Annotated in this window: 52 protein-coding genes, 1 tRNA gene, 1 pseudogene and 1 riboswitch (2 of these 55 cut by a window edge); of the genes and pseudogenes, 37 read left to right on the top strand and 17 right to left on the bottom strand. The window is 42.9% G+C overall.

Annotated features, from left to right (window positions below):
- Positions 1–488: the 3' portion of a signal peptidase I gene (gene lepB, locus WSWS_RS07780; RefSeq protein WP_070230727.1), read on the top strand. It extends 133 nt beyond the left edge of the window; only the last 488 of its 621 coding nucleotides appear in the window; its start codon lies off the left edge, out of view; the stop codon is at positions 486–488.
- Positions 489–649: 161 nt separating this feature from the next.
- Positions 650–1315 carry a potassium channel family protein gene (locus WSWS_RS07785; protein WP_070230728.1) on the top strand — a complete coding sequence of 222 codons (666 nt, stop codon included), beginning with the start codon at positions 650–652 and terminating at the stop codon, positions 1313–1315.
- A gap of 50 nt (positions 1316–1365) precedes the next feature.
- On the opposite strand, the gene rlmH is transcribed toward WSWS_RS07785, so the two are convergent.
- Entirely contained in the window at positions 1366–1845 is a 480-nt protein-coding gene (gene rlmH, locus WSWS_RS07790; RefSeq protein WP_070230850.1) for a 23S rRNA (pseudouridine(1915)-N(3))-methyltransferase RlmH, read from the bottom strand.
- Between the two features lie 691 nt (positions 1846–2536).
- On the opposite strand from rlmH, the gene WSWS_RS07795 reads away from it, so the two are divergent.
- From WSWS_RS07795 to WSWS_RS07820, 6 genes are all read left to right on the top strand, one after another.
- A complete protein-coding gene (locus WSWS_RS07795) occupies positions 2537–3877 on the top strand; it encodes a TrkH family potassium uptake protein (protein WP_070230729.1) in 1341 nt (446 codons plus the stop codon).
- Positions 3878–3892: 15 nt separating this feature from the next.
- A complete protein-coding gene (locus tag WSWS_RS07800) occupies positions 3893–4711 on the top strand; it encodes a Cof-type HAD-IIB family hydrolase (protein WP_070230730.1) in 819 nt (272 codons plus the stop codon).
- 128 nt (positions 4712–4839) lie between these two features.
- On the top strand, positions 4840–5400 hold the full coding sequence (locus WSWS_RS07805) for a hypothetical protein (RefSeq protein WP_070230731.1): 561 nt from the start codon (positions 4840–4842) through the stop codon (positions 5398–5400).
- Positions 5401–5705: 305 nt separating this feature from the next.
- A complete protein-coding gene (locus WSWS_RS07810) occupies positions 5706–6893 on the top strand; it encodes a pyridoxal phosphate-dependent aminotransferase (RefSeq protein ID WP_070230732.1) in 1188 nt (395 codons plus the stop codon).
- Positions 6883–7878, top strand: a complete 996-nt coding sequence (locus tag WSWS_RS07815) for a D-2-hydroxyacid dehydrogenase (RefSeq protein WP_070230733.1) — start codon at positions 6883–6885, stop codon at positions 7876–7878. Before WSWS_RS07810 ends, WSWS_RS07815 begins: the two co-directional genes overlap by 11 nt.
- Before the next feature lie 12 nt (positions 7879–7890).
- Positions 7891–8925 carry a PTS sugar transporter subunit IIC gene (locus WSWS_RS07820; protein WP_070230734.1) on the top strand — a complete coding sequence of 345 codons (1035 nt, stop codon included), beginning with the start codon at positions 7891–7893 and terminating at the stop codon, positions 8923–8925.
- A 57-nt stretch (positions 8926–8982) separates the two neighbouring features.
- Here the strand turns inward: WSWS_RS07820 and WSWS_RS07825 are convergent, their stop codons facing one another.
- Positions 8983–9444: a DUF4564 domain-containing protein gene (locus WSWS_RS07825; protein ID WP_237342589.1), complete on the bottom strand. Its 462-nt coding sequence runs from the start codon at positions 9442–9444 to the stop codon at positions 8983–8985.
- A gap of 243 nt (positions 9445–9687) precedes the next feature.
- Here WSWS_RS07825 and WSWS_RS07830 point away from each other — a divergent pair, with 243 nt between their 5' ends.
- Positions 9688–11154 carry a sugar porter family MFS transporter gene (locus WSWS_RS07830; RefSeq protein ID WP_070230736.1) on the top strand — a complete coding sequence of 489 codons (1467 nt, stop codon included), beginning with the start codon at positions 9688–9690 and terminating at the stop codon, positions 11152–11154.
- A 357-nt stretch (positions 11155–11511) separates the two neighbouring features.
- Positions 11512–12207 (top strand): ribonuclease H family protein, encoded by a 696-nt coding sequence (locus WSWS_RS07835; RefSeq protein ID WP_070230737.1) that lies wholly within the window; start codon positions 11512–11514, stop codon positions 12205–12207.
- A 38-nt stretch (positions 12208–12245) separates the two neighbouring features.
- On the opposite strand, the gene WSWS_RS07840 is transcribed toward WSWS_RS07835, so the two are convergent.
- Positions 12246–12689 carry a MarR family winged helix-turn-helix transcriptional regulator gene (locus tag WSWS_RS07840; RefSeq protein WP_070230738.1) on the bottom strand — a complete coding sequence of 148 codons (444 nt, stop codon included), beginning with the start codon at positions 12687–12689 and terminating at the stop codon, positions 12246–12248.
- A gap of 120 nt (positions 12690–12809) precedes the next feature.
- Between WSWS_RS07840 and WSWS_RS07845 the strand changes: the two genes are divergently transcribed.
- Positions 12810–13763, top strand: a complete 954-nt coding sequence (locus tag WSWS_RS07845) for a zinc-binding dehydrogenase (protein WP_237342590.1) — start codon at positions 12810–12812, stop codon at positions 13761–13763.
- Positions 13764–13894: 131 nt separating this feature from the next.
- Entirely contained in the window at positions 13895–14566 is a 672-nt protein-coding gene (locus tag WSWS_RS07850) for a DUF6198 family protein (protein ID WP_237342604.1), read from the top strand.
- A gap of 262 nt (positions 14567–14828) precedes the next feature.
- Here WSWS_RS07850 and WSWS_RS07855 read toward each other — a convergent pair whose 3' ends face one another.
- Positions 14829–15350, bottom strand: coding sequence for a GNAT family N-acetyltransferase (locus WSWS_RS07855; protein WP_070230740.1), 522 nt, complete (start codon positions 15348–15350; stop codon positions 14829–14831).
- A 1100-nt stretch (positions 15351–16450) separates the two neighbouring features.
- Between WSWS_RS07855 and WSWS_RS07860 the strand changes: the two genes are divergently transcribed.
- Together WSWS_RS07860 and WSWS_RS07865 are read left to right on the top strand one after the other, a co-directional pair.
- Positions 16451–16879: a hypothetical protein gene (locus WSWS_RS07860; RefSeq protein WP_070230741.1), complete on the top strand. Its 429-nt coding sequence runs from the start codon at positions 16451–16453 to the stop codon at positions 16877–16879.
- 139 nt (positions 16880–17018) lie between these two features.
- Positions 17019–18251: a hypothetical protein gene (locus WSWS_RS07865; RefSeq protein ID WP_070230742.1), complete on the top strand. Its 1233-nt coding sequence runs from the start codon at positions 17019–17021 to the stop codon at positions 18249–18251.
- 52 nt (positions 18252–18303) lie between these two features.
- On the opposite strand, the gene WSWS_RS07870 is transcribed toward WSWS_RS07865, so the two are convergent.
- Positions 18304–20742, bottom strand: coding sequence for a YhgE/Pip domain-containing protein (locus WSWS_RS07870; RefSeq protein ID WP_070230743.1), 2439 nt, complete (start codon positions 20740–20742; stop codon positions 18304–18306).
- A 114-nt stretch (positions 20743–20856) separates the two neighbouring features.
- On the opposite strand from WSWS_RS07870, the gene WSWS_RS07875 reads away from it, so the two are divergent.
- From WSWS_RS07875 to WSWS_RS07905, 7 genes are all read left to right on the top strand, one after another.
- A complete protein-coding gene (locus tag WSWS_RS07875; protein ID WP_070230744.1) occupies positions 20857–21438 on the top strand; it encodes a TetR/AcrR family transcriptional regulator in 582 nt (193 codons plus the stop codon).
- Between the two features lie 258 nt (positions 21439–21696).
- Positions 21697–23070 (top strand): FAD-binding oxidoreductase, encoded by a 1374-nt coding sequence (locus WSWS_RS07880; RefSeq protein ID WP_070230745.1) that lies wholly within the window; start codon positions 21697–21699, stop codon positions 23068–23070.
- 110 nt (positions 23071–23180) lie between these two features.
- Positions 23181–23885, top strand: a complete 705-nt coding sequence (locus WSWS_RS07885; RefSeq protein WP_070230746.1) for an AzlC family ABC transporter permease — start codon at positions 23181–23183, stop codon at positions 23883–23885.
- Positions 23886–23897: 12 nt separating this feature from the next.
- Positions 23898–24218: an AzlD domain-containing protein gene (locus tag WSWS_RS07890; protein WP_070230747.1), complete on the top strand. Its 321-nt coding sequence runs from the start codon at positions 23898–23900 to the stop codon at positions 24216–24218.
- An 87-nt stretch (positions 24219–24305) separates the two neighbouring features.
- Entirely contained in the window at positions 24306–25442 is a 1137-nt protein-coding gene (locus WSWS_RS07895) for an ArgE/DapE family deacylase (protein WP_070230748.1), read from the top strand.
- A gap of 375 nt (positions 25443–25817) precedes the next feature.
- Positions 25818–27050: a serine/threonine transporter SstT gene (gene sstT / locus WSWS_RS07900; protein ID WP_070230749.1), complete on the top strand. Its 1233-nt coding sequence runs from the start codon at positions 25818–25820 to the stop codon at positions 27048–27050.
- Between the two features lie 113 nt (positions 27051–27163).
- The gene (locus tag WSWS_RS07905) at positions 27164–28123 is read left to right on the top strand and encodes a Dyp-type peroxidase (RefSeq protein WP_070230750.1); all 960 of its coding nucleotides are present in this window, start codon (positions 27164–27166) and stop codon (positions 28121–28123) included.
- Between the two features lie 150 nt (positions 28124–28273).
- Here the strand turns inward: WSWS_RS07905 and guaA are convergent, their stop codons facing one another.
- The 3 genes from guaA to WSWS_RS07920 form a co-directional block, all read right to left on the bottom strand.
- Positions 28274–29818, bottom strand: a complete 1545-nt coding sequence (guaA, locus tag WSWS_RS07910; RefSeq protein ID WP_070230751.1) for a glutamine-hydrolyzing GMP synthase — start codon at positions 29816–29818, stop codon at positions 28274–28276.
- 145 nt (positions 29819–29963) lie between these two features.
- A riboswitch (purine riboswitch) is annotated at positions 29964–30060 on the bottom strand.
- Between the two features lie 280 nt (positions 30061–30340).
- Positions 30341–31579, bottom strand: a complete 1239-nt coding sequence (locus WSWS_RS07915) for an oligosaccharide MFS transporter (RefSeq protein ID WP_070230752.1) — start codon at positions 31577–31579, stop codon at positions 30341–30343.
- Positions 31580–31600: 21 nt separating this feature from the next.
- Positions 31601–32581 carry a glycoside hydrolase family 43 protein gene (locus WSWS_RS07920; protein ID WP_070230753.1) on the bottom strand — a complete coding sequence of 327 codons (981 nt, stop codon included), beginning with the start codon at positions 32579–32581 and terminating at the stop codon, positions 31601–31603.
- A 209-nt stretch (positions 32582–32790) separates the two neighbouring features.
- On the opposite strand from WSWS_RS07920, the gene WSWS_RS07925 reads away from it, so the two are divergent.
- On the top strand, positions 32791–33681 hold the full coding sequence (locus WSWS_RS07925) for an ArsR/SmtB family transcription factor (protein WP_070230754.1): 891 nt from the start codon (positions 32791–32793) through the stop codon (positions 33679–33681).
- Between the two features lie 121 nt (positions 33682–33802).
- Positions 33803–34342, top strand: a complete 540-nt coding sequence (locus WSWS_RS07930; protein WP_070230755.1) for a DUF1643 domain-containing protein — start codon at positions 33803–33805, stop codon at positions 34340–34342.
- Positions 34343–34438: 96 nt separating this feature from the next.
- Here the strand turns inward: WSWS_RS07930 and rlmD are convergent, their stop codons facing one another.
- The gene (gene rlmD / locus WSWS_RS07935; RefSeq protein ID WP_070230756.1) at positions 34439–35899 is read right to left on the bottom strand and encodes a 23S rRNA (uracil(1939)-C(5))-methyltransferase RlmD; all 1461 of its coding nucleotides are present in this window, start codon (positions 35897–35899) and stop codon (positions 34439–34441) included.
- A gap of 389 nt (positions 35900–36288) precedes the next feature.
- Here rlmD and WSWS_RS07940 point away from each other — a divergent pair, with 389 nt between their 5' ends.
- Positions 36289–37920, top strand: a complete 1632-nt coding sequence (locus WSWS_RS07940; protein WP_114981357.1) for a peptide ABC transporter substrate-binding protein — start codon at positions 36289–36291, stop codon at positions 37918–37920.
- A 105-nt stretch (positions 37921–38025) separates the two neighbouring features.
- Here WSWS_RS07940 and WSWS_RS07945 read toward each other — a convergent pair whose 3' ends face one another.
- A complete protein-coding gene (locus WSWS_RS07945) occupies positions 38026–38889 on the bottom strand; it encodes an aldo/keto reductase (RefSeq protein WP_070230757.1) in 864 nt (287 codons plus the stop codon).
- A gap of 201 nt (positions 38890–39090) precedes the next feature.
- Here WSWS_RS07945 and WSWS_RS07950 point away from each other — a divergent pair, with 201 nt between their 5' ends.
- Positions 39091–39678, top strand: coding sequence for a TetR/AcrR family transcriptional regulator (locus WSWS_RS07950; RefSeq protein ID WP_070230758.1), 588 nt, complete (start codon positions 39091–39093; stop codon positions 39676–39678).
- A 79-nt stretch (positions 39679–39757) separates the two neighbouring features.
- Here the strand turns inward: WSWS_RS07950 and WSWS_RS07955 are convergent, their stop codons facing one another.
- From WSWS_RS07955 to WSWS_RS07965, 3 genes are all read right to left on the bottom strand, one after another.
- Positions 39758–41308: a GH25 family lysozyme gene (locus WSWS_RS07955; protein ID WP_070230759.1), complete on the bottom strand. Its 1551-nt coding sequence runs from the start codon at positions 41306–41308 to the stop codon at positions 39758–39760.
- Positions 41309–41421: 113 nt separating this feature from the next.
- Positions 41422–42348, bottom strand: coding sequence for an NAD(P)-dependent oxidoreductase (locus tag WSWS_RS07960; protein ID WP_164699460.1), 927 nt, complete (start codon positions 42346–42348; stop codon positions 41422–41424).
- Between the two features lie 120 nt (positions 42349–42468).
- Positions 42469–43758 carry an APC family permease gene (locus tag WSWS_RS07965; protein WP_070230761.1) on the bottom strand — a complete coding sequence of 430 codons (1290 nt, stop codon included), beginning with the start codon at positions 43756–43758 and terminating at the stop codon, positions 42469–42471.
- A gap of 187 nt (positions 43759–43945) precedes the next feature.
- Here WSWS_RS07965 and WSWS_RS07970 point away from each other — a divergent pair, with 187 nt between their 5' ends.
- The 3 genes from WSWS_RS07970 to WSWS_RS07980 all read left to right on the top strand — a co-directional run bounded on the left by WSWS_RS07970 (position 43946) and on the right by WSWS_RS07980 (position 45846).
- Positions 43946–44467, top strand: coding sequence for a hypothetical protein (locus WSWS_RS07970; protein WP_070230762.1), 522 nt, complete (start codon positions 43946–43948; stop codon positions 44465–44467).
- Between the two features lie 85 nt (positions 44468–44552).
- A tRNA-Lys gene (locus tag WSWS_RS07975) sits at positions 44553–44625 on the top strand.
- 105 nt (positions 44626–44730) lie between these two features.
- Entirely contained in the window at positions 44731–45846 is a 1116-nt protein-coding gene (locus WSWS_RS07980; RefSeq protein ID WP_210726321.1) for an AI-2E family transporter, read from the top strand.
- A gap of 56 nt (positions 45847–45902) precedes the next feature.
- Here WSWS_RS07980 and WSWS_RS07985 read toward each other — a convergent pair whose 3' ends face one another.
- From WSWS_RS07985 to WSWS_RS07995, 3 genes are all read right to left on the bottom strand, one after another.
- Positions 45903–47141 (bottom strand): aminopeptidase, encoded by a 1239-nt coding sequence (locus tag WSWS_RS07985; RefSeq protein WP_070230763.1) that lies wholly within the window; start codon positions 47139–47141, stop codon positions 45903–45905.
- A gap of 117 nt (positions 47142–47258) precedes the next feature.
- Positions 47259–49109, bottom strand: a complete 1851-nt coding sequence (locus WSWS_RS07990; RefSeq protein WP_070230764.1) for an FAD/NAD(P)-binding protein — start codon at positions 49107–49109, stop codon at positions 47259–47261.
- Between the two features lie 2 nt (positions 49110–49111).
- Positions 49112–49777, bottom strand: coding sequence for an NAD(P)H-hydrate epimerase (locus WSWS_RS07995; RefSeq protein ID WP_070230765.1), 666 nt, complete (start codon positions 49775–49777; stop codon positions 49112–49114).
- A 364-nt stretch (positions 49778–50141) separates the two neighbouring features.
- Here WSWS_RS07995 and WSWS_RS08000 point away from each other — a divergent pair, with 364 nt between their 5' ends.
- The 7 genes and pseudogenes from WSWS_RS08000 to ubiE all read left to right on the top strand — a co-directional run bounded on the left by WSWS_RS08000 (position 50142) and on the right by ubiE (position 56281).
- A complete protein-coding gene (locus WSWS_RS08000; RefSeq protein ID WP_070230766.1) occupies positions 50142–50840 on the top strand; it encodes an MIP/aquaporin family protein in 699 nt (232 codons plus the stop codon).
- 107 nt (positions 50841–50947) lie between these two features.
- The gene (locus tag WSWS_RS08005; RefSeq protein ID WP_237342591.1) at positions 50948–51865 is read left to right on the top strand and encodes a quinone oxidoreductase family protein; all 918 of its coding nucleotides are present in this window, start codon (positions 50948–50950) and stop codon (positions 51863–51865) included.
- A 37-nt stretch (positions 51866–51902) separates the two neighbouring features.
- Entirely contained in the window at positions 51903–52388 is a 486-nt protein-coding gene (locus WSWS_RS08010; RefSeq protein WP_070230767.1) for a phosphatidylglycerophosphatase A, read from the top strand.
- A gap of 280 nt (positions 52389–52668) precedes the next feature.
- Complete coding sequence (locus WSWS_RS08015; RefSeq protein WP_070230768.1) at positions 52669–54084, top strand: APC family permease; 1416 nt, start codon at positions 52669–52671, stop codon at positions 54082–54084.
- Between the two features lie 113 nt (positions 54085–54197).
- A complete protein-coding gene (locus WSWS_RS08020) occupies positions 54198–55190 on the top strand; it encodes an asparaginase (protein ID WP_070230769.1) in 993 nt (330 codons plus the stop codon).
- Between the two features lie 9 nt (positions 55191–55199).
- A pseudogene (locus WSWS_RS08285) lies at positions 55200–55409 on the top strand (YdbC family protein); the annotation flags it as partial.
- 173 nt (positions 55410–55582) lie between these two features.
- Positions 55583–56281, top strand: a complete 699-nt coding sequence (gene ubiE / locus WSWS_RS08030) for a bifunctional demethylmenaquinone methyltransferase/2-methoxy-6-polyprenyl-1,4-benzoquinol methylase UbiE (RefSeq protein WP_070230771.1) — start codon at positions 55583–55585, stop codon at positions 56279–56281.
- Between the two features lie 44 nt (positions 56282–56325).
- Here the strand turns inward: ubiE and WSWS_RS08035 are convergent, their stop codons facing one another.
- Positions 56326–56697 carry a PaaI family thioesterase gene (locus tag WSWS_RS08035; protein WP_070230772.1) on the bottom strand — a complete coding sequence of 124 codons (372 nt, stop codon included), beginning with the start codon at positions 56695–56697 and terminating at the stop codon, positions 56326–56328.
- 78 nt (positions 56698–56775) lie between these two features.
- On the opposite strand from WSWS_RS08035, the gene menB reads away from it, so the two are divergent.
- Positions 56776–57600 (top strand): 1,4-dihydroxy-2-naphthoyl-CoA synthase, encoded by an 825-nt coding sequence (gene menB / locus WSWS_RS08040; RefSeq protein ID WP_070230773.1) that lies wholly within the window; start codon positions 56776–56778, stop codon positions 57598–57600.
- 62 nt (positions 57601–57662) lie between these two features.
- A protein-coding gene (locus tag WSWS_RS08045) for an o-succinylbenzoate--CoA ligase (protein ID WP_070230774.1) crosses the window boundary here: on the top strand, positions 57663–57671 show its beginning. It continues 1434 nt past the right edge of the window; the window shows 9 of its 1443 coding nt (coding positions 1–9); its start codon is at positions 57663–57665; the stop codon falls past the right edge of the window.

A 57671-nucleotide genomic window follows, 5' to 3' on the forward strand; every position in this document is an offset into this window, starting at 1 on the left:
ATACTGAACAAGTTTTCGTCATGCGCTCAGAATCGATCCATCGTGGTAGTGTGATTGTGTTTGATGCTTTTGGTGAGAATCCAGAAGAAACGAGTACAAAGAACTACGTGAAGCGTGTGATTGCGGTTGCTGGTGATAAACTTTCCGCTAAAAATGGCGTATTGAAGGTTAATGGCAAGACGATCGACCAATCATACATTTCTAAATCAGAACAAAAAGCGACAAATGAAATTAATAATGTTGGCAATTGGAATAACTTATCAGAGTTGGCTAAGCGCCAAGGTTGGCAAAAGAATGAAAATACGATTATCGTACCAAAGGGCAAGTACTTTGTCTTAGGGGACCATCGCTCAGTTTCCAATGATTCCCGTTACTGGGGATTTGTCGATAAAAGTAAGGTTATGGGTGTTGTCAAGGCTGGTTTTTGGACTAACAAGACCCAGCAAATTAACATTAACGACCAATGGCAAACTTTTTTTACCAAGTAAACTAGCTAAAGCTATCAACTTCTAGAAGTTGATAGCTTTATTTAGTTACCAGGTGTGATGGCTGCTTAGTGCAATCAATTAGCAGAACTGTGCCAAGGGGTAGGGAGTATTATATAATGAGTGATAGATGAGCGAGAAGGGCTCGCATAAAGGAGTGTATCATGGCGAAAACATATGCCATCATCGGCCTTGGTCGATTCGGTAGTTCATTATTAGAATCATTAATTAGTGCTGGTCAGGAGGTTTTGGCGATTGATCGTGATGCCGACGTCATCGAAGACTACATGGATAAGGCGACGCATGCCGTGATTGCTGATTCACAGGATGAAGAGGCCTTGCGTGACCTCGATTTACCTAGCTTTGATCATGTCATTGTGGCGATTGGCCATAATCAACAAGCTTCAATTTTGACGACGGTATTATTGAAGGATATTGGTGTTAAGAGTGTCGTTGCCAAAGCGGAGAACAACCTGCATGCCCGTATTTTGCAAAAAATCGGTGCGGATCAAGTAGTGCGGCCGGAATACGAAATGGCAAAACAATTGGCGGAACGGTTGGTAACGCCTAATATTTTGAACTATATCACTTTAAGTGATGACTATTCACTAGCCGAAGTTAAAATTACCAACTTCAAATTTGTGAATAAAACAATTTCTGATTTGAACATTCGTTCTGACTTTGGGTTAAATGTCATTGCGGTTAAAGCACATGATGAGTTTATTGCGGCACCTGAGTCAGCTTATATGATTCGGATTGGGGATATTTTGACGGTCATTGGTGAGAGTATCAATGTGAAGAAGTTTGAGAATCTAGTCTCTGGTAATTAATAATAAATAGCCTGTGGCCACTGGATTACAGTGGCCACAGGCTATTTAGATTACTTATGATAGGGTGATCCGGCATTAATCATAAAGGCACGGTAAATCTGTTCGGTGAGCACTAGGCGCATTAGTTGGTGGGGCAAGGTGAACTTACCAAAACTAATCAAGCTATTGGCACGGGCATTGACCGCGGGGGCCGTACCGAGTGAACCACCGATGATAAAAGTAATGTCAGCATCGCCACGCAAGGCGAGCTGTTCAATTTCGGCGGCGAGCTCCTCAGAGGCCCGTTCTTTACCCTTAATCGCTAGGACGTAGACGTACTCCTTATCCTTCACTTTACTGAGAATGCGCTCACCTTCCTTGTTCATGACATCATACATTTGCGCGGCTGAAAGTTTTTCAGGCGCTTTTTCGTCGGGAACTTCGATAATTTCGAACTTCGCGAACTTGGACAGCCGTTTACTATATTCCGCGATACCATCCTTTAAAAATTTTTCTTTTAACTTACCGACACCAATAATTTTGATATTCAACATATAAAGCACTCCGTGAAAAAATTAAGAAATTATTTAATATATTTAAGATGTGGATAATGCGCTTAATAAAGATCCTTATCCACAGTTATCCACAAGTTTTTAAAGTTATTAACAAAGCCCACAAAAGCTATTATAACAGACTTTCAACCGTTCGTTTTGTCGTAAAACAGATGGTTATCCACATGTTGCAAATTTGATTGTGGAAAACTCAAAAAGCCTAATAACAAAGGATTTACCTGTTACATTGCATAGGTTATCCACAGAGTAAAAGGGCTACCGTCGAGGTTATCCACATTTTTAGTTTGTGAAATAGAATAAATCACGAACTTATTAAGGTTATCAACAGTTGATTGTTCGTAATTAATAATCTTAAGGTTTAAAAACATTGATATATCAACGTTTTTAAGATTATCTATAGGATAATCTCGAATATTGACCGATAATTATAAGTTTAAGTTAATCTAGAAAGTTGAATTCTGTTATAATCAGTTTTTGCAGTATGCAATTAGTTATCCACATTTGCTAGATGCTTGATATCAGCCACTTTCACGATACAAGTCCACAACTTATCCACAAGTTTTCCACAACCTGTGTGTAAGTTATGAAAGTTTTCCACTAAATTTTCCCACAACTTGTGTAAAATTCCTTGTGAAATTTACGGTATAATTTAAGTATTGGAGTACTTGAAATGCATAAAATCTTAAATAAATTAACGCCGCCCCAAATTTTGACGATCGGCTTCCTGGTCATTATCATGTTGGGTGCGTTTCTACTCACCCTGCCAATTTCGCATAACTTAGGTCAGATTTCATTCATTGACGCTTTATTTACCGCCGTATCAGCGACCACAATTACTGGGTTGACGATCCTTGATACGGCCACCACTTGGACAGTTTTTGGTCAGGTCGTTTTAGCAGTCATGATTGAAATTGGTGCACTAGGCTTTATGACGTTTGCGGTGATCTTGTTTGCGATTACTGGGCGTCGACTGGATTTGCGGTCCCGCCTACTAGCCCAGCAGGCGCTCAATTTGCGTAACTTAGCGGATGTTAAATCGGTGATGGCCTACGTCGTGATGTTGTCGGCGGGCATACAAGCCATTGGCTTTGTGCTGCTAAGTTTCGATTTTATTCCACGGTATGGATGGAAATGGGGCCTGTATTATTCATTGATGCACGCTATTTCAACCTTTGCGAATGCGGGCTTTACTTTTTTTGCTGATCCGTTGACGATTTTTCAAACGGACCCCTACGTCCTCATCGTGATGATGCTGTTACTTTCGGCGGGATCCTTTGGTTTTCTGGTATGGCGGGATGTGTTGCTATATCACAAGACAAAACGATTGAGTCTGCATACACGCGTCGCGCTGCGGGTTTCAGGTTGGCTGACAGTTATTGGTTTTAGTGGTTTCTTCCTATCTGAGTTCGTTAATGGGCATTTACCAAAAGGCTTATCCATTTTTGAAGGCTTAGTCAATACGCTGTTTTTGGCGGTTGTGCCTAGAACAGCGGGCTTTGAAATTATTCCATTGCACTCGTTGTCGACAGCGGCCATTATGTTGGTGATTTTCCTGATGTTTGTTGGTGGTACGCCTGGCTCAACCTCGGGTGGTATTAAAACGACAACACTTGGGATTCTATGGATGCAAACGATTTCGACATTACGTGGCGAAACGGACGTCAACTTTGGTGATCGCCGTTTTAGTCCGGTTATTGTTACAAAAGCATTGATGTTAGCGACAATCTCCATCGCGTTTGTGTTCACCGTGACCTTCATCTTAAGTTTGACCGAGAAGATTCCGGCGCAGATGGGCTTAGAATATATTTTCTTTGAAGTCATTTCGGCCTTTTCGACAACTGGCTTTACATTAGGGCTAACACCAAATCTGACAGCTTTCGGTAAAATCATGATAATGTTAGTCATGTTCGTTGGCCGAGTTGGCATCTATACCGTCATGTTTTCGGTATTGAATATTCGTGCACACACTAAAAAGTATCGCTATCCAATCGAGGAAGTTATTATTGGATAGCCAAGGGGGACTATTATGACCATTCCAAAACTAGTTGCATCAGATTTAGACGGAACCTTTATGGATGCACAAGGTGAGTATAATCACGCCTATTTTGATCAAGTGTTGACTGAATTAAATGCCAAGGGTACACACTTTGTTGTTTCAACTGGCCGGGCGTTAGTCAATGTCGAACGTGTGTTTGCGCCATTCCTAGGACGTATCGATATTGTTTCGAATAACGGTGGTATTATCAAGTTAGCTGATGGAACCATCTTAGATATTCATCCCGTTTCTAAAGAAGCCATGAAGGCAGCATTGGCGCTGATCGACAATCATGGGTTTAAATTACATCGGGCGGTTAGCTTCGCTGGTTTGAAACATCAATATATGTTAAATCGACATGAAGATATTAATCCTGAGCAACTTGAATTCATGAGTGAAAACTTCTCGTTACGCCTGGTGGAAACGATTGATGAGATCAAGGAACCAATTGCAAAAATGACCTTTGGGTTTAGCGAGGCGGATGGTGAGGCCTACATCGAGCTGGCTCGTAGAGAAATCGGTGATTTGGGCCACGTGACGACCTCGGGCTATGGCTCAGTGGACGTGGTTGCATTAGATGTCAACAAAGCAGCTGGTTTGAAGCGGTTGGCCGATGCCTATGCCTTTGAACGTGGTGATTTGGCAGCGTTTGGTGATGGACTCAATGATATTGAGATGTTGCACTATGCAAGACATCCTTATGCCATGCCGAATGGTGATCAAGAATTGTTGAATCTATTCCCCCAGGCTTTGGCTGATAATAATCATGCGGGTGTTTTGAAAACCATTGAAAGTATCTTAAAAAATTAACCTGAGAACCTAATATCACATGAACTTGCTGTGATATTAGGTTTTTTTATAGCTTGCAGAAGGCATCTTTGCCGGATTATCTAACTATGTTATGGTTAAACAGAGAATATAAGAAGTAGGGAAGTTTAATGGAACCAAAAAACATTATTGAAATGCGTCATAATGCGCTTGGCTCACTGGTTTATAATTTGGCAGATCGTCGTTATTATTGGACACCCCAGATTTTACCAGATTCAAAATCATATCAATGGCAATTATGGATTGTTATTATTACGGGTATCCTAGTCACACCTTGGTGGCTCTTTGACAAATTTATTCCGTTGCCACATTATATTATTACAAATCCCATCATGTGGTGGTTCTATTTGGCATTAGGTTTGTTTTTGCCAGCTATTTTATGGTGGTTTGGGCGTCAAAAAACAGTCTTTGATACCACCCAGCTAGTCCCTTTTGATCAGCAGACTGATCCCAAGGTATTGATGCGGGGCTGGTTCTTTGAACGAGCTTGGATTTTATTTGTTCTCTTATTGCTACCACCCACAGTGCTGTTGTTTGTTTGGCTGTTTTGGTTGAAATCTGATTTTTTGGATATTTTGTTAATGCTGCTGCACGCAGCGCTATTCTGGCGGCGTTTGATTCCACATGCATTTAAACGAATTGCGTTGTCGGGTAAAGAGTTGATCAAATAAACTGTTGTTTGTTATGAAAATTTGTTGACAAATAAATTAGAAGGTTTATCATAATACTCAATACAAAAAGAGGTACAGAAAAATGGCAAACACAACACGGACAATTTCATCACAAAATGGTTATCTATTCTTTACGCATCCTCACGCGTAAAGAAGTTTTACGCGTGGGACGATTAGTCTACGCGTAGAGTGTTTGTCGAATTCTACTCCGTAGGCTGATTATGGCTTACGGAGTTTTTTTGTACATTATTAGCACGACGACAGGTGCTAAAGCATTAAATTAGAGACATGGAGAGTTTGAAAGTATGGTCGAATTAAAATCAGGATTAGCAGCAACTACCATTCCATTGGTACAAAACGGTAAGCCCAATGCAATATTGGCTTTTTCTCAGGAGATCAGTACGATTCCAGATGTGATCAAATTAACAGTTGGCGAACCGGACTTTAATACGCCAGAGCATATTAAGCAAGCAGGTATCGAAAGTATTGCCAATAACGAGTCGCACTACGGCCCCTCTAATGGGACGGTGGCATTACGGGAAAACGCCGCCACGTTCTTAAATTCGCATTATGGCACGCAGTACGATGCAGATGAGATTATTGCAACAATTGGGGTGACAGAAGCTATCTATGTCACGTTCAAAACGATTTTGAATGCAGGGGATGAAGTGATTATCCCAACCCCAAATTTTCCACTTTACGCCGGAGCAATCACCTTCGTTGGTGGCAAAGTCGTTAACGTTAATACCACGGCAACTGATTTTAAATTAACTCCTGATCAATTACGCGAGACGCTCACCACCCATCCAAACGCGAAAGCTTTGGTCATCACCTCACCAGGAAATCCTACGGGCGTGATCTACAGTAAAAGTGAGTTAGAGGCTCTGGTAGCAGTGATTCGCGAAACAAATTTGTTTGTTGTATCAGATGAAATCTATTCAGAACTGGTATTTGATCAAAACCATGTCTCATTGGCAGCGTTATTACCAGAACAAACGATTCTATTTAATGGTGTATCTAAAAGTCACGCGATGACAGGTTATCGCATCGGCATTATCGCGGCACCCGCTGACTTAATCAATCAATTGGCGATTGTGCACCAATTGATTGTCACGGCGCCAACCAATGCCGCGGTTGCCGCCGCAACAGAGGCATTTGGAGCTGGGGCCGATGATGCAGCGACAACGGGGATGCGCGTTGAATATCAGCGCCGGCGCGATGCCCTATTAGCAGCCGTCAAAACAGCAGGATTAACCTACGCGTACCCCGGGGGTGCGTTCTACCTATGGTTTAAAGCGCCAGCGGATGGCTTGCAAGATTGGGACCTGGTGCGTGATATCGCGCAAAAAGCGAAGGTGGGCTTAATTCCTGGTCTAGCTTTTGGCGAGGATGGTCGTGGCTGGTTACGGGCATCGTATGCAACCCGGTATGAAGATGTTGTCGAAGCTGGTCAACGGCTTGTGAATTACTTTGGAGGTCAAGATGAAAATTAAGTTATACTCAGTACGCCCTGATGAACAGGTTGCCATCGATAAATACGCAACAACCCATCCAGGAATTGAATTAATTACTACAACTGATGAATTCCACCCAGATAATGTGACTAGCGCGCAGGGCGTTGATGCGATTGTGATTCAACAACGTTCGGCGGTCGGTGGGGATGCCAAATTCTACGAAACGTTAGCAGGGTTTGGGTTAAAGCAGATTACCACGCGTACAGCTGGTTTAGACGCGATTGAAGTCGACTTGGCCACAGCAGCTGGTTTGAAGGTAAGTAATGTGCCAGCATACTCACCACGATCAGTTGCGGAATTTGCCCTGATGCAAATCTTCCGTTTGTTACGTCATACACCCGAATTTGATGCAAATATTGCGCAGCAAAATTACACATGGGACGGGTTGCAATCACGTGAAATTCATTCAGTGACGGTCGGCATTATTGGTGCTGGCCGTATCGGGGGCACGTTAGTTAACCTACTTCATGCCTTAGGGGCCCGCGTTTTGGCATACGATGTTAAGCCACGCGTTGAAGTCGCCTATGTCGCTGAATATGTGACTTTACCGGAGTTACTTGCACAAAGTGATGTGATTTCACTGCATGTCGATTTGAATCCCACTTCAGAAGGATTGATCAGCGCTGCGGTACTGCAACAAATGAAACCCGGTATGCTCTTGGTAAACGCTTCTCGTGGGCCGGTCATTGACACCAAAGCCTTGTTTAAGGCATTGGATGATGGCATTGTGGCCGCTGCGGCCTTAGATACAATTGAGGGTGAGGGTCCCGTCTTTGCAAAGGATTTGAGTGGGCAAGAGCTGCCTGATCCGATCATTGCTGAAGCTCAAAAGCGTCATGATATTTTGCTCACACCGCATATTGCCTTTTACACAAACAAGGCCGTGGAAAATATGGTCCAAATTTCACTTGATGATGCACTAGCTATCGTCACGCATGGTCATTCAGAACATGACGTCAACTAAAGGGAGTCACCTATGGGACAAGCAACTAAGCAATCAAACTTCACATTAAATATCTTAAACGGCCTGAGTATCGGTATTGTGGTCACGTTGATTCCATCAGCCATTTTTGGTTCAATCATGAAATTATTTGGCACTGCGCCAGTCGCATTGGAAATTTCGCAAATGTTGATATTAGCGACAAATCTCTTGCCAGTCGTGGCTGGATTTGCGGTTGCGTCATTATTTAAATACGGTAATATTGAAGCGGCTTCAGTGGCCCTCGCAGGTGTGGTTGGTTCTGGGGTCGCGACATTTACCGATAAAGGTTTTGTGCTAGCCGGCACCGGTGACATCATCAATCTTGGCATTACGGTGGCGCTTGCAGTCTTAATGATCCAGGTTGTTGGCGATAAGCTGGGACAGTTTAAAATGCTACTACTACCAGCCATGGTTATCATGGTTGCTGGTGGGATCGGTACGCTCACTTTGCCATATGTTCGGGCTGTGTCACAAGCGATTGGACAAGCGATCAATGCTGCCACAACGTTGCAACCAATTCTAATGGGCATTATCGTTGGCATGGCCTTTGCGGCTTTGGTGGTTTCACCAATCTCCTCAGCCGGTATTGCAACAGCCATTGGCATTACCGGGATCGGTGCTGGTTCAGCTAATTTAGGTATCGTCGCTGCAAGTTTCACATTGGCTGCCATGGGTGCCAGTGTGAATCCCATTGGTGGTACCTTGGCCCACTTTATTGGTTCACCAAAGATTCAAATGGCGAACATGTTGTCTAAACCGAAGCTATTTATTCCGGCCTTGTTGGCCGCGGGTATCGCGGGTGGTGTTGGTGCCATATTCCAAGTAAAAGGAACATCAGCCAGTGCCGGCTTTGGCTTTTCAGGCTTATTAGGACCAATCGCAGCCATTACAACTGGGTCGACTTTGATCGAAGTGATTATGATTTTCGTGGTTGTGCCAGTGATTTTGGCGTTCACAGTAAAGTACATCTTTATCTCATTGACTAATTTAGTCAAGCCGAGTGATTTGAAATTACCAGAATTGAGTTAAGAAAAATCCTTGGACACCACACAGTGTCCAAGGATTTTTGTTTCACGTGAAACACTATTATTTTTTCAAATCAGTCACAACAACGGTGTTATTGTCACCGATATAAATTGAAATCTTACGGCCAGTTTTGTTATCAGTTAGGTTTAAGCCGTGTCCTTTGCGAGCGAAGGCAAAGTTTCCTTTATAGTGATAGATGACTTTTCCTTGATAATCCATAACTTTAATTTCGCGTGGTGTATTAGTTGTGTACTTAATTTGATATTCACGCTTTTGGCGCTGATAATCACTTGAATTTACATAAACATGATAATAATTTGCACCAGCGTAACCGATTAAAGCAACCAATAACAGGATACTGGCTAAAACTGCCCAAGTTTTAGGGACGCCAAAACCATTCTTAGTACGCATACCTAGCCCGAGAACAACTAAAACAGCGATAATGAAAACAGCAATCACGCCAAGCCATAACAACCAACTCAACGGTGTGGGTTGAATCCAAATACTTCCCAATAGCATCATTACTCCTCCAGTAATCATAATAGCTTTAGTTTAGCTATTTTCTGGCTATTTGTAAAACAGTTTAAATGGTTAATCCAGTAAGCTAATTTATGCAATTCATGAAAATCACGTGACTTTTATGAAGTTGGTTGCGAGCGACAACCAATTGTGGTACGATACATTGTGTTGAAGATATGAAAGCGTTTTCAATGTGATGGGTTACTACACGAATTATTAGTTATTGGTTTATTGGAGGGTGGCATAATGGCCAAGAAAAAAGGTATATCTACCGGACTAATTTATTTCTTTGGTGCACTGGGAGGATTACTCTTTGGGTATGATACAGGGGTTATCTCCGGGGCAATGTTGTTTATTAACAAGGCCGCTGCAGATGGTGGTTTGAGCATTCAGGCGGGTTCGTTTGAAGAAGGTTTCGTTACGGCGTCAGTTTTGCTGGGAGCGGTTTTAGGAGCCGCTATTATCGGACCAATGTCGGACAAGCTCGGTCGTAAGAAATTATTATTGCTAGCTTCAATTATTTTCTTTGTAGGAGCTTTAGGGTCAGCCTTTGCGAATGGCTACGAAATGTTAGTTATTTCGCGTGTTATCTTAGGTGTCGCGGTTGGGGCTGCTTCAGCGTTAATTCCGACTTACTTGTCAGAATTAGCCCCTGCTGACAAACGAGGTGGTGTCGGAACCTTGTTCCAATTGATGATCATGACGGGTATCTTCTTTGCTTATATTTCAAATGAAGTACTAGCACCAAAGGGAGCATTGCACTTCTTGGTTGGTATGCATGATTGGCGCTGGATGCTTGGATTGGCTGCTATACCAGCTGCTATATTGTTCTTTGGTGGTTTGTATCTGCCAGAATCACCACGTTTCTTAGTTCGTAAGGGTGATGATGCAACTGCTTTGTCAGTTTTGAAGCAATTTAACCCTGATGCTAAGTTAGCAAACGAAGAATTGCATGACATCAAGTTACAAGCTTCGATTAAGTCTGGTGGTTTCCAAGAGTTGTTTGGCCATATGGCACGGCCAGTGTTAATCATGGCTATGGGGTTAGCGATTTTACAGCAAGTTATGGGATGTAACACCGTGCTTTACTATGCACCTAAGATTTTCATCTCAGCTGGTTTCTCAGAACACTTTGCATTGTTATCACACATCTTTATTGGTCTGTTCAATGTCATCGTGACGTTCATTGCGGTCAAGATTATGGATAAGATTGATCGTAAGAAGATGTTGACTTGGGGAGCCATCGGTATGGGTTCGGCATTGTTGTTGATGTCAGCTGCGATGCTCTTGTTGCGAGCTGGTAATGGAAACTTGGGCTCATGGGTCTGTGTCATTGCTTTGACGATTTACATTGCCTTCTTCTCAGCAACTTGGGGACCGGTTATGTGGGTCATGATTGGTGAGTCATTCCCATTGAATATTCGTGGCTTGGGTAACTCATTTGGTGCCGTCGTGAACTGGACTGCTAATTTTGCCGTTTCACAATCATTCCCAATGCTATTACACGCCTTTGCTGGTAATGGCAAGGAGGGTGACGGTATCGCTAAGTTATTCATCATCTATGGTGTCCTATGTTTCGTAGCCATCTGGTTCATTGCTAAATTTACGGTTGAAACTCGTGGTAAGACGTTGGAGTCCTTGGAGGCAGATTTGCGTACCAAGGCTCATGCAGCCGGATATTATGATGGTGATGCTACAACAGATATTCTTTAATTCAAAAATATTAAATAAAATTTAAACGAACCCCACGAGTTGGATGTATTCCAACTCGTGGGGTTCAATTCATTTACAATAGTGCGTATTAAGGTAATCCTCGCAGGTCGTTGACCAGCGTTTTTTGATGTCTCTAAGTCAGAATCTTAGGTATCAGATAAAATTTTAGGTATTGGCAATGCCTAAGGGAATCTATGTACGGAATAAAGTATCAGATTCAATTATCAGATAACTAGGTGGTTAAGTTACTAATGATTTTTTAAATATGATACAATCGGTGCGGATTGATAGTTATCTTTGAGATACTATGAGAAGTCAAAGTTCCACGTGAAACATCAAAGAGAGTGAGTACTTAGAATGAAAACATATGCAATTGTTGGCAATCAATTTGAAGGTGTATATACCAAACCTTGGCCTGAGGTACAAAAGTATACCCAAACAAAACCAGCACCAAAATACAAAGGATTTACGACTAAGGCAGAGGCTGAACAATGGTTTGCAGAGATGACTGGGGCAAATGGTAATACCGCTCGTACATATGAAGTAGCTTATGATGGTAACTTTACCTGGGATCCAAAGCGTTACTATATTTTTACGGATGGTGGTAACCGAAATACCGGTAATATCGCCGGTGGTCACGTCAAGAGTACCGACAAGGCTGCTTGGGCCATTGCAATTTACCCAGGGAATCAACCACATCAAGCCGTCTTTACTGACAGTGGTGCTTTTCTTGGCCGAACCAACAATGAAATGGAACTGTTCGCATTAATTAACGCTTTAAAACAAGCAGCCAAGGTGCCAGAGCAGGTGACGATCGTATCTGATTCAAAATACGTTTTGGATTCCGTCACGGACTGGATGTACAATTGGCAGGGTAATGGTTGGCAGAAAAAAACGGGTGAAATTGCTAATTTAGAAGCATGGAAATTAGTGTATGACTTGATGCAACAACTGGCTGAGCGGATTTCCTTTATTTGGGTAAAGGGACATGCCACCAGTGATGGGAATGTACTTGTGGATCAATTATTGAATCAAGCCATGGATAATCTATAGAAATAAGCTGTACGTGAAAGCGTACAGCTTATTTTAGTTTATCCTCGCCCGAGATCATTTTGATCAACATTGCCGTTCATGAATTTGTGTAGCAGGAGATGCAACTGTTCACGTTCAGTCACAGTGAGGTGTACTTCATACTTAGCTTCAATCGCTAGCAACTGCGACATAATTTCATTATCTAGGGCCTGTCCCTTTTCAGTTAATGACACGATCAGCGCCCGTTTATCATCAGGTGCAGGTGTACGAACAACTAGCCCACGCTTCTCAGAGCGGGTAATTATACCTGTGATTGAAGATTTATCGAGTCCTAGGTAGTTTGCTACCTCGCCCATTTTTGGTGAACGATCACGTAGGATGCCTAGTAGACGTAATTGGGTGAGTGAAAAGTCGTGTTCTGCAGCGACCTTGGTTAAGATACTCATCATTTCGAAGGTGAGTTGAAAGACATGTTCTGCTAATTCTCTGTTTTGATTTTCCATAAGTAGATTATAGCAAAAAAAGTTTGTTATCAAAACTAGTTGACTATATTTGTATTACAAACTAAAATGGCCAATATAGTTTGAAATACAAACTAATAAATTTAGAATCGAAGGTAGTTCATGATGAAAGCAGCTGTTGTTCGTGATTTTAGCACGGGGCCCCATTACGAAGGAAATTTTCTAGCCCCAATTCCCGAAGCATCAATGACGAAAATTGAGGTTACGGCCTCTGCATTGTCCAATGTTGCTCGTAGCGTAGCGAGCGGTCAGCATTATTCTGTGCAGCACACTAGTTTACCAGTGGTACCTGGCATTGATGGTGTCGGTATCTTGCCGAGCGGGCAAAAAGTTTATTTTGTGAGTCAATCAGGTGGGGCCATGGCTGCGGAAATCGCTGTTAAAAATGGTGATTGGGTGTACGTGGCCGGCAAAACTGATGATGCCAAGATAGCTGGAATGATGAATCCTGCCATGTCGAGTTGGATGGCACTGCACTATCGGACTGAATTTAAGGCCGGGCAAAAGGTGATGATTCTTGGTGCTAGTGGCAATGCTGGTAAGCTGGCCTTGCAGATTGCTAAACGTTTGGGCGCCGCGGAGATTATTGCTGTCGCACGTGATCATGGTCATCTGGATGATCTATATGAGCTTGGGGCAACCCAAATCGTATCATTAAGTGATGATGCAGCTACCATTGCCACAAATCTAGCGTCGGTTGGCAAAAATGTTGATATTGTGCTGGATTATCTTTGGGGTGATGTGACGGGGCAGGCGTTGACTGCGATTATTCCTGCACGAGCAGATGCTAACCAGTTGTTGACCTGGGTCAACATTGGATCAGTAGTAGGACCTACGACGGCTCTGCCAGCTGCGGCCTTGAGAGCAGTGAACTTACGCCTGGTTGGTTCGGGATTTGGCTCAGTGAAGATGGCCCAACTGTTATCATCATTGCAGGGAATTGCGGATGCTGAAGTAGCGCAACCATTTGTCTTTGAGGTTCGACGTGAGGCACTAACTGATATCGCCCAGGTATGGACTGAGAAAACGTCCGAACGAATCGTATTTGTGCTATAAGAACAGGGCTTACTGGCTGATGAATTAATCCTGAATAGGTGACTTGCTTAGCACAAATCCCCTAATCATTCTTGTTAAAATGCGCTATACTGAGAGGAAGAAAGAAATAGGATAGGTGATTACGGTTGTTAGTGGTTGAGGGCGAACGACGTCAATTGACGTCAATTCAGGGAATTATTTTTCTAATTATTGGATTATTATTTAATGCGGTTGGTAATGGCATCACGGTAGCAACCAATATGGGGTCGGCACCATGGACGGCTTCGGCGGCTAATTTGGCAAATGTGACGCATGAGCCAATTGGAGCTTACCTATGGTTATATGGATTGTTAGCTGCAATTTTTACAGCAGTATTGCTGGGGCATTTGGATGTACGTCGCTTTATTAGTAATCTTGCGTTCGTTTTCTTCTTTAGTATAATCATTAACTACATTAGTCAATTATTTATTTCAATGGGGATGATGTCTCTTATGTGGTATCTACGGATTCTGATTGATTTTATAGGGATTATCATGGTTGCCATTGGGGTTTCTATTACACAACGGGTTCAAATCGTTTTGCATCCTATGGATGATGTGGTGGTTATTACGCGCTTTAAGTATTTTCATGGCAACGCAACCGTATCCCAATTAGTGAATTTTATGATTCCTATGGTGATGTCATTTACGGTCTGGGCAGTTACTCATGAGTTAGTGGCCTTGAATGTAGGGACGATTTTCTCTTTCTTGGCGCAAGGAATGATTATTGGTTGGGCTGATAAACACGTTTTCAGCCGGTTAGTTCATCGCGTTACGAATTATTAATCAAAACCCTGTTGAACAAACTTGTTCAACAGGGTTTTTAAAATGATTTGCATGTTTAGGCGAACCATTTGCTATTTTAAGGAAGGGTTATGCCCCAATTAAAGTTTAGCTAAGTTAACGAGGTTATTATAGTACATGTTGATAGGGAGCCCACCCTATCAAAGAAACTGTATTCTAAATACTTTTTCATATTCATATACCTACTCCTTAAAACTAAAACAGCAGCCGCAGATATGCAGTTGCTGTTTTAGTTTGTGGCGGGTTATTGCTGTTTTTTTTGTAATTCAAAAATCAGATGTTTCTTATTTTTACCAACTTGGGTAAAACCGTTCGCTTGTAGAATATGTTGTGAGGCGAAGTTGTTGAGCGTTGTTGTGGCACGCGGTGTCTGAATGCCCAGTTGCTGAGCTTCAATCAATAGCAGGTGTAACATATCCGTGCCGATACCGTGCCCTCGTAACTCATGGGGGACACCGCCGTAAGCAATATGTCCGCCGTCAACATAAAGTGCAGGGGTGAGCCGATGGCGTAATTTGCCGATACCCACATAGCGGTCGTCGTTTTTGAAGAAATAAAGGGTTTGGTTAACAAAGCCCGCGGGTAAATCAATCCCATGGGCGTGGTTATCCATGCGTTGCAACCAGGCGATAAAGGCGTGTTCATTAAGCAAATCGGACTTATCAGCTGGATTTGAAAATCCGCCTTCCAGCCGGTCGACGTTAGATAAGTATGTCTGAAGCGCTTGGTTGGGTTGTACGCTGAGTGTCTCAATTGTAAGGATCATAATTTTCTCGGTTCTAGAATTTAGTGGATGGCTATAGTTAATAAAGGTAGCTCACCACTTTAAGTCTACCGCAGTCCCGTGATAATGACATCAGTTCGTTAAATAACTTGTATTTGACCATTTAAGGCTATGTTATGCCCGCCTTAAAGTTAGACTAAGCTAGTCATACTATGATTATACATGTTGATAAGGAGCCCACCTTACTAGCAAATGAGAATGTACATAAGTTACTTCCCATCTTATTCATATACCTATACCTTTCCATAAAAACTAGGTTGCAGATATGCAGCCTAGTTTTTATGCATATTTAGTGTATAAACATCTTGAATAGCCGTAGTTGAGCCTCTTTGACGTAATCGGAAACAATGATGAGTCGCGGTCGCTTTGACAAATAGTGTCATTGTTAGCGTTTGCTGGTATTTAATATTGTGCTTGATTACATAGAGAAACTATGCTTTATATATGTATAAATTTGAATATCCCGATCTATTTTTAATTATTTTAGATAAAAGTTTGTTATTTTTTGTATTTAAGGTTAAAATTACACTATGAAACGTTCATAATAATCTGTTTAAGCGATAATATTGTTATTCGGTCTTGTATTTGTCCAAAAAAGGATTCACCCGGGTAAAATGAGTTAAATCTCATTAAAGCAAGGTTTCGGGTGACACAAATTCAAAAAGTGTTTAATAAAAGTTGTAAATATTATGTCTTTTAAAGAACGTTTAAATATCTTTGTTGTTACATGAGGTTTTTTTATTTAAAATAAACAAAAATAGATTCTGTCATGAATAGTTTTATTTTTGTGTTTATTAAAATTAAAAAACATAAAAACGACTTAAAAATTGGTTAAATGCATATTTTTGCCGGAAATTGTAAAAAAATTAAATCAGGATAAAAATAATTATCAAGCTAAAAATGCTTTCTTTTTGAAAATATACACGAAATAGGTTTCGTGTATATTTTTTGTATATATTGAATATTGTGTGTTTTCATAGGGCTGTGATAATATATTCAAGGCGCCATACATGTGGGAGTGCGATGCACATCCTATGAATTTAAAGATATTTGATATTAATAGAAGAATGAGGTTTTTTATCGTGGGTAAGTTTAATAGTAAGAAGTTGAAGGTTGCTGTGGCAGTGGCTCTTTGTAGCGTTGCCGTTTCTACTACTGCTTTAGCTTCATGGCAATTGTTGAATTTCAATTCTAAGGGTTATGAGACGATTGTCCATGCTGTTAAGAAAGATGGCGTCGTTGATGGCGTTCTTACAGCAGCTCAAGAAGAAATCACGGCTTTGAAGAATGTCGTTAGCGCACGTTCATCAGAAACAAAGGCCGTTCAAAATGCTGCTAACAGCCAAATGTCATCTGTTAACACAGATATTGACTCAGCCGCTTCTTCAGCTTCTGACCTTGAAAAGAAGGCCAGTGCCTTGCAAGCTTCTATTACTGCTGATTCAAGTAGTGTCTCTTCAGCAACGACAGCAGACACTGAAGTCGTTTATGTAGACTCTGTTACACAATAAGTTGGCACTGATAGCTCAAATAATTAAATTAAACAAGCAATGATACTGATAGTGGGGTTCGGATGTAAAATACATTTGACCCCATTTTTGAAATGCGGTCAAATGTATTTTATAACAGGCTATTAATGGGTGAATCCAAATGCGAAAGAAAAAAATAGTATTAATCTTGTTGCCGATGTTGTTATTAATTATTTCATTGTCAGCAAATGCAGCGTTTTTATTGACGCGGGCGCATACCGAAAGTTTGCGGGCGACTGATCAATCGATTGCCAATGTGAGTGATCTGTTAACACAATCAACGGTCAAGATTAAGACATTGAAGCAACAATTAAGCGATACTAAAGACCAGAACACAAATCTGTTGAATAATCAAAATACATTGTTTACGGCCTTAAATGTTACGGATTTGGATGCGGCAGAAGCCAGAATTAATGATATGAGTAAACAAATTGCCGCGCTGAAGGATATGGGTATCACCAATGTTGATCAGATCACTGGTTTGAAAGAGCAATTGGCGGAGTTAAAAACATCGCTCTCGTTGGGGGATGACTTTGATCCAACCACCAACTTAGTTGATTCGGTTAATAATACAATTGATGAGCGGGTTGCTGCCAAAATTTCTGAGCAGACGCAGGCGTTAGAAACAAAGGTCGAGACACTCCAAACGCTTGTGGATCGGTATGCAGATATTTTTGCGGATGCAGGTACCACAGCTGATTGGATTGCAAATGGTCCGGTGTTAAATAAGGTTGCCGATCCAATGTATATCGCCACAGCGCAAGTCAATACATGGAGTAATCCAGCTGGTGGGTATACTTTAGGATTGAAAAAAATTGGTGCTTATTATGTCTTTTCTATTTTCAATGGAAATTCACAGTGGATTTGGTCGGGAACTTCATGGGTTCAAGGTCAAACAATTCAAAATGCCGCTGGGGATGTCTTTTTGAATGCATACCGAGACGGTTATTGGCAACCCTTCCAAAATAGCTTGGCGACCAAGACCTTAAATAATGTCAGTACAAAAGATTACATCATGGTCTATGCATCTTCCTCTAAGAAAACTGAGAAAGCTTTTCTACCAGGGTTGCCAGCAACGGTTAATCGCAGTCAGCTGGCTAGCCAGACTTCAACGAGTGTAGGTAACTACTATGGTTGGGTTAGTGGTGGTGTGAGTGTTACTTGGGTGCCTGATGCGACAAACTCGGTGACAGGTACTTTCCAAATCACCGTTGCAGGTTATGTATCAACAGATGGTCAGCAACATGTGTATCAGTATGTCCCACATCCTAATACCACTGATAGTATCTATTCAGGTGGTGCGACGAATCGTACAATTAATGATGTCTCTAGTGTTTGGAAAGAAATCAAGTAATGCATATTAAAAAGGAATCATCCAGGCTGGATGATTCCCTTTTTTGTATTGTTTAACTCTTTTGATAGATACGTAGCGCTTGCTTACCATGGGTAAAGTAATAGGCCGTGTAGGTCACGGCAAACACTGCGGTGATAGCAAGCATTACCCAGATATCATGGCTGATTGAGCCACCAATCATCATGGCTTCACGTAGGGCATGGATACCATAAGTCATTGGGAGATATGGTCGAATGGTAGCAAAGAACTCATTCGAGAGTTGGATGGGATACGTTCCCTCAGCACCACTCAGCTGGAGTACCAATAATATCAATGATAGAAAGGCACCTGGTCGTGATAACCATAGATTTAGCGTGGAGACAATCATGGCAAACATCAATTCAATGATGAGTAAGACTCCCACAGACTTGGCTGTACTCAAGGCATCAAGCCCTAAGATGAAGTGTACACCAACTGCAAGAATGGCAACGCTGGCCAGAGAGAAGGCTGCGAGCAAGGTCGTCTTATCGATAAAGTAGCGGAACGCATTCTTATACTTGCCATGAGGTGTCACCATGTCCATTAACAAATTAAAGGCCATCAGACCGACGTAGAGACCGACTGACATCATCAATGGTGCCATTCCGGTACCATTGTTGGCAACCGTGGTTTGATCTGTGTGCTTCGTTAGGACCGGCTTAGCGATCTGATCATAGATGGCAGAAGTGCCTTTTTGATCGGCAATTTGTTGGGCGCCATCGGCTAATGAATTAGCTAATGTCGTTTCACCATTGCTTAACTTCGTTAGGGCTGGACCAACTTGCTTTTGGCCAGTAGCTAATTGGTTAGCACCACTGTCTAACTTTTGCGAACCAGTGGCGAGTTCGTTAGTACCATTGGTAATCTTGCTATTGTTAGCGGCTAATTGGCTGAGGCCACTCGTCAATGTGTTGCCACCAGTGGTTAACTCATTGATGCCGCTAACTAAAGCGGGGGTGGCTTGTTGCAACTGTTTGGTACCATTGGCCAAGGTAGTCGCACCACTCTTTAGGGTCGCACCCTTATCTGTTAAGGTTTGCAGACCGTCAGCTAAGGTTGTTGAACCTGTAGTTAGTTTAGCAACCCCAGTCTGTGTTTGGGTGATATATAATGCCATACCACCGTATAGGGTGTTAGTGTCATCTTTTGTGCCGAATGCGCTATTTAATGCACTGACTCCCGTAGCAAGTTCCTTTTGTTGTTCTGTGGCAGTTGTTTTAAGGGTGGTTAATTGACTCGCTAATGTCGTTAATTGGGTTTGCATATCCTGCATAACAGTGGTCGTAGCAGCAGTATCCGAGGAACTTTGGACTGCTTTTTGAATCGTGGCTGCTTGTTCATCAGTTAAATTAGCTGCCTGGATGGCTGTCGCTAGATTTTTGGTTAGGGTAGCCTGTTGAGTTTGGGCACCAGTTGACAAGGTTTTTAAGTCAGTGGCTAAAGTGGTCATTGTTTTTGTGATGGCAGTCGTGTCGGTAGAACTTTGTGACAAGCTTGAATTTAATTTGTTTAAGCCCGCCTGGAAGGTACTGAGTCCTTTTTGAAGAGTTGTCACATCATTATCGTTAACGGCTGCTTGCATCGTTTTGAGACCAGCGTTTAATTGCTGAGCACCGGTATTTGCTTTTGACACTCCGGCGGTATATTGCGTAATCCCAGTGCTCAACTGTTGGGCACCTGAATTCAATGAAGTGATCCCAGTCGTCAGTGTCGGTGTTTGCGCCTGTAATTGGCTTAACCCAGTGGCAAGCGATTTGCTACCGGTGCTGGCAGAGGCAACTCCATTTGTATAAGTAGAAAGTTGATTATTGAAACTGTTAATACCTGTGTTTAGGGTCGTGGTACCGGCAGCCAAGGTATTTAGATTAGTCGTGATGGTCTGAACTCCAGATTGTAACTTGGTCGTCCCAGTTTTTAATTTGGTTGCCCCAGCTGCACCGTCAGATAATCCGTCTCCAACTTTGGCGAGATTAGCATATAGTGCCTTGGCATACGTGCGCGTGACTTGCGCATTAACTTTGGCTACCAGTTTATTAATCGCCGATTCAGATAGTTTTGAGGCGATAAAGTTATGACCAGCACTTGTTTCATAATTCAGACGCATCCGCTTGGGATTTTTGTCTGATAGACTGGCCGCATTCTTTGAAAAGTTCTTAGGTATCGTGATCGCCATGACATATTTGCCATCATCTAACCCTTTTTTTGCCTGTTTGGCACTCGTCTGGGTGAAATTCATGCTATCGCTGTCGACTAATTGCTTGGCGAGGCTCTTACCAAGCTTAATGGTTTTATGATTCTGTTTGGCCGCGTGATCGAGATTGACTACTGCGACCGGCAGTTGGCTAATTCTCCCGTAAGTATTCCAAACTGAATTTAAGAATGTTACGGCGTAGACTGAAGGGACAGTTGCTAGTGCGATGAACACAATGATTAAAAAACGCTTTTCTTTAAATATATATCGCCATTCGTGCATTTCGATTGGCCTCCTGAAAATTCATGTTCCTTATTATAGTGATTAAAAAAATTTGATTCAATTCACAAAAGTAGATACAATGTCTATTAAATTAAGATTTTGGGGAGGATCACGATGAAACACGCAGAACGTATCGCAAAGACCAAAGAAACCATCCAAAAAAGTTTTATGAGCTTGATGGCTGAAAAGGGCTATGATCGGGTCACGGTGACAGACATCATCACCCGTTCAGAAATTTCACGGGGGACCTTTTATTTACATTATTTAGATAAGGATGATTTGTTGCAAAAAATCGAGGGAGAATTATTAGATTATATTGGGGAACATAGTGATTTGAATGATCATACCGTGTTAGATATTTCACCGTATGAAGCCATTACCCATACGTTTGATTGGCTATATGAGAATCGCGAAATTCTACGTATCCTGGTGAGTGAAAAGGGTGATCCATACTTTATTTCAAAAATTTCTAATCTCCTGATGTACCGATTACGTGCCATGACTCGCTCGCCGTATCGGGCTAATAAATCAGCTATTCCACGGGAATATGCCTTGGATCTATATGTGACTGGCTATGTGCGCATGATTTTTGATTGGCTGTCACAACCGCTCCCAGAAGAACCGGCTACTTTTACAAAATACTTCCTAGCGAGTGAGAATCTGACGCCGGCTGAACTGTTCGCCATGCTTAAATAGTCAATGTTAGACAGTTTGTCTAATAAATTTAAGTTAGCGATATGCTAGCTAGCAAGATTCGCGCTTAAGTTCATTGTAGGCTTGTTTGGCGATAGCAGTGAACGTTTTTGAGATATCTAAAGCCATGCGCCACTATTAAAAAGGGCAATAAGTGAATTTTACTAAAAAATAAATGAGAAATAACTAATAAATGGGTTGAGTTTGTTTTTAAACGCTATATACTTGATTTAATAAAAATAGAAATTAGGTTGATGTGGAATGACAACAGCAGTAGATATTACGTTATTAGATTTGCCAAATGGTGAGGTGAATACTGAAGAAAGTGTCTTGGATAAGTATGGCTACGATGAGTGGACACAGGAAGAAACGTCGCGTACTTTACCGCGTGCGGTCGTCTTTGCAGAGAGTATTGCCGATGTGCAGGCTGTACTACGTTTTGCCAGTGAGCACCAGATTGCAGTGGTGACCCAGGGCTCCCGAACATCGATTGTGAATGGTTCATCGGCTTTGTCAGATGGTATTATTCTGAGTTTAGCCCGCATGAATCATATCATTGATATCCAAATTGAAAACCAATTAGCAATTGTTGAACCAGGTGTCCTAAATGGAACTTTGGATGAAGCTGCCCGTAAATTTGACTATTTTTATGCGCCCGATCCAGGTTCAAAGCCCATTAGTACGATCGGTGGCAATGTGGCAACCAATGCTGGTGGGATGAGTTCGTTGAAGTATGGGACTACCAAGCAAGCCGTGTTGGCGCTTAAGGTCGTGTTAGCTAGTGGCGAATTGATTGAGGTGGGTGCACCAGTCTTGAAAAATACCGCTGCGTATAATCTATTGGATCTCTTCGTCGGATCCGAGGGTACCCTGGGGGTCATTGTTGAAATTACGGTGCGTCTCTTGCCCATCCCATATGGTGCGTCTGTTACCGGATTGGCTACATTCAACTCGATGCAAGACCTAACGTATGCCGTACAACGTATTCAAGCTAGTGGCTTATACCCATCAATGCTAGAAGCTTTGAATCGGGTCTCGATTGAAGCTTTGGATCAGTATGAAAATCTGGATTTGGGTGCTCGTGGCAGCCAGGCATTGTTGATTTTCCAATTGGATGTGGCCGTAGATGGTGCTTTAGAGGTGGCTAAGCAGGAATTACAAGCAGCTGGCGCCGTGAAGGTGGATGTCACGGCTGACGTGGAGCGTACGAAAGAAATTATCAAGATTCGACAGGATGTTTTTAAGGCCGGCGCCCAGTATGGTCGGCTGATTGTTGAGGATATTGCCGTACCGTTGGGTAGTTTGGCCACGGTTGTCGCGCGGGCCGAGGAGATCGCTGAAAAGTATCAGCAGCGCTTGTTGTTATTGGGACATGCTGGGGATGGTAATCTGCACCCAGACTTTATTCTAGAGTCCACTGAAGGACCAATTCCCGCAGAATTGGACGCAGCTATTGCAGAATTGCTGACCTATGTCATCAGCGTTGGCGGAACCGTCAGTGCCGAGCATGGGATTGGTAGCCTAAAGAAGAAATGGGTCGACCAGCAATTATCACCAGCCGTGGTACAACTACAAAAGCAAATCAAACAAGTTTTTGATCCGCAGGGTATTTTGAATCCCGAACGGAAAGTATAAATTCATAGGTGTCGATAATGAGCATAGGGCTGATTATCGACATTTTTCGAACGGTTCAAAGATGATCAGACGGTTGACGAAGTATGCAGGGAATCCTGCAAGGAGGTTTTATGACGGATAGTACGCTTGATTGGCGGCAGGGGGTGCATGATAGCATGCCCGTATTTGCTGGCTACCTCTCAATTGGCCTAGCGTTTGGCATTGTTGCGGCAGCAGCAAATTTTTCAGTGTGGCAGATTTTTTTACTGTCGACGATCGTTTACTCAGGGGCGGCGCAATTTATCATCGTAGCGATGCTGGTAGCTGGCGGGGATGCGACGACGATTTTACCGATCATTGCTTTGGTCAGTATGCGCATGTTCTTACAATCACTATCCGCGATGACCGTTTTTAAAGGCATTTCTTTGTGGCAAGGGTTGGCGATTGGGAGTCTGATTACTGATGAGTCATACGGGGTGTTAATGTTGGCACACGCACAAGGGAAGCCGGTGAACTTTTCTTGGATGAATGGGGTTAATCTCAGTGCCGTAGCCGTCTGGGCGCTTTCAAGTGTGCTAGGTGGGCTCTTAGGTGATGCCATATCTGATCCCACCACCTTTGGCTTGGACTTCTCACTGACTGCTATGTTCGCCGGCCTTTGGGTTTTGTCGCTTAAGGCCGATATACGGACTAAAAAGGCAAAATTCAGTGTCGTCATCGGTGAAATTGGTGTAACAGCAATGAGTTTTATTGGCCTATCATACGTCTTTGAAAGTTCGATTGCGGTTTTAGTAGCGACCGTGATGGGGGCACTATTTGCGCATTATTTTCGGTAAAGGAGCAGGCACTTGGTCAATAGTTCAGTATTTTGGTGGGTCTTGATTGGTGCCGGATTAATCAACTGGTTGATTCGTATTACACCGGTACTAGTCGCGCAGTGGATCAAGTTTCCGGCTGGCGTGATCCGTTTTCTACACTTTGTGCCACTCAGCATGATGTCGGCGATTTTGTTACAAAATTTAGTCAGTGTGACACAGCAGCGGTTGGTGGTTGATTGGCTTGGCGTGATGGCAGTGTTACCAGCGGTCATCATTGGTTATTGGCGTAATTCACTAACCTGGACCGTTTTCGTTGGGGTGCTCATGATGATGTTGTTGCGACTTCTTTAGAATATTTAGCCGCTTTTTAAACATGTTTGTGTATTTTTATTCAAAATAGTTATATAATATAACAAAAATATACAAGAGGTGTTGCACATGGTCGATCATATCAAATTATTTTCAGACATCATTCAAATTCAGACGGTTAACGATCATGAGGCTGAATTGGCGGATTATTTAGCAAGTTATTTTGACGGGACGCCCGCCGAGGTAACTAAAGTCACTTTTGCACCGGGCCGTGACTCATTGGTCGTGAAGCTGGGGGAATTACAAAATCCAGATAAGGTTTTGGTCTTTTCAGGTCATGGGGACACGGTTGATTTTGGTGATTTGTCAAAGTGGACATATCCACCACTATCGGCACACATCGAAGGTGACACGATTTTTGGTCGGGGTGCTAATGATATGAAGGGTGGCTTAGCGGCACTTTTTGCAGCGGCGCTGGAATTAATAGCTGAAGATTTTGATTTCGGTCATAATCAATTGAAATTATTCATGACCGTGGGTGAAGAGACCGGCGAATATGGAGCCCATCAGTTAGTTGAAGCGGGCTTTTTGGATGACGTGACCGCGTTGATCTTAGGAGAACCACGGGCTAATTTCGAAATTGGCTATACGAATAAGGGGGTCATTGATTACAAGGTGACGGTTACTGGTAAATCAGCGCACTCATCACGACCAGATCTCGGGGACAACGCCTTAGAAAAGGCGTTGGTCATTATCCAGGATATTCAGACGTATTTCACCAAGTATGACACCGTCGAGAATCCAGTTTTAGGTAAACTGACGAATGTTATTTCAGTGATTAATTCTGGGACACAAGTCAATCAAGTCCCTGATCTCGCCTACTTCATGGGTAATACGCGCACCATTCCGGAAACGCCCAACCAACAAATTTTCGCGGACTTACAGGCACTGGTTGATCAATACGACAATGCCGAACTTGAAATTATTTATCCTGCGGAGCCTTTGCCAGTGCAGACCGTATCAGAATTCACAAAGCTCGCCCAGGCTAAAATTCAAGCAATCAGTGGTCAGCCAGGTGCTTTGATTGCCGGTGCCGGCGCCAATGAGGGTAGTGAATTTATTCAGGCCAAAGCCAAGTTCCCAATTTTAATTTTTGGACCAAGTGCTTTTGACAATTCGCATGCAGTGAATGAGTCCAACTCATTAAAAATTTATGAGCAAGCGGTTGAAATTTATAAGCAAATTGCGGTTGAGTATTTGGCATAGGCAGCGGGCAATCAAGTATTAAGCAGAGCGTTGCAGGTCTCTTCTAAGGCGGCCTTGATTTTGGTGCCAATAAAATCTTTTATACAAAAACCTTGCAATCTCATTTTGATTCTTTATAATGAGAATCATATTAGAAAAGGTTAGGGAAATATCATGAAGGTAAACGGACAATTTCAACAAATGAATCAAATTGCGTCTACCTCAGTCACCACTGGATCCTCATCTGGACACCGCGGTTGACTGCCTTTTCGTCAGCCGTTGTCACGCAATGGCTGACTAGCACCCTAATGTATCACTTAAAGTGAACAGGACTAGTCTATGTAAATGGACTAGTCCTTTATTTTGTAGCTGAAGAGAATTTTGGAGGAGAGAATTATGAAGAACGCATGGCAATGGTGGAAGGATCAAAACTTGGTTATCCAGATTATAATGGGCATGTTATTGGGCTTGCTATTAGCAGTGGTAGTTCCAGATGCGACGTGGTTGGCTATTTTTGGAACTTTATTTGTTTCAGCCTTGAAAGCAGTCGCCCCGATTTTGGTCTTTGTGTTGGTGATTGCTGCAATCGCCCAACATAAAAAGGGGGTTAAGACCAACATGCGCACCGTGTTAGGCCTGTATTTTGTGGGCACGTTCATGGCCGGTTTGGTTGGTGTACTGGCAAGTTTCTTGTTCCCAACATCTTTGCAGTTGGTTAAGAGTACCCAGAAAATCGATGCCCCCAGCGGTATTGGTGAAGTATTGAATAATTTGTTGTTGAAGTTGGTGGATAACCCAATTAATGCATTAAGTCAGGCCAACTATATTGGTATCTTGGCGTGGGCCATATTGATTGGTTTTGCTTTGCGACATGCCTCTGTCTCAACTAAAGTTGTCATTCAGGATATTTCGGTCGCTATTTCGGCCATCGTGAATAATGTCATCCAGTTGGCACCATTTGGAATCATGGGTCTGGTCTACCAGGCGGTGGCGGTGAATGGATTGGGTGCTTTGGCTGATTATGGTCGTCTGCTATTTGTATTAATTGGTGCAATGTTGGTGGTCGCATTGGTGGTCAATCCGTTGATCGTCTTTGTGGCTGCCCGGCGTAATCCATATCCGTTGGTTTTCGCGACATTGCGTGAAAGTGGTGTCACGGCCTTCTTTACACGTAGTTCAGCAGCCAATATCCCAGTGAACATGCGTTTAAGTGAAAAGCTTGGGTTGAATCCAGATACGTATGCTATCTCAATCCCCTTGGGGGCAACAATTAACATGGCTGGCGCAGCGATTACGATCTCAGTCTTGTCATTAGCGGCAGCGCACACATTAGGCATCACCGTTGATTTTTGGACAGCGGTTATCCTGGTACTATTGTCTGCAGTATCAGCTGCCGGGGCTTCCGGCGTTGCTGGTGGATCACTGTTATTGATCCCAATGGTGACAAGTCTGCTAGGTATTCCAGGTGATATCGCTGCCCAAGTGGTCGGTGTCGGATTCATTATTGGTGTGATTCAAGATTCCGCTGAAACAGCATTGAATTCATCATCAGATGTTGTGTTCACCGCAACGGCGGAATATGCCCAGGAGTTCATTGGTAATCGGTCACGTGAAGTGGCTGTCGACTAAGATTTAACGTCCCAGCACTTGTTTGGGGCGTTTTTGCATTAAATGGTTGCGGGTTCCATTGTTGGCAGGCGCCTCCTGTGCGTTATAATTATTATTAATAAGGGGGTATGAACATGTCAGTAGAAGTAATGAATCCAGACGTTGCACAGGATGTTTGGAAGGACATCGGTCAGCATGTCGATTTTGTCGTGTTGCAATTAAAGCGCACGAATTTGGCGCAAGAACAAGCAGCGATTCAAGAATTTGCAGACCGCTCACAAGCGATCATCCGATCAATGAATATTCGCGCCGAAGACGCCGGTCTAAAGGTCGCGATTGGGTTCTCAAACGCGGCTTGGGACTATCTATTTCCCACTGCGCCAAAGCCCAAGGAACTTGAAACATTCACCACGATTGCTGGGGATGAAGCGGAGTACACGATGCCGGCCACTGCTGGTGATATTTTCCTACACATCCGGGCAGCCAATGAGGCGGTCGTGTACGAAGTGGTTACACAGTTCATGCGTTTTTTGAAAGATGTCACCACGGTGCTCGATGAGACGAAGGGGTTCCGTTATTTTGAAGGACGGGCCATTATTGGCTTTATCGATGGCACAGAGGCGCCGGCGATTGCTGACGCAGCAGAATACGCAATTATCGGTGCGGAGGATCCCGAATACATTAACGGATCCTATGCGTTTGCGCAAAAGTGGCTTCATGATATGAATTTCTGGCAAGCCATGAAAACCGAGGAACAAGAAAGGGCGGTGGGCCGTGAAAAGTTTACGGACTTAGAGCTGGCCGATGATGATAAATATAAGAATGCACACAACGTTGCTTCAAAGTTGGAAGTTGATGGCGAAGAACAAAAGATTGTTCGCATGAATGTGCCTTTCTCCGATGCAGCCACTGATAAGACGGGCACATATTTTATTGGTTATGCACGTCATTGGACAGTTACTAAGGGGATGTTGCAGCAGATGGTGGCAGAGCGTGACTTCTTGTTAACGTTCTCAACGGTTGAAACCGGTCAACTTTTCTTTATTCCATCACGGGATACCTTAGCGGCCATTGCGGATGGTCAGTTAAACTAAAATTACTTAGCGCACTAGTCAAAACTAATTTGGCTGGTGTTTTGTTGTACAAAAAAGCCTACCGATAAGTCCCAATACGGAGCTCATCGATAGGCTTTGGCCGAGCACTATCTCGATTAGTTCAAGATAGGCCGATAAAGATTATTTAGGTTATTCCCACTCAACGGTTGCGGGTGGTTTAGCCGTAATGTCGTAGACGACGCGGTTAACATGGTCAACTTCATTTGTGATGCGGCGGGAAATTTCAGCGAGAACATTCCAGTCGATTTTGGCAAAATCAGCCGTCATACCATCAACGGATGTGATAGCACGGATGGCAACGGTGTGATCGTATGTCCGGAAGTCACCCATCACACCAACGGACTCGACACCGGTATCAACGGTGAAGTATTGCCAAATTTGGCTATCCAAGCCGCGGTTGGCGATTTCTTCGCGTAAGATAGCGTCTGATTCACGCACAATTTCAAGACGTTCGGCCGTGATTGCACCCATCACCCGGATACCCAAGCCAGGACCTGGGAATGGTTGACGCCAAACCAGGTGGTGTGGAATACCTAATGCTTCACCAAGGACACGCACTTCATCTTTGAAAAGCTTATTAAGTGGTTCAATCAACTTAAAAGCCATGTCCTCTGGCAAACCACCGACATTGTGGTGTGATTTGATGGTTTGCGCAGTATCGGTACCAGATTCGATGACGTCGGTGTACAAAGTACCTTGTGCTAAGAATTCAATACCATCAAGCTTTGCTGCTTCGTCATTAAAAACTTGGATGAATTCGTTACCAATGATTTTACGTTTTTGTTCTGGGTCAGTAATGCCAGTCAACTTTGATAGGAAGCGTTCCTGAGCATCAACTTTGATGATATTCAGCCCAAATTTGCCACCCAATGACTCCATCACTTCATCGGCTTCGTTTTTACGGAGCAAACCGTGATCAACGAAAATTGAAGTTAATTGATCACCGATAGCCCGTTGCAACAAAACACCAACAACTGATGAATCAACACCACCAGAAAGACCAAGCAGCACTTTTTTATCACCAACAGTTTCACGAATCAAGCGCACTTGCTCTTCGATGAATCCTTCCATGTGCCAGTTAGCTTCAGCGCCGGCAATGTTAGTAACGAAGTTCCGTAAAATGTCAGTGCCATGCTCAGAAATAGTGGTTTCGGCGTGGAATTGGACACCGTATAACTTCTTTTCATCATTCGCAATGGCTGCGATCGGTGTCTTAGCAGAACCACCAGCAATCACGAAACCAGCGGGTAATTCAGTGACATTATCAGAGTGAGACATCAAAACAACTTGTGATTCAGGCGTGCCATCTAACAAGTTTGATTGATCTTTGTGGCTTAAAACCGTCGCCCCAAATTCACCATTACCAGGGTTGGCTTCGACCGTACCACCAAGCTTTTGCGCCATTAATTGCATACCGTAGCACACTCCCAACATGGGAATACCAAGCTCGAAAATCGCAGGATCAATGTCAAAAGCATCGTTTTCGTAGACTGATTTAGGACCACCAGATAAGATGATTGCCTTGGGGTTGTAGTCTTTAATCTCTGCAACAGTCATTTTATGTGACTTCAATTCAGAGAAAACGCCGATTTCGCGAATACGACGTGCCAATAGTTGGTTATATTGTGAACCATAGTCTAGAACTAAGACTTTATCGTGAGTCTCGTTAGCCATTATGTCCTCTTTCTTAAGATGCGTATTTGCCTTTTACCTACTTTAATATAGGTGATCCGCAGTGAATTTTGTAAATAAAAAAGCATTTTTCACGGCCTATCAAATCGATAGTTCCGTGAAAAATGCTTCGCAGGTATGCAAACACACCAGTTAGCCATTCACGGATAGTCACGACTTTCGGGGCGTGGTAGAAACTGCTGGCCATTCTCCAGCGATATATCTGTAAATACAATTGTTTTCTTTTCATCTATCTTACGTTAAGCGCAGGTCTTTTTCAATAAGAGGATGATGAGAAGTAGCCAAAGTCATGTGGACAATACAAAAAACCGAAGTAACGAGAATGTCCTTCGGTACCTACTGAGATTAAATTTTTAACGAGGTAATGCTAAATAAATCGAGCAACTGAGCATGATGATCCCGGTTACAAGGCTAAGGATAGTTAAAAAGCACAGAATACTTAGAGTATTCTGTGCTTTAATTTATGCTAGAGATAAAACAGAATGTTTATCACGCTGTGTTAAATCATCTCGTTTGCATATTATTAATGCCGTTGTGTTCCTTTTCTAAAAAGAACGCTGCTATTATTGTAATAACTAAGACAATGCTACCCATAATTAAGTAAGTGTGCTGGAATCCAATAGAATCATAGAAGTTCCCAGCTAATGCTGAAAAGATGAAAACAGATATTTGTTTCATGAAGTTGGCAGCTAATGCATAAATGGTGGCATATAAATTATTGTCAAATGCCCCGTTAATGTATTTCATGATAGATACTAGGACTAATGGCATCTCAAATCCTGCCAGCAACCTTAATACGACGATAAAGATCCAATTTGGTGCTAACGCCGTACCGATAATTCGAATGGCTGTAATGAATCCATAAATGATTAGCCCATTCCGTGCACCAATTTTATTAATGATGTAAGGCATTGGGATCATGAGGATTATTTCAATGATCATTTGAATCGTCACCACATTAGAGTATACGGTTGTGGCATGAGAGACAGACGGGAAAAACGTTTGAAAGAAGATCACGAATTGTTGATCGAACACATCATATAGTGCCGAAGCTCCCATATAGAAGATACCGAGAATCCAAAAGTTTTTCAATTTTAGTAGGTGCCGAACGTCGGCCATGGAGATTCGGTCAGTAACGTCAGTAACTTCGTCAATATTTTCGGTGTTAATTTTGTCAAAAAACGCAAACATTATCAACGCAACAATGGCGGTTACAGTGGCAGCCCAAAAGATTAGATTGGGATTTATCAAGAATAACCGACCACCTAAAAATGAAGCCACAGCCCCGGCGATTGAACCACCAATTCTGGAGTGCCCAAATTCAAAGTTGTTTGTGATCGATGCACGTTGAATATACTGTTCAATAACTGAAACACCGCCATTTAACACAAACGATAGGTAGATTCCGGTAATGACAGCAATAACAAAAGGATTAGTAGCGGCAAGTAGCGGCATAAATAGCCATTCAAAGTAGGGCCCGATCAGAACACCTACGCCCAATATAATGAAGACTAAGGTTTTTTTCATGACTAATCTGTCTGAGAAAAAACCAAATAATGGTTGGAAAGCTAATGACATAGCAGCCATCATTGAAAAGACAATACCGGCTTCGCTACCATTTAATTTTGCAACTTGTTCCAACCAGAGTGTCAAATAACCAGAAACGATGGCCCATATGAAGAAGTATGAAAAGTGTGAGACAGGGAATGACCAGAACATCCCCTTTTTGGTTGAGTTTTCCATTACGCTGTTTTCTCCTATTCATCAGTTAACTGTGAAATGTTCGGGCTGGCCGAACTGTGGATAGCCATTGTCATCATATGAAAATGATTGCACCATTGTGTGTCTATTTGGGTCATAGAGGGGGTCACCCTTAATGTCAGAGTAATTTCTGATGTGGTAAACCAGTAAGTCCTCAGTACCATCTTCAGATACAGTGAAGGAATTGTGGCCAGGCCCTAATAGATTATCTTTTGTATTAGATGTAAAGACAGGATGATCAAGTTTGTGCCAAGATTTTTCATCTAATAAATCAGCATTTTCATCAGATACTAACATCCCTATGCAATAATTTTCGTCTGTCGCACTACCTGAATAGGTTAAAAAGAATTTTCCATTTCTGTGTAGGACAGCGGGTCCCTCATTAACGGCAAAGATCTGTGTCTCCCAACTATATTCAGGTTTGGATAGTAGTACAGGATTGGTTTTTAGGGTCCATGGATTTTCCATTTCAGAAATGTATAAGTTTGTATTGCCAAAAATATCAGGATCTTTTTGCGCCCAAACATAGTATAATTTGTCATCATGTTCAAAAGTAGTTGCATCTAGCGAGAAGGAATCCATAGGGGTTTTGATTCGCCCTTTCTCGACCCAATCATCTTCGTTACGCATAGGATCTGGCTTGTCGCATTCAATGACGTACATTCTGTGTTGGAACATACCATTTTGATCAAAGTCGGTCGTGCTCGCTGCAGCATAGTAGATGTACCACTTGTCGTTAATAAAATGGATTTCAGGTGCCCAGATAAGCTCACTTTGTTCGCCAGAACCAGAAGCATGTTTGCGCCAAATTGTTCGCGGCAGGGCATGAGCTAATCCTGCAATAGTTTTGGATCTCCTGAGTTCTATCCGATTGTATGACGGTACAGATGCTGAAAAATAATAGTAACCATCGGTATGTTTGTAAATGTAAGGATCTGCCCTTTGGATAATCAAAGGGTTAGGATATGAAATAGAGGGTTGCATAAAACACTCCTTTTGATTTGATTTTGATTGAAAGCGCTTTCACAAGGTCTATTAAAACGCTTTTTTTATAAATTTGCAATAAATATATTGATATTATTGAATTAAATTCAATTTAAACAACATTTATGTTGTTTTTAGGAGTATATTTAGTGTTAGATAAAAAAATAAAACACTTTCTTGTTTCTTAAATTGTTAAATGGAGAATAGTTATGGATCTTGGTATTGAAGAACAATCGTTGATTGTTTACAAAGCATTAGCTAGTGATGTTAGATTAGCTATTATCAGATTGCTGTCTAAGGATAAGATGACGGTGACTGAGATTGCGAATAACTTAAAATTAAGCAATACGATCGTTTTAATGCATTTGGATAAGTTATATAAGGCTAATTTGATATCTTTTGAAAAGTTAGGCCATAATAAGGTGGCGCAAATCAAAGTTGATAATATAAATATTCATTTTCCTACTAACGTTTATAGTGAGTTAGAACATTATGAGATAGAGATTCCAATTGGGCATTATACTAATTTTTCGGTTCAACCTACTTGTGGATTAGCAGGCCAAATGGACTATATTGGTAAGGTTGATGAACCAGCCTATTTTATGGATCCTCAAAGAGTTGACGCAGGAATGATCTGGTGGAATGAAGGATTTTTAGAATATCAATTGCCAAACTATGCAGGAAAAGATAAGCAGATTGAAATGATGGAATTTTCGCTCGAACTAGGTTCTGAGTTTCCATTTTCAAATAATGTTTGGCCATCGGATATAACGTTCTTTTTGAATAACGTCAGGTTAGGGACCTGGACCAGCTTGGGAGATTTTTCTGATACACGCGGTGTTTACACTCCCGATTGGGTACCTGATAATGTGAATCAGTACGGTATTTTAAAAAACATTAGAATTACTAATGAAGGATGCTTTTTAGATGGGAAACCATTTTCAGATGTAAAATTAGCAGATGTTGTTGATGGTGAGGCAACCTTCGTGCTCAAATTGTCTGTGGACGAGACCGCTAAAAATGATGGTGGGTGTACCATTTTTGGTAAGGGATTTGGTAATCACGATCAGGGTATCAATATGAAAATATTTTATAAATAAAACTCTATTCTGACGACAATAGAGTTGCAATAAGCACCATTTAAACTCGAGAGGGATGCTTATTTCTGCATAATGACTCTAGTAGCAGTACCACATAAAATGCCATAAGTTGGAGATTAAGATGACTGAATCAAAAGTAACTAAAATCATTGTGCGTTATCCAGAAGGACAACAGCCCAATTTCGTGATACCGACCACATATGCCCCTTATCGTTTTTTGTTAGGACGGCAGGGATCAAATCCACTCGTTGCCATTGGCATGAATCCTTCAGCCGCCCGTGATGCCACAAGTGATCGGACAGTGAATCGGGTGATTGCAGCAAGTGAAAAGCTGGGATATGACGGTTGGACAGTCATTAACACATATCCAGAACGGGCGACCGATGCCGCCAACATGGACGCCTTAGATGAAAACCTACTAGCAGAAAATTTAGCTACTGTGCGCACCTATTTAGTAGCAAATGACATCAAAGAGGTTTGGGGTGCTTGGGGTGATTTGAAATTTGACGCGTTGATTAAGGGTCGGGACGCTTTATTAGCGTTATTAAAGGAATTAGATGTTCAAGTATTTTACTTTAAAACTTTAACTAAGTCCGGAAATCCGCGCCATCCACTCTATCTCAAAATTGATATTGCTGAAAAATTTTATCTGGATTTTTAAATGCTTGTGGGCTAACTTAGCTAATAAAAAATAAATATTATAAAAAAAACCACTAGATTGTATCGGAGTACAATCTAGTGGTTTTTCGAATAACTATTATTTACGCTTAGTGAATTTTACAATACCTTCCCAGCGTGCTGTTTGTGGGAACATATCAATTGATTGAATATAGTCAACGTCGTAGACTTTGACTAAGTCAACCAAGTCACGGGCTAGGGTTGATTCATTACATGAAATATAGACGAACTTTTCTGGCTTAGTGGCCAAGATCGTTTTACGTAGGGCATCATCAAGGCCTGTACGAGGAGGGTCAACGACGAGAGCATCGGCGATCCAACCTTCAGCAGCCCACTTGGGAATCAGATCCTCAGCGGCCCCGATGAAATAATCGGCATTCATGACCCCGTTGTCGACTGCATTTTCGTTGGCATCATCAACGGCATCAGGAACGGTATCCATTCCACGCACTTCATCAACCTGATCCGCCAACGATATGCCAATCGTACCAACCCCGGCATAAGCATCGATTAGCTTATCAGCATGTGCCAAATCCAAGGCAGCAATGGCTTCACTGTATAGACGTTGTGTTTGCTTAGGGTTCAACTGCAGAAAAGCCCGGGGGGACAATTTGAATGTTTTACCATTGATAGTTTCGGTAATGTATTCCTGCCCCCATAGTAATTTGGTGTCTTCCCCCCAAATAAGGGATGTCTGGCCAGGATTAACGTTTTGCGAAATCGAAACAACTTCAGGCAACTCAGCATGAATACGTTGGATCAATTGGGTAGCGCCAGGTAATTTTTCAGTGTTGGTAACAATTGTTAACTGCACATCCCCAGTTAATTCACTGACACGTGCAATTAACGTTTTAACGATACCTGCATCGCGTTTTTCTTCATAAATTGGCATTTCCATATCGGCCAATTTATCACGGACAGTCCGCACAACCTTTAATGTTGCTGGATGTTGGGTTGAGATTTTAGGTAAGTCGACTAAAAAGTGTGAATTGCGTCGATACATGCCCACATTAATCGAGCCGTCCTTCATTTGGCGAACTGGGAATTGCGCCTTATTCCGGTAACCCGTGGGTTGATCCATGCCAATGGTTGGGCGTAAATCAATTTTTTCATACCCGCGGGGCTGATACTTTTCGAGTGCTTGGCGGATAATATCTTGTTTAAATGCTAATTGTGCAGGATAGGCTAGATGCGCTAATTCAACGCCACCGACAGATTGGTCATCAACGGGGACGACCCGATCAGGTGACTTCTTTTTGATTTTAATGATCTCGGCTTCGATAAATTTAGGTGTGAAATTAGTGACTTCAACTTCCACTACTTCATCAGGTAGGGCACCGGGAATAAAAGTGATTTTACGCTTATAATAACCAATACCTTCTCCGTTAATACCGAGCCGTTTTACAGTAATTAATAACTTGTCGCCGATCTTAACTTGCACACCATCAGTTTGTTTTGATTGGTGTTGATTAGGGCGTGTTCCACGTGAAACATTTGCATTGCGATTGGGACGTTTATTGCGTTCTTTGTAATCAGCCATTTCGTTCTACAATGACGTTGCCGTCGCTCCTTTATATTTAATATATTTATTGTAACATGCTACTGTAGTAGGCTTGTACAACATTTTAGTTTTTCTGATATGGTCGTGGTGCGATGATTTTACAGCCAGTCTGGCGGGTGCCTTTTGGTGATGGTGGGCTCATGTAACAGTGCTAGAAAATGTCTTGCTTGCACAAGCTAAGTAATATGCTAAACTTAATTTTATTAAACTAATGAAGTTGGGAGAACGGTTGTGCGTATTCAAGTAGCTTGTAAATGCTAATCATGTAAATACAGTTCAGTTTGGGCACTGGCGAATTATTGGGCGATGTTGTTTTTTGTGTAGTTATTTCACAGAAATCTAACATTGAATAATTGAGGTATATGAATATGAATATGAATATGAATAAGACACAAGTTTTGTTAGCATCAGTGGCCGTTTTAGCGACTTTTACTATTGCACAACCCAGCACCCATGCTGCCAAGTACGCATCGATTAATTGGATGGAAAATTCTGATTTAACGACGGTCGATCCATCCAAAGCAACGGATGCACCATCTTTTCATGAGTTGGACCTGACACAAGAAGCCTTGTACCGTGAAGGTAAAAAAGGTAATCCGGAACTGGCGGCTGCTAAGTCAGCTAAGGTCTCTAAGGATGGCCTGACGTGGACCTTTAAATTACGGCATAATTTAAAATGGGCTAACGGTGAAAAATTGACAGCCAAGGACTTTGTTTATGGTTGGCAACGGACGATTAATCCTAAGACAGCAGCTGAATATGCTTACTTGTATAGCGGTATTAAGAATGCAGATAGCATTCAAGCCGGTAAGGTTAAGGATGTCAGCAAGTTGGGTATTACAGCCGTTGGTGACTATGAACTTAAGGTAACCCTGGAAAATCCTATGCCCCAATTACCGATGATTCTGATGGCACCAGGATTTGCACCGCAGAACCAAGCTTTTGTTGAAAAGGCAGGCAGCCATTACGGTACCAATGCCAAGTACGCACTCTCTTCTGGTCCATTTATTTTGAAGGGCTGGAATGGTTCAAATACGAAGTACACCTTGGTTAAGAATAAGAACTACTGGGATAAGGGACATGTCAAAACGCCAAAGTTTAATGTTCAAGTCATTAAAGACTACAACACGGGGTATAACCTCTTTAAGGCGGGTAAGCTGGACTATGCGCCATTATCACCGGCGCAAATTAAAGCCACTAAGAATAACCCTAACCTGAAGAAGTTGGCCGGTGCGCGTGGGCAATGGCTTGAATTGAATCGTTCTAAGGTTAAGGCATTTAAGAATAAAAAGATTCGGTTAGCGATTACACATGCAATTAATCGAAAGAATTTGGTCAATAAGGTTTTGACGGGTTCTGCTGTGGCCGCGAAAACGTATACACCACTTGGCTTGTCGATCGATCCAAATACAGGTAAGGATTTCGCAAAGAGTAACGTTACTGGTAATATCAAGTATAATGCCAAGCTAGCAAAGACAGAATGGCAGCAAGGACTGAAAGAAGTTGGCATTAAGACATTGAAGTTAACTATTTTGGGGGATGATACGGATGACGCTAAAAACGTTGCCCAATTCATTCAAGCCCAGTTGCAAGACACTTTACCCGGCTTGACGATTGATGTGAAATCAGTGCCAAAACAAACGCGCAGTGATTTACAGACTAAGGGTGATTTCGATATTGCCTTGACCGGTTGGGGTGCGGACTTTAACGACCCAATTAATTTCTTGCAATTGAAGATTACGGGTAGTGACTTTAACACTGGTAAGTGGTCAAATAAGACGTTTGATAAGTATATTAAGCTGTCTAATACGACTGATGTCACAAATCCAAAGCAACGCTTCAAGGATTTAGGCAAGGCTGAGCGGATCATCCAAGAAGATGTTGGTGTGGTTCCCCTGGATAACGCAGCGGCCACGGTTTTGTGGCGTCAGAGTGTTAAGGGTGCCATTATTGCATCGAATGGTAATGAATTGAAGGAAGCCTATAAGCTGGCTAAATAAAATAAAAGAGCGCGTCATCCAGATCTGGGTGACGCGCTCTTTTTGGTTAGTAACTTACTGCAGCAGGCGCTTCAAGTAAGCTTTTATTAGGTGTTTCAGTGCAGTTCAAAATTGGGTCTTGTCGGCATCTGTATGTTGTTTAGCGGGATCAGAGCCACTCAGTGCATCTAAGACAGCAACGTCTTCAGGCGCAAGTTCGAAGTCAAATAGCTCAGTATTTGCAATGATACGTTCTTTGTGAGTTGACTTGGGTAGTGGCAAGAAACCGTGTTGTAATGACCAACGCAGCGTCACTTGAGCTGTAGATTTGTTGTACTTGGCAGCGATGGCTTCGATTTCAGGGACTGCCAATAAGCTACCAGTACCAAGGGGCGAATAAGCCTCAGTCAGTGTATTGTGGGCGTTGTTAAATGCCACGGCATCTTCTTCTAGGTCGGCCGGGTTAACATATAGTTGATTAACCATAGGCACAACTTTAGCGGTCTTCAGTAATGCTTCAAAGTGATGTGGCTGGAAGTTTGAAATACCAATCGCCCGAATTTTGCCGGCTGCATAGGCTTCTTCCATAGCGCGCCATGTTTCCGCATTTGCTTTTTCCCAGTCATGGCGGAATTGTAAGGGATTTGGCCAGTGAATGAGGTACAAATCTAGGTAATCTAGTTGTAGACGTGCCAAACTATCTTCGAGGGCTTGCTTCGCTTTGTCGTAAGTGTGTTCAGTATTCCAAAGTTTTGAAGTGACAAACAAATCCTGACGAGCGATATTGGCGTCCTTGATGGCGCGACCGATTGATTCTTCGTTACCATAAATGGCAGCAGTATCGATGTGCCGGTAGCCGGCGGCCAGCGCATCCAGGGTGCTCTGATAAGCAACGTCGCCATCAGGAGTTTGCCAGGTACCAAACCCAACGACTGGAATCTCGACACCGTTTGCCAGTGTATACGTATCAGTTAAAGATGAAATTCCCATGTAAAGCCTCCTTGAGGATATAATTCACTCTGATTGTTGTAGCCAATTAGGACGGGTATGCAAATGCGTCTACATTATGCCAAGATTGGCCGTCTTTTTACTTGTACTCTAATTATACGGCAAATATCATAATTTTCACGTTCCACTAGATTGAATTGTGGTATAGTTTGTCTTGAAATGTTTGTCCAAAGGAGTCAACAGATGGCTAAAATTACAACTGAAGAAATCTTTGTGGCAGCGCATACCGTTTTGCGCGAAAAAGGCTTTGAAAAAGTTAGACTGGCCGATGTTGCTCGCCAACTTGGTATTAGTCATGCCGCGTTATATAAACATTTTGCTAGTAAGGATGATTTATTCGATTCGATGATACGGCAATGGTTGGATGAGGTTGATAATCCAGTCTTAGAAGATGCCATACGGGCGCCCAAACAAGAACGGGTGGTCGCACTCCATGACTGGTTACATGCCTTGGTATATGCTCGCCAAGAAGCATTTTCAGCCGATCCGGAGATGATGGCGTACTATGAGGAAATGTTAGCCAAACAAAACGATTTGTTGAACCCGAGATTACGTCTATTTGCGGCATCGGTTGAAAAAATTATGGGCTGGGATACCTTTAAGCATCAACGTGGCTTGACCATTATGTTGGCATTTACGTACTTCTACCACCCGTTTTTTGCTGATAAATGGGATGATAATCTTTTCCAAACGCTCTATGAATCTACATGGTTGGAGATGTTACCAATTATTCAACAGAACTTGGATTTGGATGTTAAAAAGGATGATTAATCATCCTGGCAACGCTAAGGTAGCTAAATGAAAGGCGGTGCTGCGACCATATCGGTCGCAGCACCGCCTTTTTAGTGATTTACTTTTTGACATATTTCAACGTCAGCGTCACATTATGGGTCACCTTAATGGCAGTTGTTTTTGGGGATGTATAGCCTTTGATTGCGGGCACACTTGGCTGATAAGTTTTGTTATAAGTGACTTGTTGCTTAATGGCCGTCTTGATAGTTTTGCCAGTTTTGGCATTAACGTATTTAACAGTAACGAGATACTTTTTTGGCGTGTACTTAAGCGTCAACGTAGTGTTCTTTGTCATGTTATTCGTTGTTGCATTGGGTGCTGTATAACCTGAAATCGTCGCTATTGGCGTTTTGAAGGGTGTTTGGTAATACGCCGTTGAGGTCGTTGTTTTCTTAATCATTTTACCCGTTTGACTGTCAATATACTTCAAAGTGATTTGATAGGCTTTGGGTACATATTTGACGGTGCGGGTAATATTTTTATTAGCGGCGGTGAAGGTCGATGCAGTGGGTGCAGTATAGTTTTTGATAGCTGGTAATGGTGTTTTGATATTTTGTTGCCCTGCATAATATTTGCTAGTTGTTGTCTTCAAGGTTTTACCAGTTTTGGCATTAACATACTTATAAGTGGTGGTATAAGTGTTTGGCGTGTACTTGACCGTATACGTTTTAGTTTGGGCAGGGGCACTAAGCGTATTTGACGTAGATGTGGCATAGCCCGCGATAGTTGGGAGCGTGATCACTTGACCAGCTAAATATGATTTGGTCGTGGTTGAAAGTACGGCATTTGTTTTCGCGTTGACCATTTTAATTGTAATCGGATAGGTTTTTTTAGCTGCCGTGAAGAGCCCATAATCAATTGAGGCATCAAATACCGCGGTGACACCGCCTTGATCATTATCGGCAGCTTGATAAATCTTTGGGAATTCAACTTTTGAGCTCCATTGCCACATGCCATATTGTTGGTGTAAGAGATTGGAACTTGAAGGAGTCGTTGGATACTCAGCGATCCAAACCCGCTTGTTGCCAATGAAGTAGAAATTTAGATCATTTTCTGAAACATAATTTGAACCAGTATAAATGGCTTGGTTTGTGTAGCCTAGCTTGTTGAGTGTTTCATAATAAACCGTTGCTAAGCTAGTGACTGTGTCAGTCTTATTCGTTAAGGCAGTGGTGTCAACATCTTCTAGGTCATTGATTAATAATGTGGATTTTGCAAGGCCCAGGTTAGCCACTTCTTTTGCAAACTTGGTGGCTTCAGCAATGGCTTCTTGCTTGGTAGCGTAATGCGTATAATCATAAACGCCGACCGTCATACCAGCAGCACGCGCATTGATGATTTGCTTGCTGGCAAGTGGGTTTACATAAGTTTGTCCTTCTGTCAGTTTCACAATAACTTTGCTAACACCGTAATTTTTCATGATGGTAAAATTACTCTCGGTGACAGAACCGTTGTGTGAAGAAAGATCGACGACATCGGTTCGGGGTAAGCCACTGGTACCAGCCGTTTTTACGTCAGCAGTGTTAGAAGAGTAAATGGTATAGGGAAGCGCAGATAGGATTAAAAGAGTCATTAATCCTAAAAATATTTGAATGAATTTTTTGGTCAATGCACGTGCCCCCTACTCAATCGATGTTCAGATAAAATCATTATAGTTGATAGACATTTGCTGAGGCTTAAATAAACATAAAAAACGGTCACCAGTGGGTGACCGTTTAATAACTAGTAACCTTTTGTAAGATCGACAGCGTTTTTTACTAATGTTTGATTAGTGATAAACGTGGGTGCATTGGCAAAGAAGATATCGAATAAATCTGTTTTACCAAAACGACGCCCCTTATTTGCATGCTCACCCCAACTCGTGTGTTGGGTTAGGATGACATTTTCAAAGGTCCAGAGGGCATTATCATCGGGCAATGGTTCTGGTGAGGTCACATCGAGACCAGCAAAGCGCACCTGACCATCTTGCAAAGCGGTAATTAAATCTCTTTGCGCAACCGTTGAACCACGGCCGACATTGATAAAAGCAAAGAGCGGTTGTGCAGTGAAGAAAGCATCGTCGAAGTAGTGACGCGTCTCATCAGTGCCAGGTAATGTGTTGATGACTACGTCGATCTTATGTTTGGCGAGCGCATCTGGGGCGTCATCAATTTTGTAATTGGCCATAAACTCAGGGCTAGTACGACCAGAGCGGCTAATGCCGATGACATCGGCACCAAAAGCGTTGAGGTAGGTCGCAACTTGTTTACCAATATTACCAGTTCCAAAAACGGCAATATGCAATTCATCAATCAAGTATTGATCAGTTTGCTCATTCCAGGTATGGATGTGTTCATAGGTATTGAGGGCTCGAGCAAAACTAAGTAAGAAAGCCATCACAGTTTGCGCAATTGGTTTGGCTTTAACACCGCTTGCGTTAGTAACTTGAACGCCAGCTGCTTGCAACTCCTTCAATGGTAGATAATTAACGCCAGCTGAAACGACTTGCAGCCACTTCAGTTTGTGATTTGGCAATTCAAGGATGTGCAGTAGAATGTCGTTCAAAAACTCATCGACACCGTAGATGATATCAATATCAACGAGTTCAGCATCAGAGAGATCGCGGATGGCTGCATGAATGACCTCGTAACCGGCACTATTTAGAGCCATTATTTGTTCTTCTGGCAGCTTAGTTAATGTAAGTATTTTCATACCGTCATTTTACGACATTTAAACAATATTTGCATTAAAAATGCGAACGGCATCGTATAACCATTCGCATCATATCATTTATTTTTTGAGTAAGGCTTTGGTAATAAAGTAGGATGCAGCAGCTACTAACAGACCAAAGAGACCAAAGAGGAGCAAGGCTGGCTCGGCTTGCGTTAACAACCAAACACTAAGGACGACAGCAATCATTGGAATCACTGGACCAAGAGGGAGCTTAATTGAAGCAGCAGGTCCTTTTTTACTTAATTGAAAATAGATTACGGCCAAAATAGTTGGAATATATTGCGCGAAACGTGCCACAACAGATAGTTGGGCTAGGGTTTCAAACTGACCAGAAAGCGTCAGTAGTAACGTCAATATACTTGTGATAATAATGGCCCGAGCGGGAACCCCGTTATGATTTAAAGTTGCTAATGGCTTTGGTAGGGCACCTTGTTGCGCCATTGATTGGCCAGAACGTGGTGACTCGAATGAAGCGTGAATCACAATACCCAGCATCGATATAATTGAACCAGCCGCAATTAAGCTCATGCCCAGGTTACCAGCAATCTTACCAAAGGCGACCTGCAATGGTGCCTGTTGGCCGATCAGATCCTGACCTAAAATACTATTCGTAATTGTGATAATTGAGACATAAATAATGGCAACAATCACGATAGCACTAATCAAAGCCCGCGGTAAGTTCTTAGCAGGGTTACGATAATCTTCCGCCGCAATGGTCATGGTTTCAAAACCAGTAAATGCATAAAGGAGGGTGACAGCAGCGGTACCAAAGTGTGCCACTGTGGTATGTGCTGGTACGAGAGGGGTGAGGTTATCTGTGTTAAAGAAGAAAATACCAATCGCGATGAACAAAATCAGTGGGATTAGCTTGGCAATGGTGGCGATGCTATTAGCCACCTTAACAAACTGCACACCAGCTAAATTTAGAATGGTTAACGCAACAATCAAAATAACCGGAATTAATTTTTGCCAAAGGGCTGATCCTAACACGGGAAACGTTACACCCAAGACAGTGCTTAAGCCGGCAACCATAGCTGACCAAGCAATAATACGAATGACATAGGTCATAAAGCCAACCAGGTAACCCGGGAATTCACCAAAGGCTGACTTGGTGTATAGGAAAGCGCCACCGTTTTCATGGAAACGTGAGCTGGCTTCGGCAAATGAAAGGGCAATCGTTAAAACCAATAAGGCGTCTAAAATAGCGACTAAAATACCGGCATTACCGACTAGTTGATAAACTTGGCCCGGTAGCAGAAAAATTCCGGTACCGATAATTCCGTTAATTCCAAATAGAATCAACGCGAATAAACCAAATTTGTGTTTTTCAACCGTTGAATTATGCATAACAAATCCTCCTTGATGGTTTCTATAAAAACCATGAGTAAATAGCATAACACCAGCGTTCAACCTTTTCAAATATTAGGCCAAGGTGTGGACTCATCAAGTTTATTGCACAGTGAACAATCTCGACATATCCAGGCGCAAAAGTTGATATAATAGATGAAAAGTAATTGTATCGGAGGAGGAAGCGATGGCTACAGCAGGAACAGGACGATTAAAAACACGTAAGATGAAAACCGCTGCAGGGATGTATGCTTTTGCTCGCGAGCATAAAGTGGCTGGGTGGCCATTATTATGGAAACCCATGGCTTGGATTGCCAAGAAACATTTTCATAATATTGAAGCATCGTTAGCTGATGAGGAAACAGTTGTGGTCGCCTTTCTATCAAAGATGCGTGGCTTGACCGAGGAAGGTGCACCGAAGGGACGTGCCAAGTGGTATGCCTTTGCTTTGGGTGACTCTGGAACTTTGTACTATGCGCGCTGGCGTCCTTTTCATCTGGATTCATTGCGGATGAGCTTAGATCAGGTTAACACCATTAATCCTGATACAGGTCTCATCAAGGGCAAACTCGAAATTCAAACCATGCAAGGCACGCAGGATATTACGATGGAGTGGTTTGCCCCACAAGTGCGGCGGGTGTATGATTTTTTGAATAATGAAAAGCATACTTATGATAAGTTGAGGCATCAGGTTGATTTGGACGATTAGGGATACTGAAAAATAAATCAAAAAAATGTTGCAATCTCATTCTGTAGATGGTATGATATTATCTGTTGTTGAGTTGCAACATGTTGGACAGTTAGCTCAGTTGGTAGAGCAACGGACTCTTAATCCGTGGGTCCAGGGTTCGAGCCCCTGACTGTCCACTACGTAAAACACCTGGCTTTGTGTCAGGTGTTTTTTTGTGCCAGCAAGTGGTTTGGAAATAAGTTATACTAAAAGTAAATATCCTTGAAAGTGTGGACATCATTATGAAAAAACTCACGCAGCAGCCAATCTTGTATTGGACATTGGAATTGCTGGCGTTAGCTTTATTGATCTTAATAGTGGCACAGTTAAAATTCATCCTTGAGCCAATCGGGCAGTTCATCGGTGCAGTGTTTCTTCCGATTGTTATTTCGGGATTTCTGTACTATCTTTTGAATCCAATTGTGACCTTATTGGAGAAGGTACCACTGACTAAGACAAAAAAGTTGTCACGAACGATTGCGATTACTATTGTTATGGTTATTTCGCTATTTTTATTGGTCGTTGGGGGTATTAATTTAGTCCCTCGTGTGGTCACACAGTTAGTGAATGTTGTTTCAGCTATTCCGGACGTAATTAAAGAAGCCCAGAAATTTATTCAAACAACGGCCGATACACCACTATTTAAGCAATTAGATGCGCACATCGATACCACTTCATGGCAATCAAAATTTGAAAAGTTCGCCGAATCATTCCTATCGGGCACGGCCAATGGCATGAGTTCATTAATTGCGGCAGTAATGAATATCACCGTCACATCAATTACGGTGCCAGTGATGACAATTTACATGCTAGCCGATGGTAAGCGGCTCGTACCATTCTTGCAACGAGTCTTTCCAAAATTAAAGCAAGACCGTGTGGGTGATATTTTTGGCCGGTTGAATGATACGATTTCGCATTATATTACTGGTCAAGTCATTGAAATGATTTTCGTAGGCGTTTTCACCACCGTAGGTTATTTCTTGATTGGTGAAAAATATGCTCTCTTGTTGGGAGTTGTAGCCGGAATTGCGAATATTATTCCATATGTCGGTCCCTATATTGGGATTGTCCCTGCGATTATGGTTGCGCTGACGCAATCAACCTGGCAAGTTGTCTGGGTCGTTGTAGTGGTGCTGATTGTACAACAAATCGATGGTAATCTGTTGTATCCTCGAATTATCGGAGCGACATTAAACATTCACCCAATGACGATTATTGTGATTTTGTTAGCCGCTGGTAATATTGCTGGTATTCCGGGTATGATTCTAGCTATTCCACTGTATGCGGTTGTCAGGACCTTGGTGGTATATGCTTGGGAATTGTTCCATTTGAGCGATCTTGAAGAGCTTGAATCCTAAAGAAAAAGCGTTAAGTCACTGTTTTAATACAGTGGCTTAGCGCTTTTTTAGTTCAATTATGCCCAGTCCCCATTACGGAAAACAGGGACTACAGTACCATCGTACTTGATACCGTCAATATCCATATCAGCAGAACCCATCATAAAGTCGACGTGCACATTTGAAATATTTTGTCCCTTAGCTTGGCGTGCTTCGGCAGACATTGATGTACCGTTATTGATGTTAAATGGATAAGCAGCACCAATTGCCAAGTGATCAGATGCATTTTCATCAATTAAAGTGGTGTAGAAGACAATCCCTGATTGTGAAATGGGTGAGGGATCGGGTACTAATGATACTTCACCCAGTGAATGTGATCCTTCATCAGTTTCAATCAAATGTTTTAAGACATCTTCGCCAGTTGATGCCGAAGCTTCAACAATTTTACCATTTTCAAAAGTGAGCTTGATATCGTTAATCAGGACACCCCCATATGACAAAGGTTTAGTGGCGGTCACCGTACCATGAATGTTACGCGCATCAGGTGAAGTGAACACTTCTTCAGTGGGCATGTTGGCGACAAAGTAGTTGCCTTGCTTATCAGTTGAGTCAGCACCTTCCCAGTGATGATCTTCTGCTAAACCAACAGTCAAGTGCGTACGAGGGGAAGTGTAGCGTAATTCCTTGAAGTTATTTTCGTTCAGCCAAGTAGCTTTTTCGGTTAACTTAGCAATATGGGCATCCCAGTCAGCTTCGACGTCATTAGTGACCCCAATCCGAGTAATCTTGAAAATTTCTGACCAAAGACGGTCCGTCGCGGCCTCTCCCTGCAATTCTGGGAAGACCTTTTCAGCCCATGCTTGGCTCGCGGCTGAGACAACTACCCAAGACAAGTCATTATTCATGGTAGCTTCCATGATTGGTTTCTTGGCGCGTGCAGCTGCTTTGGCATAGGTGGCAACCGTGTCTGGATTAACACTACCAAGTGCGTCAGGATCAGCTGAGACGACGCTAATACGTGAAGTGTTACGTCCTACCAAATATTCTGCCCGCACGGTTTCCCAAATAGGGACAGTGGCAATAGTTGTTTCATCAGCATGATTCAAAAACTCTTTTTGGAGATATGAATCCTTCCATTCAACATCGACCTTGTTGGCCCCCTTAGCGTAAGCGGCAGCGATCAAGGCATGTGTCAAAGGCACCTGGTCGATTTCAGCATAAATCAGCACATCTTGGCCTTTTTGTACGTTAATTCCCTTGGTGATAATGACATCAGCGTATTTCGCTAGCAGTGTATCAAAGTTTGCAATCGTCATGAGTTGCCTCCGTTTTTAATAGTTATTTCATTTTACACTAATGTTTAAGGCTGCGACAAGGAATAGGCAACCTAAAAAAGCTGAACGATGTTTTTAACCGTTCAGCTTTAAAAGGAGTTATTCAAAAATTGTTTCAGCAATATGCTCCGCATCAACGAGGTTTTTATCACGGACACCGGGGCGAGGGGCAAAGGTCGTAAACCATGACCAACCTTCAGTAGGGACACCCCAAATGTACAAACCAGCAACTTCCTTATCCGCTTTATTAACAACGGTTAATGTGGCTTTATTCATGCGAATACCGCCAACCGTGTATGTTGAACCATCAGCCTTTTGGTAGCTTTGATCAGAGAAAATATCACGGTCGCGTAAATTAGCAATCAAAGGATTGATTGATTCGGCGAGCGATATACTATGCAAGCGGGCTTCCACGAGATTTTGCGCGTGCCATTCATGTCCGAAGGCATCAGTCGCCACAAAGCCCTCTTCGGTGGCAACGACTTTGATGCCTGGGCCGGTAATCGTTAGAATACCAGCTTTAATTAGGGCGCGCATTTGCTCAATCCGCAAGATCGGTGGGCCAACGGAAATAATACTGTTGAAGGGGTTGAATTTAGCTAAGAACTGAGCGTATTCATCCCCATCTAGGTAGCCCGCATCTAGATAATGCCGAATGACAGGACGCACGTCACGTAGCATATCAAAGGCACCTGCATAGGGTGCGTCCACGTTGCCTTTCAAAGCATCATTAATATCCCAAGTTAGGTACTTAACCATGAATTCGTTGTAGTCTACCGCTTCAGCTGATTCGCCAAGGGGGTTCAAGATGCGATCCCAGTTCATGATGTATTCGTCAGGCACCCCCCATTCACGAGCGGTGGCATTTAAGTTGGCTGAATGGCGGAGTGCTTCTAAGAATTCAGCGGCATTAAATGGCCAGGTTAAGCCAAAGTCGGAGATCACGTTTTGATAGTGCTTGTAGTTCATTTCTTTTTCAATCAGGTTGAAGAAGAAATCATAAGTTACCTTGCCATTATTTTCGCGTGCAAAACGATCGATATTCCCGGCAGTAAAGAAAATAGGCCGGTGACTTTCAGCATCCTTTTTCTGATTCAGGCCACGCGCATGCATTGGTAAACCTTTGCGTGAGCCGGCTATCATTTTAGGCTCTTTACCTGATGGAACATAGTACAATTCACCAGCACGATCACGTGCAAAGTGACCACCACGGCCGACAGTTAGCTTGGCAATGTAATCAAAAAAATTCAAACCTAGGCCACGCAGAATCACGGGTTCGTTATCTGGTACCGTGTCTAAACGGGCTTCGGCTGGATGCCCAGCGGGGACATAGGTAAGCCCAGTGTGTTGGGCGGTAAAATCCGCGAATCTTTGCTCTTCATTTGTGTTAGCTTCATCAGCATTTCCTAAGGCCATCACAACTTGTTCGGCATCAACTGTTGAACCATCTTCCAACAAAACTTTGAACATATGGGGCGCGGTTTGTTGCACATCTATCACCGCTTTACGGAGGTAGGCAAATTGTACATTTTTGGGACGATAATTACCCAAATTTTCATAGAACCATTGTGCATAAACCCCAAACAAGGCACGTGAAGTGAAACGATTAGGGTTGATGCGGGCAATTTCATCAAGGAAAATGGCGGCGTTTTTAAAATTATGGGACTGAATGAACTCCGGTCCAACTGTGATGGCCCACTCATAGAAAGTTGGCCCAAAGACACCCGTCGCTGATTTAGCGACAGAGGGGTCAGTAAACAGGGTGAGTTGTTGGGTGACGGTGTTCATTAAAAAAGTAGGATCCTGATCGGGATTCCAAACTCGACCACCAATCGGAAATGGATCAAATAGCGTGATCGTGGTTTCTTCATCGGTACGTTGAGCATGTGCTAGTAGGCGCTCAAGCAATGATAGATTGCGCGGTCCAGCACCAACAAGTACGATATTCATAACTAATTCTCCTCAATTCCTACTTTAAAGTCGGCGATTTCTTCGGGGGAGTATATACCAATATCTTTGATATATATTGAGCCAGCACGTTTAGTACCTTCACCCTGAAGTAGACCAGTCTTAGCATAAGCGAATGTGACGGTCGCAGTCGCACGAATAGCTGATCCGAGAATAGCACCAGTTGTTGCGTCTAATCCAGACGGTACATCAACTGAGACCACGGGGATGTTAGCAGCGTTGACCCGCTTGATGATCTCGCCTAACTTTACTGGGACAGGCTTTGAGAGCCCAATTCCAAATAGCGCATCGACAATCACCGTGTAATTCCGGAAATCTTTGACACGGTGAATGATTGGCAAACCATAGTTGCGGGCAATCGTCAGCTGTTGTTTGGTATTAACGGTGGCGCGATTTTCATCACCCAGGACCAACAAATCAACTTTGACCCCCTTTTGGGCCAGTAAGCGCGCAATAGCAATCCCGTCACCACCGTTATTACCTAGACCAGCCATGACTAATACGTTGGTCAAATCAAACTTGCCAGCACCGAGGACTTCTGTGACGGAAATAGCGGCACGCTCCATCAAGACGAGTGATGGGACCCCAATTTCTTCGATGGTGTAATGATCATATTGTTGCATTTCTTGAGCGGTTACTGCATCAACCATGAGTAACCTCCTTTAATTTAAATTTTAGGGGCGATTCACCAAAGAATCACCATATATACTGACTATCAATGTCAAAGACGTACAAAGTACATTATAAACCACCCTATCCTAAAATAGGGTGTTGCGGTGTCAAAATCTTTTACCCGACACAATTGGATGAAGGGGGTTAGAATGTTCGCAATTAAGTTAAAGGAAGCGTTTGCATTTTTACTTTTTGTAAAGATTGGGTATTTTAGGCCATTCTAAAGCCATTTTTAAGAAATTTCGTTATATAATTACACTCGTTATTAATTGAAAAGAGAACGCATTGATTCAGATTAACTGAACCAATGAATGCTATCTCGAAATAGAAGGAGCAATTTTTATGCGTAAGTATTTTGCTGAGTTCTTTGGTACCTTAATGTTGGTTGCCATCGGAACAGGTGTTGCCGCCTTTGGTGGTACTTCATATGGTACCTGGCCAATCGCTGCTGCCTTTGGGTTGACTGTGGTTGCTGGGGCGTATGCCTTTGGTTCATATTCAGGTGCTCACTTTAATCCAGCCGTTTCTTTGGGTGCTGCGATTAATGGTCGAATCACTTGGACTGAATTTGCTGGTTACGTGGGAGCCCAAGTTGTTGGTGCTTTTGTTGGAACTGGTATCGTTGCTGCGATTGAATCAATGTATGGGTTGACGAAGGCGCAAGTCGCGCAAGTCGGATTTGGACAAACAAACTTCTCATCACCAATGAACATCTGGAGCGCAACATTTATCGAATTTGTTTTGACGTTCTTGTTTGTCTTGGTTATCTTGGTTTTGACTCGTAAGGGTAACGAAGCCCAAGCTAACGTAGCACCATTGGCAATTGGACTAACTTTGGTCGTTTTGATCTTGTTGGGTATCACCTTTACTGGTGCTAGCTTGAACCCTGCCCGTTCATTAGCACCTGCTGTTGCATTGGCTTTGGCTGGTACAACAACTGCTTTGTCAAACATTGCAGCTTACATCATCGGACCTTTGGCCGGTGCTGCCGTCGCCGCTGTTGTTGCAAAGTTTGCTTTTGGAACTGAAGAAGAAGCTTAATCAATTAAAAACGCAGAACAGTAATGTTCTGCGTTTTTTTGACTATATTTTTCTGAACAACAGGTAGACAATATAAAATATAGATATGAATTAAGACGGAGGGCACAATGATGCAAGCAATTCAATTAGCAAGTTTTGGGGATGTCAATGAATTAAACGGAGTGACAGTGGATCAACCACAACTACTTAAAAAGCAGGTATTGGTACGTAATTTTGCGACGGCGATTGAACCATACGATGTGAAGTTTGTGCAGGGATTAATGGGTGAGGCCGATCGCTTGCCATTGATCCCAGGATCAAGTGTGGTTGGTGAAATCGTGGCCATTGGTTCAGAGGTGACGGCTTATCACGTTGGTCAACGGGTGGCCGCCACGCGCCATCATCAAACTTATGCTGAATTTGTGCCGGTTGGGCAATCAGCTATTGCGGTGGTTCCAGAATCAGTTTCTGATGCGACTGCGGTGGCGGCAGCCTTAGCTGGTAATGCAGCCTATGAGTTAATTCATACCGTGATGGCTGTTGCCAGTGAAGATCGAGTATTAATCTTAGGTGCTGGTGGTCAAGTCGGCTCTGTGGCCGTCCAAGTGGCTTTAGCAACTGGTGCTGAAGTGGTCGCGATCGCGGGTCCAAAAGCTGCTGACCGTTTGCATAGCTATGGTGATTTGCAAGTCTTTGATTATCATACTGATTTTGTGGGTGCGATTGGTCAATTTGACAAAGTTTTGGATACGGTTGGCGGCGCAACGGTCGCGCAGTTGCGGGATAATTTGACAGATGATGGTCATATTTGGTCATTAGTTGGTGGTGTAGCTGATGGTGTATTTACTCCTGAACAATTTGAAATGGCTTTTGCAAAGGGGAAAGGCGACACGTTGACCGCGTTACTAGATTTAATTGTCGCTGGCAAAGTGGTGTTGGAAGTTGGGGCAACCCAACCATTCAACGTTGAAAACCTGCGCCGTTTGCATCAAGCTGCGCGGCAACATTCATTGTCAGGTAAACAAGTGTTGACGTTTGAGCACTAATTATATTCAAGGTATACTTATTACTAGAGGGACTGAGATGTTATTTACAGAACGTGATTATTATCAAGATGTGATTGATTTATTGGCCAACCGGGGCGTTGATCTAGAAGATATTGCCATTTTAGTGCAAGACGGTCAAAAGGATCACATTGCTGACATGCCAATTGAAATGGCTTTGTCGAGCGTGCAGCATGTTTTACATAAAACCGAAGTGCAAGATGCCATTATGACGGGATTAGCGATTGATGATTTGGCCGAAGCCAACTTATTGCCTGAACCGTTGGCTAGTCGCATTGCGTCAGATCATGCAACCTATGGGATTGATGAGCAACTGGTCATGTCGATTTTAGGCGTTTATGGCACGATCTCGTGGACTAACTTCGGGTTCTTAGATCGGACTAAGCCAGGCATTGTCGGTCGTTTAAATCAAGAACAACATGCTGGTGGTCGGGTCAATACGTTTATTGACGATATTGTCGCAGCCGTTGCGGCGGCCGCGGAAGCACGGATTGCCCATGATTAATGCATGTGGATATTAGTTAGCGAGAAGGCAGTGCTGCGGCATGCATTCTCGCTATTTTTAGGCTAAATGCTTGAAAAATTTTCAGTTTTTGCAAATAAATGATGAATCAATGACTAAGAGGCTTGCAAAACATCCTAATTTTTTATACAATAAGTTCATTATTTTTTAATATTAATCAAAAACGAGTTGATATTAAAGCATTTGTTATTTTATCTATTTAGTGGTTAATCAAGCAGTTGATTAACTGTCTTGTCGCGCAGAAAGAAAGAGAGATTGGTTTATGGGCATGTTTGCAAAGTTCGGCCGTAAAGAAGATCCGCAAAATTACGCGGATAAGGATGGACATCTGGTTCCAGTCCTTGGCACTCGTGAAATGATTGCAATGGGTGTTGGAACAATTGTTGGGGCTGGTATCTTTACGATGCCAGGGATCGTGGCCGCAGATTATGCTGGCCCGGCTGTAACTTTGTCATTCGTTGTGGCGGCCGTAGTAGCTGGGCTAGCCGCATTGGCATATTCAGAATTTGCGTCAGCACTACCCTTCGCCGGTTCGATTTATTCTTGGGCCAATGTCGTGTTTGGCGAATTTTGGGGTTGGATTTCAGGTTGGGCCATTTTGGCAGAATACTTGATTGCTTTGGCACTGGTTGCATCCTCTTGGTCAGCATATTTCCAAGGATTCGTTGAGCGAATTGGTATTGATATCCCAACATTTATGAGTGGGGCATACAATGCTCAAGCTGGGACTTACTTTGATTTCTTTGGCGCAGTAGCGTTGATCTTAGTGGCCTTGTTGGTGCGTAATGGTGTTAAGGGAGCGGCCCGTGTCGAGAGTGTCCTGGTGGTTTTGAAGATTGCCGTGATCCTATTGTTCATCGTCGTTGGTGCAACAGCAATCCGTGTCAATAACTGGACACCATTTATTCCTGCTCATCAAGCTGGCACTTCATTTGGTGGTTTGAGTGGTGTTTGGGCTGGTGCCGCACAAGTCTTCTTTGCTTACCTTGGATTTGATATGATTGCCGCGAACTCGGCTGAAGCTAAGAATCCACAAAAGACCATGCCACGCTCAATTGTTGGTTCATTGGGAATTGCGACTGTCCTTTACGTGTTGGTTTCTGCTGTGTTGGTTGGTATGTTCCACTACACGCAATACAAGAACAACGCGGAGGCAGCTGCGTGGGCCTTAGCTAAGTCAGGCCATGTTTTCACAGCGAACATGTTGTCAATCGTTGCCCTTGTGGGAATGTTTACTGGTTTGATCGCCTTGATGTTGGGTGGTTCACGGTTGATCTACGCCTTTGGTCGTGATGGTATGGTGCCTAAGACACTTGGTAAGTTGGATGAACGTGGTTTGCCAAACAATGCCGTCTTGTGGGTAACTCTTGCGGCGATTGTCTTGGGATCAATTTTTCCCGTTGGTATGTTGGCTAACTTGGTTTCCTCAGGAACATTAATTGCCTTTATCTTCGCAGCGGTTGGTATCTTAGTGCTACGCCGGCGTAAGGATATTGATCATAGTGGCTTTTTGATGCCATTGTATCCAGTTTTGCCACTGGTTTCAGCTGGTGCTTCATTATTCTTGTTGGCTGAGTTGAACATCGATGCTAAGCTAGTTACTTTGGGTTGGGTGATCTTTGGTGCGATTATCTACATGCTATATGGCGTACGTCACAGTACTAAAAATGAAAATTAATTTTAATGCGAAAACGCGCTTCACAAATTTGTGGGCGCGTTTTTTTTACTAGTATTTTAGGGTTAAAAATTAGATAATGGAACGATAAATTAGTTTACGAATGGGGAACGAAGATGAAGGACGTTTTAGTTTTAACAACGGGGGGGACCATCGCTTCGCAAACAACTGAAAATGGGTTAGCCCCAGGGCTAGCCGATGACGCTTTACTCACATATTTCGGCGAAGTGCCGGGTGTGACGCTTTCTTCAGAGGCAGTCATGTCCAAAGATTCAACCAATATGCAACCCGAAGATTGGCTTGATTTGGCGCGCCGGGTAAAAGCATACGAAGATGAATACGATGCATTTATCATTACACATGGTACGGATACGATGGGTTATACGGCCGCGGCCTTATCATATTTATTAATCGATGTAAAAAAACCAGTCATTTTAACAGGTTCGCAAGTGCCTGTTGAGGCTCAGGGCACTGATGCCGTGCGTAATTTGAATGACGCGCTCACCTATGCCAGTCAAACCGAATTACACGGGGTGTTTGTGGTCTTTGATGGCCGGGTGATGTTAGGAACCCGTACAGTGAAGACTAAAACAAAAAGTTATGATGCGTTTGAATCAATTAATTATCCATATCTAGCAAAAGTATCAAGTGGTAAGGTGCGCTTAGCAATCATCCCGCCTGAAGAACCTTTAGTTGGGATCACGCCACACTTGACGTTAGATACTAATATTTTTGTGTTAAAAGCTTTTCCGGGGATGCCAGTGGAAATATTCGACTACTTAGCAGAGAATGTGCATGCTTTGGTGATCGAAAGTTTTGGTAATGGTGGTCTGCCATTCCAAGGACGTAACTTATTACCAGGTATTAAAAAGTTGGTAGACCGGCAGATCCCAGTCATTATTACGACGCAAATTTTGGAAGAGGGTCAGGAAATCAATCTTTACGAGGTTGGCAAGCAAGTGGCCGATGCGGGCGGTATCACAGCCGGTGATATGAATACCGAAGCCATCGTGGCAAAATTGATGTGGATTTTGGCGGAGACCCGTGATTTTGAAACAATTAAGCGGTTGATGCACACACCAATTGCACATGATGTAGACTTTGTATAAGGAGACAACATGGCAGAATTAAAATTTGAAATTTTGGAATCATTTGGGGTTTTATCGACCAGTAAATCTGGTTGGACCAAAGAATTAAACTTCGTGCAATGGGGTGATAATCAACCTAATTTTGATTTGCGGACATGGTCACCTGATCATAAAAAGATGGGTAAGGGCATCACGTTAACGCATGAGGAAGTCGTGGCATTGACCCAGGTTTTAGCCAAAGTGTTAGCCCCGGAAGGTTCTAAAGTTGCTGCACCAGGGGCTGAGAATTTAGCAGCTTATGAAGTGGTTGATGAAGACGATTGGGTACCGGAAAAATCGTCTTTTAAACGCCTTAGCGACGTGTAAAGATAGTCTAATATAGTATTAACGATCTAATAGAATTGAGAGAAATAATGAATAAAACTCCAAAACGTGTCCAAGGCATTTTTGATGGTTTGGCACCTGATTATGACAAAATGAACGACATTATTAGTTTAGGGACGCACCGATCATGGCGCACCAAAACTATGCAGGCCATCACAGTGCCCAAGAATGGTCAAATTTTAGATGTGGCCGCTGGTACCGGTGATTGGACGATCGCGTTGGCTCAGGAATTGGATCAGGGGCATGTCACTGGGTTTGATTTAAGTGCAGAGATGTTGGCCGTCGCCCGAGAAAAGGTTGTCGCTGCCGGCGTTAGTTTCTGGGTGACGTTGACGCAAGGCAATGCGATGGCTTTGCCATACGAGGATAATACCTTTGACTTAGTGACCATTGGGTTTGGCCTACGTAATCTGCCTGATCCAGTCAAGGGTTTGGCAGAACTCTACCGGGTGTTAAAACCAGGTGGTGAATTAGTTGTGCTGGAGACATCACAGCCGGATAACCCAGTCATCAAGCCATTTTGGAAAATGTATTTCAAGGGTCTAATGCCAGTCATGGGTAAGGTTTTTGCGCATGATAAGTCCAGTTATGACTACCTTGAGCAAACAACCGAAGAGTTTATGACCTATCAAGAACTAGCAACCGTGATGCGGCAAACTGGTTTTGAAGGCGTTTCGTATGAGCGTTTTAATTTTGGTGCCGCCGCGGCACACTTTGGCCGTAAATAAAGCAATATAAAAAGCGAGCTCAGCACGGAGTTCGCTTTTTATGGCTATAATTGATTAATCATGGTTGTGATGGTACTAAAGCTAGTTTCTTGACCAGATTCAATTTCCAACGTGGTAACTTGCCAAGTTTGGAGGCGACGCCCGCGTTTGATGGGGGTGGCGATTGCTTGGATGGTGCCGTGGCTGACAGCCTTCAGATGATGGCTATGCACGTCCACACCGACAGCCACTTGGCTCGTATGATCTAAATCAACGTTAGCTGCAATACTAGCGGCCGTTTCGGCCAGGAGTGCATTGACACCACCGTGGACAATGCCATAGGGTTGCTTCACATTGTCGGTGATTTTGAGTTCAACAATGGTTTCAGCAGTGGTTGCTTTAATGGTTTTGATGTCGAGATATTCGAGTACGTTCATGATTTACCCTCTGATTTTTTAAAAGTATCCTAATTATACGGTATAATGATAGTAACAAGTAAAGAAATGGAGTTCGAGATGACTGTTGAATGGCAAACGATCAAAGAATACGAAGAGATTCTTTTCGAGAGTACTCGTGAAGGTAAGGTCGTTAAGATTACAATGAATGACCCTAAGACGCACAATGCTTTCACACCTGGCATGGTACAAGAGATGATTGATGCATTTAGTATCGCACGTGATGATGCTAAGGTGGGGGTCATCATCTTGACTGGAGCCGGTGATCTGGCATTCTCATCTGGTGGTAACCAAAAGGTTCGCGGTAATGGTGGTTATGTTGGTCGCGATGGTATTGCTCGTTTGAACGTTTTGGACTTGCAAAACTTGATGCAGCACGTCCCTAAGCCAATTATTGCGATGGTTAAGGGTTGGTCAATTGGTGGTGGTAACATCTTGCAATTGATGGCTGATTTGACAATTGCAGCGGACAACGCCAAGTTTGGTCAAACTGGTCCCAATGTTGGCTCATTTGATGCCGGCTTCGGGACTGGTTTGTTGGCTCGGACGATTGGCGCTAAGCGTGCCAAGGAAGTTTGGTTCATGACGGATGTGTATGATGCGCAAACGGCTTTGCAATGGGGCTGGGTCAACAAGGTTGTCCCATTAGCAGACATTGAGGATACCACATTGGCGTGGGCGGATACGATGTTACAAAAGAGTCCAACCGCGTTGCGTTTTATCAAGGCAGCAGCGAATGCCGCGGACAACGGCTTGGCCGGGTTACAACAATTGGCCGGCGATGCCACAATGTTGTACTACACAACGGATGAAGCAAAGGAAGGCCGCGATGCCTTTAAGGAAAAGCGTGAACCTGACTTTGATAGGTTCCCTAAGTTCCCATAACAAGTACTGAAAAAGAGGTTGTCATGCAACCTCTTTTATATTGGCAGAGTGGAGGTTTTTTAATGAAAAAT

The organism is Weissella soli, assembly GCF_001761545.1.
Classification (GTDB): domain Bacteria; phylum Bacillota; class Bacilli; order Lactobacillales; family Lactobacillaceae; genus Weissella; species Weissella soli.

Coding starts and splice junctions, on each gene's coding strand:
- WSWS_RS07785 (WP_070230728.1), top strand. CDS start 650: ATGGCGAAAACATATGCCATCATCGGCCTTGGTCGATTCGGTAGTTCA.
- WSWS_RS07795 (WP_070230729.1), top strand. CDS start 2,537: ATGCATAAAATCTTAAATAAATTAACGCCGCCCCAAATTTTGACGATC.
- WSWS_RS07800 (WP_070230730.1), top strand. CDS start 3,893: ATGACCATTCCAAAACTAGTTGCATCAGATTTAGACGGAACCTTTATG.
- WSWS_RS07805 (WP_070230731.1), top strand. CDS start 4,840: ATGGAACCAAAAAACATTATTGAAATGCGTCATAATGCGCTTGGCTCA.
- WSWS_RS07810 (WP_070230732.1), top strand. CDS start 5,706: ATGGTCGAATTAAAATCAGGATTAGCAGCAACTACCATTCCATTGGTA.
- WSWS_RS07815 (WP_070230733.1), top strand. CDS start 6,883: ATGAAAATTAAGTTATACTCAGTACGCCCTGATGAACAGGTTGCCATC.
- WSWS_RS07820 (WP_070230734.1), top strand. CDS start 7,891: ATGGGACAAGCAACTAAGCAATCAAACTTCACATTAAATATCTTAAAC.
- WSWS_RS07825 (WP_237342589.1), bottom strand. CDS start 9,444: ATGATGCTATTGGGAAGTATTTGGATTCAACCCACACCGTTGAGTTGG.
- WSWS_RS07830 (WP_070230736.1), top strand. CDS start 9,688: ATGGCCAAGAAAAAAGGTATATCTACCGGACTAATTTATTTCTTTGGT.
- WSWS_RS07835 (WP_070230737.1), top strand. CDS start 11,512: ATGAAAACATATGCAATTGTTGGCAATCAATTTGAAGGTGTATATACC.
- WSWS_RS07840 (WP_070230738.1), bottom strand. CDS start 12,689: ATGGAAAATCAAAACAGAGAATTAGCAGAACATGTCTTTCAACTCACC.
- WSWS_RS07845 (WP_237342590.1), top strand. CDS start 12,810: ATGATGAAAGCAGCTGTTGTTCGTGATTTTAGCACGGGGCCCCATTAC.
- WSWS_RS07855 (WP_070230740.1), bottom strand. CDS start 15,350: ATGATCCTTACAATTGAGACACTCAGCGTACAACCCAACCAAGCGCTT.
- WSWS_RS07865 (WP_070230742.1), top strand. CDS start 17,019: ATGCGAAAGAAAAAAATAGTATTAATCTTGTTGCCGATGTTGTTATTA.
- WSWS_RS07870 (WP_070230743.1), bottom strand. CDS start 20,742: ATGCACGAATGGCGATATATATTTAAAGAAAAGCGTTTTTTAATCATT.
- WSWS_RS07875 (WP_070230744.1), top strand. CDS start 20,857: ATGAAACACGCAGAACGTATCGCAAAGACCAAAGAAACCATCCAAAAA.
- WSWS_RS07880 (WP_070230745.1), top strand. CDS start 21,697: ATGACAACAGCAGTAGATATTACGTTATTAGATTTGCCAAATGGTGAG.
- WSWS_RS07885 (WP_070230746.1), top strand. CDS start 23,181: ATGACGGATAGTACGCTTGATTGGCGGCAGGGGGTGCATGATAGCATG.
- WSWS_RS07895 (WP_070230748.1), top strand. CDS start 24,306: ATGGTCGATCATATCAAATTATTTTCAGACATCATTCAAATTCAGACG.
- sstT (WP_070230749.1), top strand. CDS start 25,818: ATGAAGAACGCATGGCAATGGTGGAAGGATCAAAACTTGGTTATCCAG.
- WSWS_RS07905 (WP_070230750.1), top strand. CDS start 27,164: ATGTCAGTAGAAGTAATGAATCCAGACGTTGCACAGGATGTTTGGAAG.
- guaA (WP_070230751.1), bottom strand. CDS start 29,818: ATGGCTAACGAGACTCACGATAAAGTCTTAGTTCTAGACTATGGTTCA.
- WSWS_RS07915 (WP_070230752.1), bottom strand. CDS start 31,579: ATGGAAAACTCAACCAAAAAGGGGATGTTCTGGTCATTCCCTGTCTCA.
- WSWS_RS07920 (WP_070230753.1), bottom strand. CDS start 32,581: ATGCAACCCTCTATTTCATATCCTAACCCTTTGATTATCCAAAGGGCA.
- WSWS_RS07925 (WP_070230754.1), top strand. CDS start 32,791: ATGGATCTTGGTATTGAAGAACAATCGTTGATTGTTTACAAAGCATTA.
- WSWS_RS07930 (WP_070230755.1), top strand. CDS start 33,803: ATGACTGAATCAAAAGTAACTAAAATCATTGTGCGTTATCCAGAAGGA.
- rlmD (WP_070230756.1), bottom strand. CDS start 35,899: ATGGCTGATTACAAAGAACGCAATAAACGTCCCAATCGCAATGCAAAT.
- WSWS_RS07940 (WP_114981357.1), top strand. CDS start 36,289: ATGAATATGAATATGAATAAGACACAAGTTTTGTTAGCATCAGTGGCC.
- WSWS_RS07945 (WP_070230757.1), bottom strand. CDS start 38,889: ATGGGAATTTCATCTTTAACTGATACGTATACACTGGCAAACGGTGTC.
- WSWS_RS07950 (WP_070230758.1), top strand. CDS start 39,091: ATGGCTAAAATTACAACTGAAGAAATCTTTGTGGCAGCGCATACCGTT.
- WSWS_RS07960 (WP_164699460.1), bottom strand. CDS start 42,348: ATGGCTCTAAATAGTGCCGGTTACGAGGTCATTCATGCAGCCATCCGC.
- WSWS_RS07965 (WP_070230761.1), bottom strand. CDS start 43,758: ATGCATAATTCAACGGTTGAAAAACACAAATTTGGTTTATTCGCGTTG.
- WSWS_RS07970 (WP_070230762.1), top strand. CDS start 43,946: ATGGCTACAGCAGGAACAGGACGATTAAAAACACGTAAGATGAAAACC.
- WSWS_RS07980 (WP_210726321.1), top strand. CDS start 44,731: ATGAAAAAACTCACGCAGCAGCCAATCTTGTATTGGACATTGGAATTG.
- WSWS_RS07985 (WP_070230763.1), bottom strand. CDS start 47,141: ATGACGATTGCAAACTTTGATACACTGCTAGCGAAATACGCTGATGTC.
- WSWS_RS07990 (WP_070230764.1), bottom strand. CDS start 49,109: ATGAATATCGTACTTGTTGGTGCTGGACCGCGCAATCTATCATTGCTT.
- WSWS_RS07995 (WP_070230765.1), bottom strand. CDS start 49,777: ATGGTTGATGCAGTAACCGCTCAAGAAATGCAACAATATGATCATTAC.
- WSWS_RS08000 (WP_070230766.1), top strand. CDS start 50,142: ATGCGTAAGTATTTTGCTGAGTTCTTTGGTACCTTAATGTTGGTTGCC.
- WSWS_RS08005 (WP_237342591.1), top strand. CDS start 50,948: ATGATGCAAGCAATTCAATTAGCAAGTTTTGGGGATGTCAATGAATTA.
- WSWS_RS08010 (WP_070230767.1), top strand. CDS start 51,903: ATGTTATTTACAGAACGTGATTATTATCAAGATGTGATTGATTTATTG.
- WSWS_RS08015 (WP_070230768.1), top strand. CDS start 52,669: ATGGGCATGTTTGCAAAGTTCGGCCGTAAAGAAGATCCGCAAAATTAC.
- WSWS_RS08020 (WP_070230769.1), top strand. CDS start 54,198: ATGAAGGACGTTTTAGTTTTAACAACGGGGGGGACCATCGCTTCGCAA.
- ubiE (WP_070230771.1), top strand. CDS start 55,583: ATGAATAAAACTCCAAAACGTGTCCAAGGCATTTTTGATGGTTTGGCA.
- WSWS_RS08035 (WP_070230772.1), bottom strand. CDS start 56,697: ATGAACGTACTCGAATATCTCGACATCAAAACCATTAAAGCAACCACT.
- menB (WP_070230773.1), top strand. CDS start 56,776: ATGACTGTTGAATGGCAAACGATCAAAGAATACGAAGAGATTCTTTTC.